The sequence below is a fragment of the Streptomyces sporangiiformans genome (assembly GCF_005768555.2).
Taxonomy (GTDB): domain Bacteria; phylum Actinomycetota; class Actinomycetes; order Streptomycetales; family Streptomycetaceae; genus Streptomyces; species Streptomyces sporangiiformans.
Genome location: NZ_VCHX02000179.1, coordinates 1 through 57,671 on the forward strand (window position 1 = coordinate 1; position 57,671 = coordinate 57,671).

47 protein-coding genes and 1 tRNA gene (1 of these 48 running past the window's edge) are annotated in these 57,671 nt (G+C 70.4%); 28 read left to right on the top strand and 20 right to left on the bottom strand.

Going from position 1 to position 57,671, the window contains the following annotated elements:
* Nucleotides 1-106: 106 nt before the first annotated feature.
* From FGD71_RS32165 to metH, 4 genes are all read right to left on the bottom strand, one after another.
* Nucleotides 107-1,690 (bottom strand): ABC transporter substrate-binding protein, encoded by a 1,584-nt coding sequence (locus FGD71_RS32165; protein WP_119104079.1) that lies wholly within the window; start codon nt 1,688-1,690, stop codon nt 107-109.
* Nucleotides 1,691-1,746: 56 nt separating this feature from the next.
* On the bottom strand, nt 1,747-3,351 hold the full coding sequence (locus FGD71_RS32170) for an ABC transporter substrate-binding protein (RefSeq protein ID WP_119104080.1): 1,605 nt from the start codon (nt 3,349-3,351) through the stop codon (nt 1,747-1,749).
* 473 nt (nt 3,352-3,824) lie between these two features.
* Nucleotides 3,825-4,520 carry an HAD family hydrolase gene (locus FGD71_RS32175; protein WP_119104081.1) on the bottom strand — a complete coding sequence of 232 codons (696 nt, stop codon included), beginning with the start codon at nt 4,518-4,520 and terminating at the stop codon, nt 3,825-3,827.
* A 190-nt stretch (nt 4,521-4,710) separates the two neighbouring features.
* On the bottom strand, nt 4,711-8,226 hold the full coding sequence (metH, locus tag FGD71_RS32180) for a methionine synthase (protein ID WP_119104082.1): 3,516 nt from the start codon (nt 8,224-8,226) through the stop codon (nt 4,711-4,713).
* Nucleotides 8,227-8,552: 326 nt separating this feature from the next.
* Between metH and FGD71_RS32185 the strand changes: the two genes are divergently transcribed.
* The 6 genes from FGD71_RS32185 (at nt 8,553) to FGD71_RS32210 (ending at nt 15,724) form a co-directional block, all read left to right on the top strand.
* Nucleotides 8,553-9,317 (top strand): IclR family transcriptional regulator, encoded by a 765-nt coding sequence (locus FGD71_RS32185; RefSeq protein WP_119104083.1) that lies wholly within the window; start codon nt 8,553-8,555, stop codon nt 9,315-9,317.
* Between the two features lie 279 nt (nt 9,318-9,596).
* On the top strand, nt 9,597-10,385 hold the full coding sequence (locus FGD71_RS32190) for an MIP/aquaporin family protein (RefSeq protein WP_119104084.1): 789 nt from the start codon (nt 9,597-9,599) through the stop codon (nt 10,383-10,385).
* 128 nt (nt 10,386-10,513) lie between these two features.
* The gene (glpK, locus tag FGD71_RS32195; protein WP_119104085.1) at nt 10,514-12,052 is read left to right on the top strand and encodes a glycerol kinase GlpK; all 1,539 of its coding nucleotides are present in this window, start codon (nt 10,514-10,516) and stop codon (nt 12,050-12,052) included.
* A gap of 18 nt (nt 12,053-12,070) precedes the next feature.
* Complete coding sequence (locus tag FGD71_RS32200; RefSeq protein WP_119104086.1) at nt 12,071-13,705, top strand: glycerol-3-phosphate dehydrogenase/oxidase; 1,635 nt, start codon at nt 12,071-12,073, stop codon at nt 13,703-13,705.
* Nucleotides 13,706-13,890: 185 nt separating this feature from the next.
* The gene (locus FGD71_RS32205; protein WP_119104087.1) at nt 13,891-14,562 is read left to right on the top strand and encodes a FadR/GntR family transcriptional regulator; all 672 of its coding nucleotides are present in this window, start codon (nt 13,891-13,893) and stop codon (nt 14,560-14,562) included.
* 157 nt (nt 14,563-14,719) lie between these two features.
* Entirely contained in the window at nt 14,720-15,724 is a 1,005-nt protein-coding gene (locus tag FGD71_RS32210) for a PAC2 family protein (RefSeq protein ID WP_119104088.1), read from the top strand.
* A 114-nt stretch (nt 15,725-15,838) separates the two neighbouring features.
* Here FGD71_RS32210 and FGD71_RS32215 read toward each other — a convergent pair whose 3' ends face one another.
* The 5 genes from FGD71_RS32215 to FGD71_RS32235 all read right to left on the bottom strand — a co-directional run bounded on the left by FGD71_RS32215 (nt 15,839) and on the right by FGD71_RS32235 (nt 20,492).
* Complete coding sequence (locus FGD71_RS32215) at nt 15,839-16,795, bottom strand: SMP-30/gluconolactonase/LRE family protein (protein WP_119104089.1); 957 nt, start codon at nt 16,793-16,795, stop codon at nt 15,839-15,841.
* 220 nt (nt 16,796-17,015) lie between these two features.
* A complete protein-coding gene (gene mshC, locus FGD71_RS32220) occupies nt 17,016-18,245 on the bottom strand; it encodes a cysteine--1-D-myo-inosityl 2-amino-2-deoxy-alpha-D-glucopyranoside ligase (protein ID WP_119104090.1) in 1,230 nt (409 codons plus the stop codon).
* Between the two features lie 97 nt (nt 18,246-18,342).
* Complete coding sequence (locus FGD71_RS32225; protein WP_181359317.1) at nt 18,343-19,155, bottom strand: SCO1664 family protein; 813 nt, start codon at nt 19,153-19,155, stop codon at nt 18,343-18,345.
* Nucleotides 19,119-19,709 carry a DUF3090 domain-containing protein gene (locus FGD71_RS32230; protein ID WP_119104092.1) on the bottom strand — a complete coding sequence of 197 codons (591 nt, stop codon included), beginning with the start codon at nt 19,707-19,709 and terminating at the stop codon, nt 19,119-19,121. Before FGD71_RS32230 ends, FGD71_RS32225 begins: the two co-directional genes overlap by 37 nt.
* A gap of 96 nt (nt 19,710-19,805) precedes the next feature.
* Nucleotides 19,806-20,492, bottom strand: coding sequence for a histidine phosphatase family protein (locus FGD71_RS32235; RefSeq protein ID WP_119104093.1), 687 nt, complete (start codon nt 20,490-20,492; stop codon nt 19,806-19,808).
* 62 nt (nt 20,493-20,554) lie between these two features.
* Between FGD71_RS32235 and corA the strand changes: the two genes are divergently transcribed.
* A complete protein-coding gene (gene corA, locus FGD71_RS32240) occupies nt 20,555-21,553 on the top strand; it encodes a magnesium/cobalt transporter CorA (protein ID WP_162931287.1) in 999 nt (332 codons plus the stop codon).
* A gap of 25 nt (nt 21,554-21,578) precedes the next feature.
* On the opposite strand, the gene FGD71_RS32245 is transcribed toward corA, so the two are convergent.
* Nucleotides 21,579-22,367 (bottom strand): ferritin-like domain-containing protein, encoded by a 789-nt coding sequence (locus FGD71_RS32245; RefSeq protein WP_119104132.1) that lies wholly within the window; start codon nt 22,365-22,367, stop codon nt 21,579-21,581.
* 224 nt (nt 22,368-22,591) lie between these two features.
* Nucleotides 22,592-23,656, bottom strand: coding sequence for an LLM class F420-dependent oxidoreductase (locus FGD71_RS32250; RefSeq protein ID WP_119104095.1), 1,065 nt, complete (start codon nt 23,654-23,656; stop codon nt 22,592-22,594).
* Between the two features lie 152 nt (nt 23,657-23,808).
* On the opposite strand from FGD71_RS32250, the gene FGD71_RS32255 reads away from it, so the two are divergent.
* Together FGD71_RS32255 and FGD71_RS32260 are read left to right on the top strand one after the other, a co-directional pair.
* Nucleotides 23,809-24,792, top strand: a complete 984-nt coding sequence (locus FGD71_RS32255; RefSeq protein ID WP_119104096.1) for an aldo/keto reductase — start codon at nt 23,809-23,811, stop codon at nt 24,790-24,792.
* Nucleotides 24,789-27,020 (top strand): helix-hairpin-helix domain-containing protein, encoded by a 2,232-nt coding sequence (locus FGD71_RS32260; RefSeq protein ID WP_119104097.1) that lies wholly within the window; start codon nt 24,789-24,791, stop codon nt 27,018-27,020. Before FGD71_RS32255 ends, FGD71_RS32260 begins: the two co-directional genes overlap by 4 nt.
* Nucleotides 27,021-27,084: 64 nt before the next feature.
* On the opposite strand, the gene FGD71_RS32265 is transcribed toward FGD71_RS32260, so the two are convergent.
* Entirely contained in the window at nt 27,085-27,804 is a 720-nt protein-coding gene (locus FGD71_RS32265; RefSeq protein WP_119104098.1) for a hypothetical protein, read from the bottom strand.
* A gap of 47 nt (nt 27,805-27,851) precedes the next feature.
* On the opposite strand from FGD71_RS32265, the gene FGD71_RS32270 reads away from it, so the two are divergent.
* Complete coding sequence (locus FGD71_RS32270; protein WP_033323315.1) at nt 27,852-28,040, top strand: DUF5703 family protein; 189 nt, start codon at nt 27,852-27,854, stop codon at nt 28,038-28,040.
* 73 nt (nt 28,041-28,113) lie between these two features.
* Here FGD71_RS32270 and FGD71_RS32275 read toward each other — a convergent pair whose 3' ends face one another.
* The 3 genes from FGD71_RS32275 to FGD71_RS32285 form a co-directional block, all read right to left on the bottom strand.
* Nucleotides 28,114-28,863, bottom strand: a complete 750-nt coding sequence (locus tag FGD71_RS32275; RefSeq protein ID WP_119104099.1) for a chaplin — start codon at nt 28,861-28,863, stop codon at nt 28,114-28,116.
* 151 nt (nt 28,864-29,014) lie between these two features.
* Complete coding sequence (gene chpH / locus FGD71_RS32280) at nt 29,015-29,248, bottom strand: chaplin ChpH (RefSeq protein WP_119104100.1); 234 nt, start codon at nt 29,246-29,248, stop codon at nt 29,015-29,017.
* Nucleotides 29,249-29,420: 172 nt separating this feature from the next.
* Entirely contained in the window at nt 29,421-30,746 is a 1,326-nt protein-coding gene (locus FGD71_RS32285) for a M20/M25/M40 family metallo-hydrolase (protein ID WP_119104101.1), read from the bottom strand.
* Between the two features lie 190 nt (nt 30,747-30,936).
* Here FGD71_RS32285 and FGD71_RS32290 point away from each other — a divergent pair.
* Nucleotides 30,937-31,024: transfer RNA gene (locus FGD71_RS32290), tRNA-Leu, on the top strand.
* 140 nt (nt 31,025-31,164) lie between these two features.
* Here FGD71_RS32290 and FGD71_RS32295 read toward each other — a convergent pair.
* Nucleotides 31,165-32,130 carry a phosphotriesterase family protein gene (locus FGD71_RS32295; RefSeq protein ID WP_162931288.1) on the bottom strand — a complete coding sequence of 322 codons (966 nt, stop codon included), beginning with the start codon at nt 32,128-32,130 and terminating at the stop codon, nt 31,165-31,167.
* A 73-nt stretch (nt 32,131-32,203) separates the two neighbouring features.
* Nucleotides 32,204-32,908 carry a GntR family transcriptional regulator gene (locus FGD71_RS32300; RefSeq protein ID WP_140936000.1) on the bottom strand — a complete coding sequence of 235 codons (705 nt, stop codon included), beginning with the start codon at nt 32,906-32,908 and terminating at the stop codon, nt 32,204-32,206.
* Between the two features lie 221 nt (nt 32,909-33,129).
* Here FGD71_RS32300 and FGD71_RS32305 point away from each other — a divergent pair, with 221 nt between their 5' ends.
* The 14 genes from FGD71_RS32305 to FGD71_RS32370 all read left to right on the top strand — a co-directional run bounded on the left by FGD71_RS32305 (nt 33,130) and on the right by FGD71_RS32370 (nt 48,834).
* Complete coding sequence (locus FGD71_RS32305; protein ID WP_205571166.1) at nt 33,130-33,909, top strand: sugar isomerase domain-containing protein; 780 nt, start codon at nt 33,130-33,132, stop codon at nt 33,907-33,909.
* Nucleotides 33,906-34,598, top strand: a complete 693-nt coding sequence (locus tag FGD71_RS32310; protein WP_119104105.1) for an SDR family NAD(P)-dependent oxidoreductase — start codon at nt 33,906-33,908, stop codon at nt 34,596-34,598. The genes FGD71_RS32305 and FGD71_RS32310 overlap by 4 nt, the downstream gene beginning before the upstream one ends.
* Nucleotides 34,595-35,947: an FAD-dependent oxidoreductase gene (locus tag FGD71_RS32315; protein ID WP_162931289.1), complete on the top strand. Its 1,353-nt coding sequence runs from the start codon at nt 34,595-34,597 to the stop codon at nt 35,945-35,947. The genes FGD71_RS32310 and FGD71_RS32315 overlap by 4 nt, the downstream gene beginning before the upstream one ends.
* 160 nt (nt 35,948-36,107) lie before the next feature.
* Nucleotides 36,108-37,091, top strand: a complete 984-nt coding sequence (locus tag FGD71_RS32320; protein WP_119104106.1) for an ROK family protein — start codon at nt 36,108-36,110, stop codon at nt 37,089-37,091.
* Between the two features lie 309 nt (nt 37,092-37,400).
* Nucleotides 37,401-39,074, top strand: a complete 1,674-nt coding sequence (locus tag FGD71_RS32325) for a glycoside hydrolase family 13 protein (RefSeq protein ID WP_119104107.1) — start codon at nt 37,401-37,403, stop codon at nt 39,072-39,074.
* Nucleotides 39,075-39,184: 110 nt separating this feature from the next.
* A complete protein-coding gene (locus FGD71_RS32330; protein ID WP_119104108.1) occupies nt 39,185-40,540 on the top strand; it encodes an ABC transporter substrate-binding protein in 1,356 nt (451 codons plus the stop codon).
* Between the two features lie 10 nt (nt 40,541-40,550).
* Nucleotides 40,551-41,927 (top strand): carbohydrate ABC transporter permease, encoded by a 1,377-nt coding sequence (locus tag FGD71_RS32335; protein WP_119104109.1) that lies wholly within the window; start codon nt 40,551-40,553, stop codon nt 41,925-41,927.
* A complete protein-coding gene (locus tag FGD71_RS32340; RefSeq protein ID WP_119104110.1) occupies nt 41,924-42,844 on the top strand; it encodes a carbohydrate ABC transporter permease in 921 nt (306 codons plus the stop codon). Before FGD71_RS32335 ends, FGD71_RS32340 begins: the two co-directional genes overlap by 4 nt.
* Nucleotides 42,845-42,954: 110 nt before the next feature.
* Nucleotides 42,955-43,692, top strand: coding sequence for a phosphotransferase family protein (locus FGD71_RS32345; RefSeq protein WP_240436878.1), 738 nt, complete (start codon nt 42,955-42,957; stop codon nt 43,690-43,692).
* A 484-nt stretch (nt 43,693-44,176) separates the two neighbouring features.
* Nucleotides 44,177-46,066, top strand: coding sequence for an ATP-binding protein (locus FGD71_RS32350; protein ID WP_162931290.1), 1,890 nt, complete (start codon nt 44,177-44,179; stop codon nt 46,064-46,066).
* Nucleotides 46,067-46,190: 124 nt separating this feature from the next.
* Nucleotides 46,191-46,601: a roadblock/LC7 domain-containing protein gene (locus tag FGD71_RS32355; protein ID WP_119104112.1), complete on the top strand. Its 411-nt coding sequence runs from the start codon at nt 46,191-46,193 to the stop codon at nt 46,599-46,601.
* Nucleotides 46,602-46,605: 4 nt separating this feature from the next.
* On the top strand, nt 46,606-46,962 hold the full coding sequence (locus FGD71_RS32360; RefSeq protein ID WP_119104135.1) for a DUF742 domain-containing protein: 357 nt from the start codon (nt 46,606-46,608) through the stop codon (nt 46,960-46,962).
* A complete protein-coding gene (locus FGD71_RS32365) occupies nt 46,943-47,554 on the top strand; it encodes a GTP-binding protein (protein WP_119104113.1) in 612 nt (203 codons plus the stop codon). The genes FGD71_RS32360 and FGD71_RS32365 overlap by 20 nt, the downstream gene beginning before the upstream one ends.
* Entirely contained in the window at nt 47,551-48,834 is a 1,284-nt protein-coding gene (locus FGD71_RS32370; protein ID WP_119104114.1) for a cytochrome P450, read from the top strand. The genes FGD71_RS32365 and FGD71_RS32370 overlap by 4 nt, the downstream gene beginning before the upstream one ends.
* A gap of 12 nt (nt 48,835-48,846) precedes the next feature.
* Here FGD71_RS32370 and FGD71_RS32375 read toward each other — a convergent pair whose 3' ends face one another.
* The 3 genes from FGD71_RS32375 to FGD71_RS32385 all read right to left on the bottom strand — a co-directional run bounded on the left by FGD71_RS32375 (nt 48,847) and on the right by FGD71_RS32385 (nt 52,057).
* On the bottom strand, nt 48,847-50,073 hold the full coding sequence (locus tag FGD71_RS32375) for a cytochrome P450 (RefSeq protein ID WP_119104115.1): 1,227 nt from the start codon (nt 50,071-50,073) through the stop codon (nt 48,847-48,849).
* An 89-nt stretch (nt 50,074-50,162) separates the two neighbouring features.
* Nucleotides 50,163-50,822, bottom strand: coding sequence for a response regulator (locus FGD71_RS32380; protein ID WP_181359318.1), 660 nt, complete (start codon nt 50,820-50,822; stop codon nt 50,163-50,165).
* Nucleotides 50,795-52,057, bottom strand: coding sequence for a sensor histidine kinase (locus FGD71_RS32385; RefSeq protein ID WP_119104136.1), 1,263 nt, complete (start codon nt 52,055-52,057; stop codon nt 50,795-50,797). The genes FGD71_RS32380 and FGD71_RS32385 overlap by 28 nt, the downstream gene beginning before the upstream one ends.
* Before the next feature lie 189 nt (nt 52,058-52,246).
* Between FGD71_RS32385 and FGD71_RS32390 the strand changes: the two genes are divergently transcribed.
* From FGD71_RS32390 to FGD71_RS32400, 3 genes are all read left to right on the top strand, one after another.
* A complete protein-coding gene (locus tag FGD71_RS32390) occupies nt 52,247-53,002 on the top strand; it encodes an ABC transporter ATP-binding protein (protein ID WP_119104117.1) in 756 nt (251 codons plus the stop codon).
* The gene (locus FGD71_RS32395; RefSeq protein ID WP_119104118.1) at nt 52,996-55,518 is read left to right on the top strand and encodes an FtsX-like permease family protein; all 2,523 of its coding nucleotides are present in this window, start codon (nt 52,996-52,998) and stop codon (nt 55,516-55,518) included. Before FGD71_RS32390 ends, FGD71_RS32395 begins: the two co-directional genes overlap by 7 nt.
* Nucleotides 55,519-55,820: 302 nt before the next feature.
* Nucleotides 55,821-57,671, top strand: the beginning of a protein-coding gene (locus FGD71_RS32400; RefSeq protein WP_119104119.1) for a Pls/PosA family non-ribosomal peptide synthetase. Its footprint extends 2,082 nt past the window's final position; 1,851 of the gene's 3,933 nt are visible here — the first part of the coding sequence; its start codon is at nt 55,821-55,823; its stop codon lies beyond the right edge, outside the window.

Genomic DNA, 57,671 nt, shown 5'->3' on the forward strand with positions numbered 1-57,671 from the left:
CGTCGGACGAGCAGCCCGCCCATCCCGCCACCTGGCTTGCACCCGTCATACGGCGATGGCCGCCCCCCTTCGAAGGGGGGCGGCCATCGCCGTTTGTGTCCGGTGATCAGTCCTTGCTGATCTCCCAGAACCGGAACACGGTCGACGGGTCGAGGCAGTTCTCCAGGCCGTACACGTTGTCGTGGACGACCGCGTACTGCTTGGCCTGCCAGATCGGGATGACCGGGAGCTGCTCGGCGACGATGTCCTGGAGTCGTCCGTACTGCTGCTCGGTCGACGAGCGGTCGCTCTGGGCGGCGGTCTCGGGGATGAGCTGCCCGGTGACGGTGCTGTTGGTGTAGTTGTTGCCCAGCACGTTGCCCTTGCCGAAGAACGGGGCCGTGAAGTTGTCCGGATCCGGGTAGTCGGGTACCCAACCCTTCACGTACACGCCGTACTTGCCGGCCGCGATGTCCTTCTCGTACTGGCCGTAGGCGACGGACTTCACCGTGGCGTCGAACAGACCGCTGGCGTTGAGCTGCTTGGCTATCGCCTCGAACTCCTGGTCCGTGGACGGGCCGTAGCGCGCCGGTGTCGACCAGAGGGTGAGCTTCACCTTGTCGGTGATGCCGTCGGCGCGCAGCGCGGCCTCGGCCTTGTCGCTCGACGGGCGGGAGCCATAGGTGTCGAAGAAGGCCGTGTTGTGGGCCGTGATGCCGGCCGGGATGATCGAGTACAGCGGCGTCGCCGTGGACTCGTAGACCTGGTTGACCAGGGCCTCACGGTCGAGCAGATAGGCGATCGCCTTGCGGACGCTCAGCTTGCCCGCCACCGGGTCCTTGGTGTTGAAGACCAGGTGCTGCACCTCGGCGCTGGAGCCCTCGATGACGTCGATGTCCTGGCTGTTGGTCGTGTCCTTCTGGATGTCCGCGATGTCCTGGGCGGCGAGGCCGCGGTAGGCGACGTCGATCTCCTTGTCGAGGAGTGCCTTCTTCAGGCGGTTCCGGTCGCCGTGGAAGAACTTGAGGGTCACGCCGTCGTTCTGCACCTTGGCGGTGCCCTTGTAGTTCTTGTTGACGGAGAAGACGGCCTTGTTCTTGTCGAAGGAGTCCAGCGTGTAGGGGCCGGAGCCGACGGCCTCGCCGTCGGCGTTCAGTTCGTCCTCCGAGTAGGACCGGTGGTTCACGATCGAGCCGGCGCCGGAGGCGATCTTGCTGGGGAAGGTGGCGTCGGCGACCTTCAGTCTGAAGACGACCGTCTCCTCGTCCGGGGTCTCCACCTTGTCCAGCATGGGGAACATGATCGCGGGGCCGTTGGCGTCGTCGATCTTCATCATGCGGTCGAAGGAGAACTTGACGTCCTCCGAGGTGAGCGGGTCACCGTTGCTGAACTTCAGACCGTCGCGCAGGGTGCACTTGTAGACCTTGGTCTGAGTGTCCGTGAAGGAGCAGGCCTGGGCAGCCTCCGGCTCCGGCTCCGTGCCCCCCTTGGGGAAGCTCAGCAGGGACTGGAAGACGTTGTTGAAGAGGAGCCAGGAACCAGGGTCGTAGCCCGATGCGGGGTCCGTGGCCTGCACGGCGTCGGTCATCCCCATGACGACGGACGAGCCGGATTCCCCGGAGTCGTCCGACCCTGAGCCGCAGCCGGTCAGCAGGCCGGCGGCCAGCCCCGCCGCGACGGGCAGAGCAGCCCTCTTGGTGCGCTTGTTCACGTGCGTGTGCCTTGTCGTTGGTCTCGAAGTCCGGTCAGTCGCTGGCTCTGCAGTGGTCAACTGCGGACGCCTTGGCCGAGCTCCCACAGCTGCAGCGTCGCGGAGGAGTTGAGGGCCCGTTCGGCGCCGGTGATGTCGCTGCGTGCGGCGACGTACTGGTTGCCCTGCCACACCGGCAGCAGGGGAACGTCCTGGGCGACGATGGTCTGGATCTCCTCGATGCTCTTCGACGCGCTGAGCCGGTCGGCCTCACGGCGGGACTGGGGGATCAGGTCGTCGCGGATCTCCTTGTTCGCGTAGGGCGAGTTGATGGTGTTGTTCTTGTCGAGGAACGGCGCGAGGTAGTTGTCGGCGTCGGGGAAGTCCGGGAACCAGCCCATGCCGAAGATCCCGTACTCGCCTTTCTGCTCCTTCGGGCGGTACGTCGTCCACTTCTCGCCCTTGATGTCGACGTCGAACAGACCGCTGTCGTTCAGCTGCTTCTGCAGCAGCTCGAACTCGTCTTTGGTGGCCGGGCCGTAGTGGTCGGTCGTGTAGTGCAGCGTCAGCTTCACCGGCGTGGTGACGTTCGCCTTGGCCAGGAGGGCTGCGGCCTTGTCGGTGCTGGGGTTGCCGTACTCGTTGAAGAACGAGTTGGAGTGGCCCGTGAGGCTCGCCGGCACCATCGAGTAGAGCGGGTCGGCGCCGGTGCCGTACACCTTGGAGACGATCTCGCCCCGGTTGATGACCTGCGCCACCGCCTGACGGACCGCCTTGGTCTTCACCTGTGGGGCGTTGGTGTTGAAACCCAGGTAGCGGATCTCCAGGCCGGGCTGCTCGATCAGGCTGATGTCCGTGGACTTGTCGTTCTGGAGCTTCTTGATCTGCTGGGGCGACATGGTGCGGGTCATCATGCTGATGTCGCCCTTTTGGAGGGCTGTGCCCATCGCGGTCGAGCTGCCGAAGTAGCGCAGCTCGACCTTGTCGTTCCTGACGTCCAACTGCCCCTTGTAATGGGGGTTCTTGGTGAAGACGGCCTTGACGATTTCGTCGTTCTTGACCGTGGCGTCGAGGGTGTACGGACCGGAGCCGTCCACCGAGAAGCCGTCGCGCAGCCTGTTCTTGTCGTAGTCGTCGGGGTTGATGATGCCCGCGACCGGTGTCGACAGCTTGAACGGGAACGTGGCGTCGGCGGTCTTGAGGTGGAAGATCACCTCACGGTCGCCGCGCGTCTCGACGGTGTCGATGGTGGAGAGCAGCGCGAAGACACCGCTGTCGGCCTTGAGGCGCAGTGCGCGGTCGATCGAGAACTTCACGTCGGACGCGGTCACGGGGTCGCCGTTCGCGAACTTGAGGCCCTCGCGCAGGGTGCAGGCGTAACGCTCGCTGCCGGTGTCGGTGAAGCCGCACTTCTGGGCGGCCTCCGGCTCGGGGTCACCACCGCCGTCGGGCGTGGCCATCAGCGTCTGGACGGTCTGACGGAGGACGTTCCAGGGGGCGTTGTCGTACGCGTACGCCGGGTCCAGCGGCGCCGGCGCCTCCTTCGAGGCGGCGAACCGGTCGGTGGTGCCCACGACGATGGCGTCGTCGCCCTGAGCCCCGCCGCCGGACCCGCCGCACGCGGCAAGGACCGGCGCGAGCAGGCCCATCACGGCCGGCAGCACCAAAGTCTTACGGTTCATGCTCGAAGTTCTCCAGAGCTGTCGATCCCGAGAACCCGGCGGGCTGGGGTGGCGCTCGCGGATCGTCAGGGTTACGGCGATGTTCTCGCGAACGAGATTAGTCCGCGGCGGCAGAACGTCTCGCAGGCACTGGAGTTGACTTCCCATCACGCTTTGGAACCGGGCGTGGACGCACCGGAACCCGGCAGCGGAAGGATTCGTTCAGTGCCTCCCGAAATGGGACACAAGGGCACGCCGAACACCCCCGGAAAGGGCGTCACTGCACACCGCACCTCCCCTGTCGACCCGCCGGTGGGTGGTGAACGTCACACCGTCGACAGGGTGGAGAGGTTGTGGAATTCAGCCATCCGGCGAGGATCGAATTAATCCGATGGCATGACCATGCAGTTTTTCGCATATTCAACTGTTTACCCTGGGTCAACGTTGAGCGCTTTTCCGTCGTCAGGCGCTCGGCAAAGCCTCAATGGGCCTCATCACGGCGCCATCAGACCGCGTAGAAAAGGCAGGTCGACCTCTTCCAGGGAGGTCACGACGGTACGCCGGTGGGCGGGAGCGATCGGCGCCACGGAGGGCACGGCCACCACATGACAGCCGGCGGCCTCGGCGGCAGTGACACCTGTCGCGGTGTCCTCGACGACCGCGCATCTGACCGGATCGGCGCCGAGCCCCGCGGCTGCCAGCAGGTACGGATCGGGGTGCGGCTTGGTGCGCTCGACCTCGTCGCCCGCGATCGTCAGGGCGAAGTTCCGCGGGCCGAGCGAGGTCAGTACGCGGTCGATGATGCGGCGGTGCGAGGCGGAGACCAGGGCGGTCGGGATGTCGTGCGCGGCCAGCTCGGCCAGGAGCCGCGCGGCGCCCGGCATCAGCGGCAGGGCGCGGCCGATTCGGTCCTCGAACCCGTCGTTCAGCAGCACGGTGAGTTCGGCCAGGGTGATGTCGGCTCCGGTGGCCTCGATGAGGAACCCCGCGCTGCGGGTCATCGGACCGCCGACCACGACATGGCGCCATGAGTCGTCGAGCGTGTGGCCGAGGCGCGCGAACACCTCGACCTCGGCGTCCCACCAGAAGCCCTCGGTGTCCACCAGGGTTCCGTCCATGTCGAGGAGCACGGCCTGCAGGGCTGAGCCTTCGGCCGTACGGGTACCGAGTGCGGGGACCGTACTGGTCATCCGGGCACACCTCCAAGAGGGACGAGAAGGCCGGCTCCCCAAAGGGAACCGGCCTGCGCTGGACCGACCAGTCTACGACTCTCGTCGGGGAAGTGCTCGGTTTAATCGCCTTGCACGAGGGCACACTGAGAATCCGGCGCGGGGCCGTTTCAGCGTGCCCTCGCAAGGCCGCCTCAGCGTGAACTCACCCTTAGCGGGCGTTGAAGTACTTCGCCTCGGGATGGTGAATCACGATGGCATCCGTGGACTGCTCCGGGTGCAGCTGGAATTCCTCGGAGAGCTCCACGCCGATCCGCTCGGGCTCCAGGAGCTCGGCAATCTTCGCGCGGTCCTCCAGATTCGGGCAGGCTCCGTAGCCGAGCGAGAAGCGGGCGCCGCGGTATTTCAGCGCGAACATGTCCTCCATCTCGGCTGGGTCCTCACCGGCGAAGCCGAGTTCCGAGCGCACCCGTGCGTGCCAGTACTCCGCCAGTGCCTCGGCCAACTGCACGGACAGGCCGTGCAGTTCGAGGTAGTCGCGATAGGCGTTGGACTCGAAGAGCTTCGCCGTCTCCTCGCCGATCCGCGAACCGACGGTGACGACCTGCAGCCCGACGACGTCCGTCTCGCCCGACTCCTCGGGCCGGAAGAAGTCGGCGAGACACAGCCGGCGGCCGCGACGCTGACGCGGGAAGGTGAACCTGGTGCGCTCGTTGCCCGCCTCGTCCAGGAGGATCAGGTCGTCGTCCTTGGACACGCAGGGGAAGTAGCCGTAGACCACGGCCGCTTCGAGGAGGTTGTCGGTCTGCAGCTTGTCGAGCAGCCCGCGCAGCCGGGGGCGGCCATCGGTTTCGACCAGTTCCTCGTACGTGGGTCCGTCGCCCGTGCGTGCCTGCTTCAGACCCCACTGGCCCTTGAACAGCGCACCCTCGTCCAGCCAGGAGGCGTACTCCTTGAGCTGGATGCCCTTGATGACGCGGGTACCCCAGAACGGCGGCTCGGGGACGGGGTTGTCGACCGCCACGTCCGAGCGGACGGCGCCTTCTTCCTGCGGGCGTTCCTCGACCTGCGCGGAGGCCGCCCGCACCCGGCGCTGCTTGAGCTCCGGCAGCGTCGCGCCGGGTACCCCGCGCTTGACGGCGATCAGGGCGTCCATCAGGCGCAGGCCCTCGAAGGCGTCGCGGGCGTAGCGGACTTCGCCCTCGTAGATCTCGTGCAGGTCCTGCTCGACGTACGCGCGGGTCAGGGCCGCGCCGCCGAGGATCACCGGGAAGTCGGCCGCCATCTTGCGCTGGTTGAGCTCCTCCAGGTTCTCCTTCATGATCACGGTGGACTTCACCAGGAGACCGGACATGCCGATGACGTCGGCGCGGTGCTCCTCGGCGGCCTCCAGGATCGCGGAGACGGGCTGCTTGATGCCCAGGTTCACCACGCTGTAGCCGTTGTTGGACAGGATGATGTCGACGAGGTTCTTGCCGATGTCGTGCACGTCGCCGCGCACGGTCGCCAGCACGATGGTGCCCTTGCCCTCGTCGCCCTCGACCTTTTCCATGTGCGGTTCGAGATAGGCCACCGCGGACTTCATGACCTCGGCGGACTGGAGCACGAACGGCAGCTGCATCTGGCCGGAACCGAACAGTTCACCGACGACCTTCATGCCTTCGAGGAGGGTCTCGTTGACGATGTCGAGCGCCGGGCGGTCCTTGAGCGCGTCGTCGAGGTCGGCTTCGAGCCCGTTCTTCTCCCCGTCGATGATGCGCCGCTTGAGCCGCTCCTCCAGCGGCAGCGCGGCCAGCTCCTCGGCCCTTCCGGCCTTCAGGGACTTGGTGGTCGCGCCCTCGAAGAGCTCCATCAGCTTCTGAAGGGGGTCATACCCCTCGGAGCGACGGTCGTAGATGAGGTCGAGGGCGGTGGTGACCTGCTCCTCGTCGAAGCGGGCGATCGGCAGGATCTTGCTCGCGTGCACGATCGCCGAGTCCAGGCCCGCCTTGACGCACTCGTCGAGGAAGACCGAGTTGAGCAGGATGCGGGCGGCCGGGTTGAGGCCGAAGGAGATGTTGGACAGGCCGAGCGTGGTCTGTACGTCCGGGTGACGCCGCTTCAGTTCGCGGATCGCCTCGATGGTGGCGATGCCGTCGCCCCGGGACTCCTCCTGGCCCGTGCAGATGGTGAAGGTCAGGGTGTCGATGAGGATGTCCGACTCGTGGATGCCCCAGTTGCCCGTCAGGTCGGCGATGAGCCGCTCGGCGATCTCGACCTTCTTCTCGGGCGTACGGGCCTGGCCCTCCTCGTCGATGGTCAGCGCGATCAGCGCGGCGCCGTGCTCCTGGGCGAGCTTCGTGACCTTCGCGAAGCGCGACTCGGGGCCGTCGCCGTCCTCGTAGTTGACGGAGTTGATGACCGCGCGGCCGCCCAGCTTCTCCAGCCCCGCCTTGATGACGTCGACTTCCGTGGAGTCCAGGACGATGGGCAGCGTGGACGCGGTGGCGAAGCGGCCGGCCAGCTCCTCCATGTCGGCGACACCGTCGCGGCCCACGTAGTCGACGCACAGGTCGAGCATGTGCGCGCCTTCACGGATCTGGTCGCGGGCCATCTCGACGCAGTCGTCCCAGCGGGCGTCCAGCATGGCCTCGCGGAACTTCTTGCTGCCGTTGGCGTTGGTGCGCTCGCCGATCGCCATGTACGCGGTGTCCTGGCGGAACGGGACAGTCTGGTAGAGGGAGGCGGCGCCGGGCTCGGGCTGGGGGTGCCGCTCGGTGGGCGTGGCACCGTGGACCCGCTCCACGAGCTGCCGCAGATGCTCTGGCGTCGTACCGCAGCAGCCGCCCACCAGGGACAGCCCGTACTCGCGGACGAAGTTCTCCTGCGCGTCGGCCAGCCCTTCGGCGTCCAGCGGGAAGTGCGCGCCGTCCTTGGTGAGCACCGGCAGGCCGGCGTTCGGCATGCACAGCAGCGGAATGCGGGAGTGGCGTGTGAGATAGCGCAGGTGCTCGCTCATCTCGGCGGGACCGGTCGAGCAGTTGAGGCCGATCATGTCGATGCCCAGCGGCTCCAGCGCGGTCAGCGCCGCACCGATCTCAGAGCCGAGCAGCATGGTGCCGGTGGTCTCGAACGCCATCGAGACGAGCAGCGGCAGGTTCGCCCCGGTCGCTTCCAGGGCCCGCCGCGCGCCCAGCACGGAGGCCTTCGTCTGCAGCAGGTCCTGCGTGGTCTCCACCAGCAGGGCGTCCGCGCCGCCGGCGATCAGGCCCTCGGCATTCGCCTGGAAGCCGTCGCGCAGCGTGCCGTAAGCGACGTGGCCGAGGGTCGGCAGCTTGGTGCCGGGACCGATCGAGCCGAGCACCCAGCGCTGACGGCCGTCACGACCGCCGAACTCGTCCGCCGCCTCGCGGGCGATACGGGCTCCCGCCTCGGACAGTTCGAAGACACGGTCGGAGATGTCGTACTCCGCCATCGCGGAGTGGTTCGCCCCGAAGGTGTTCGTCTCGACGCAGTCCACGCCTACGGCGAAGTACTCCTCGTGGACGGACCGGACGATGTCGGGGCGCGTGAGATTCAGGATTTCGTTGCAGCCCTCGAGGTTCTCGAAGTCCTCGAGTGTCGGGTCCTGGGCCTGGAGCATCGTGCCCATGGCGCCGTCCGCCACCACCACGCGGGTGGCGAGCGCATCTCGGAGGGCGGCGGCACGGGTCCGGCTGTCAGCGGAAGGGGTTGGCGACGAGGCCATGAAGAGAGCTCCCTGGGGTGCGACGGCTGTCGGCTATGCGTCTTCTTCCGGTGGAAGGCGCACCTCGCCAGGGTAGCCGGGAGCGGCGCCGGATGGTCGGGGGGTCCACGAGGCGGACGGGTGTGGCGGACGCGGCGGAGAGCTTGGAGGGACGCGGTGGAGGTGTTGGGTAGGCACGGCGGACACCGCGCCGGTGGATATTAGGCCGAAACCTGGGGGCCACCTATTAGCGGGAGGTCGGCAACGACCGATAGTGTTCAGCATTGTCGAACGGCGCCACGGGAGCCCGTAGTCGACAGCCGAAGGGGACGGAAGGCAGGACTGCGATGGCACGGAACATCCAGTCGCTCGAACGGGCGGCCGCGATGCTGCGGCTGCTCGGCGGCGGTGAGCGACGGCTCGGTCTCTCGGACATCGCCTCCTCGCTCGGTCTCGCCAAGGGCACGGCCCACGGCATACTGCGCACGCTCCAGCAGGAGGGCTTCGTCGAGCAGGACGCCGCTTCCGGCCGCTACCAGCTGGGCGCGGAACTGCTGCGGCTGGGCACCACGTATTTGGACGTCCACGAGTTGCGCTCGCGTGCCCTCGTATGGACCGACGACCTGGCCCGCTCCAGCGGCGAGAGCGTCTACCTCGGTGTCCTTCACCAGCACGGCGTGCTGATCGTGCACCACGTCTTCCGGCCCGACGACAGCCGTCAGGTGCTGGAGGTGGGCGCGATGCAGCCGCTGCACTCCACGGCCCTGGGCAAGGTGCTGTCGGCCTACGACCCGGTGGCGCACAGTGAGCTCATGGAGGCCGAGCGCAAGGAGTTCACGGCGCGCACGATCAGCGACCTGGACGCGCTCGAGGGCGTCCTCGACCTCACCCGGGCGCGCGGGTACGCGGCCGATGTGGAGGAGACCTGGGAGGGCATAGCGTCCGTCGCCGCGCCCATCCACGACCGGCGGCGGATGCCGGTCGGTGCGGTGGCCGTCACCGGGGCCGTGGAGCGGGTCTGCGCGGACGGGGAAATGCGTGCCGGGCTGATCGCGGCGGTACGCGACTGTGCCCGCGCCGTGTCGCGGGACCTGGGCGCCGGTTGGTTCTGAGCGACCGGGGCGCCGCGCGCCCCGGAATCGCTCGCCCGCCTCAAGATCGATAGCTCGCGACGATCAAGAACGATCGTTTTTTCGATATCGGGACCCTTGACGTGCCACTGCCCCCGGGGCAAGACTCCCGTCCATCGGTCGGCATTGTCGAACACCTACCGGCAATAAGCGCTAGAGTGTGGCAACGCCACGGGCCGGCATCGCCCTCAACCGAGGGCACGGACCACCGGAGGGACCCGGGGTTCGCCTTCCCCTGGACGAAGGACAAAGGAGTCGCGGGTGTCCAGCTCCGACATCTTCATCGGCGAGACCATCGGTACCGCCATACTCATCCTGCTCGGAGGCGGCGTCTGTGCCGCCGTCACGCTGAAGGCCTCGAAGGCACGCAACGCCGGGTGGGTCGCCATCATCTTCGGGTGGGCCTTCGCGGTGCTCACGGCCGCCTACACGACAGGGCCGATCTCCGGTGCCCACCTGAACCCGGCCGTCACCGTCGGCATCGCGATCAAGGACGGTGACTGGGACAACGTCCCCGTCTACTTCGCGGGCCAGATACTCGGCGCCATGATCGGTGCGGTCCTGGTCTGGATCACCTACTACGGCCAGTTCCAAGCCCACCTCACCGACCGCGAGATCGTCGGCGGCCCCGGCGCCCAGGACACCAAGTCCGTCGAGGCCCAGGAGGCCGAGGCCGGCCCGGTGCTCGGCATCTTCTCCACCGGCCCGGAGATCCGGAACGCGGTGCAGAACCTCGCCACAGAGATCATCGGCACGTTCGTGCTGGTGATCGCGATTCTCACCCAGGGCCTGAACGACAGCGGCAAGGGACTCGGCCCCCTGGGCGCGCTGATCACCGCGCTCGTGGTCGCCGGCATCGGTCTCTCCCTCGGCGGGCCGACCGGCTACGCGATCAACCCGGTCCGTGACCTCGGTCCCCGCATCGTGCACGCGCTGCTGCCCCTGCCCAACAAGGGCGGCTCCGACTGGGGCTACGCCTGGGTCCCGGTCGTCGGTCCGCTGATCGGCGGAGCGATCGCCGCGGGCCTCTACAACGTCGCTTTTGCTTAAGGCCACACGTCCGCTCGGAGCCATACGTCCGCTCGGAGCCATAAGCCCACTCAGAGCCACACGCCCGCTCAGAGCCGCAGGCAGTACGCCGTAAGCCGGCCCTTTACCACGGACTTCAGGAGCACACCGTGACCGACGCGCACACCGCCGGGCCGTTCATCGCCGCCATCGACCAGGGCACCACCTCCAGCCGCTGCATCGTCTTCGACCGGGACGGCCGCATCGTCTCCGTCGACCAGAAAGAGCACGAGCAGATCTTCCCGAAGCCGGGCTGGGTCGAGCACAACGCCGCCGAGATCTGGACCAACGTCCAGGAGGTCGTCGCCGGAGCCATCGAGAAGGCCGGCATCACCCGAGACGACATCAAGGCCATCGGCATCACCAACCAGCGTGAGACCACGCTGCTCTGGGACAAGAACAGCGGTGAGCCGGTCCACAACGCCATCGTCTGGCAGGACACCCGCACCGACGCCCTCTGCAAGGAACTCGGCCGCAACGTGGGCCAGGACCGCTTCCGCCGTGAGACGGGCCTGCCCCTCGCCTCGTACTTCGCGGGTCCGAAGGCGCGCTGGCTGCTCGACAACGTCGAGGGGCTGCGGGAGCGCGCCGAGGCGGGCGACATCCTCTTCGGCACCATGGACTCCTGGGTCATCTGGAACCTGACCGGAGGCGTCAACGGCGGCCACCACGTCACGGACGTCACCAACGCCTCCCGCACCCTCCTCATGAACCTGCACACGATGGAGTGGGACGAGAAGATCTGCGACTCCATCGGCGTGCCGCGGCAGATGCTGCCCGAGATCCGCTCCTCCGCCGAGGTGTACGGCGCGGTCACGGGCGGCAAGCTCGGCGACATCCTCGGCGGCATCCCCGTCGCGTCCGCGCTCGGCGACCAGCAGGCGGCCCTGTTCGGCCAGACCTGCTTCTCCGAGGGCGAGGCCAAGTCGACGTACGGCACCGGCACCTTCCTGCTGATGAACACCGGTGAGAAGCCGGTCAACTCGTACAACGGCCTGCTGACCACGGTCGGCTACCGGATCGGCGACGAGAAGCCGGTCTACGCCCTGGAGGGCTCCATCGCCGTCACCGGTTCGCTGGTGCAGTGGATGCGTGACCAGATGGGCCTGATCAGCACCGCCGCCGAGATCGAGACGCTGGCGCTCTCGGTCGAGGACAACGGCGGCGCCTACTTCGTGCCGGCCTTCTCCGGCCTGTTCGCCCCGTACTGGCGCTCCGACGCCCGCGGTGTGATCGCCGGCCTCACCCGGTACGTCACGAAGGCGCACCTCGCGCGCGCCGTCCTGGAGGCCACCGCCTGGCAGACCCGTGAGATCACCGACGCCATGACGAAGGACTCCGGCGTCGAGCTCGCGGCCCTCAAGGTCGACGGCGGCATGACCTCCAACAACCTGCTGATGCAGACGCTCTCGGACTTCCTGGACGCCCCCGTGGTGCGCCCGATGGTCGCCGAGACCACATGCCTCGGTGCCGCCTACGCCGCCGGTCTCGCCGTCGGCTTCTGGTCCACCACCGACGACCTGCGCGCCAACTGGCGCCGCGCCGCCGAGTGGACTCCCAACATGGCCGCGGAAGCCCGCGACCGCGAGTACAAGAGCTGGCTCAAGGCCGTGGAACGGACCATGGGCTGGCTCGAAGACGAGAACTGACGAGGAGTAAGAACCCGTATGACCAGTCAGTCCACCCTGCAGTCCGTACCTGCCCCTGGTACGCACCCGGCCTCCGGCTCCGCTGTGTTCCGTACCAGGGCAGCGAGCCGCGCCGAGGCCCGGGAGCAGCTTTCCCAGGCGGCGTACGACCTCCTCGTCATCGGCGGCGGCATCCTGGGCATCTCCACCGCCTGGCATGCCGCGCAGTCCGGGCTGCGGGTGGCGCTGGTCGACGCCGGCGACTTCGCCGGTGCCACCTCCTCCGCCTCCTCGAAGCTCCTCCACGGCGGTCTGCGCTATCTGCAGACCGGCGCGGTGAAGCTGGTCGCGGAGAACCACTTCGAGCGCCGTGCGGTCTCCCGCCAGGTGGCCCCCCACCTGGCGAACCCGCTCACCTTCTACCTCCCCGTGTACAAGGGCGGGCCGCACGGCGCGGCGAAGCTGGGCGCCGGTGTGTTCGCGTACTCGGCGCTGTCGGCCTTCGGCGACGGTGTGGGGCATCTGCTGAGCCCGTCGAAGGCCGCGCAGGACGTCCCCGAGCTGCGGACGGACAACCTCAGGGCCGTGGCCGTGTACGGCGACGACCAGATGAACGACTCCCGGATGGCCCTGATGACGGTCCGCGCTGCCGTCGAGTCGGGTGCCGTCGTCCTCAACCACGCCGAGGTCACCGGACTGCGCTTCACCCGGGGGCGGGTGACCGGTGCGGAGCTGCGCGACCGCCTCGACGGCAGCGAGTTCGGGGTCTCGGCGCGGCTGGTGCTCAACGCCACCGGCCCGTGGGTCGACCACCTGCGCCGAATGGAGGACGCGAACGCGGCGCCGTCCATCCGCCTGTCGAAGGGCGCGCACCTGGTCCTCAAGCGGACGTCGCCGTGGAAGGCCGCGCTGGCGACTCCGATAGACAAGTACCGCATCACCTTCGCCCTCCCCTGGGAGGACATGCTGCTGCTCGGCACGACCGACGAGGCCTACGAGGGCGACCCGGCGGACGTCGCGGTCGACGAGAAGGACATCGCACAGATACTGGACGAGGCCGCGTTCTCGATCCGCGACCAGCAGCTGTCCCGCGATCTGATCACGTACTCGTTCGCGGGTCTGCGCGTCCTGCCCGGCGGCCCCGGCGACACGTCGACGGCCAAGCGCGAGACGGTCGTCACCGAAGGCCGCGGCGGCATGCTGTCCGTCGCGGGCGGCAAGTGGACGACGTTCCGTCATATCGGCCGTACGGTCATGAAGAAGCTTCAGGCGCTGCCTGGCCGGCCGCTCGGCGAGGACTTCGAGCCGATCTCCGCGCTGCCCAAGAGGCTGCCGCTGCCCGGTGTCGCCAACCCGCGCGCGGTCGCGCACCGCCTCCTCGTCGACGGCCCGGCCCCCGGCCCGCGCATGGCCGCCGACACCGCCAGGCATCTGGCGACGCACTACGGTTCGCTGGCCTTCGACATCGCGCGTCTCGCGAACGACGACCCGCGGCTGGGCGAGCGCGTCCACCCGGATGCCCCGGAGATCTGGGCGCAGGTCGTCTACGCCCGGGACAACGAGTGGGCCGAGACGGCGGACGACGTGCTGCGGCGCCGCACGACGCTGACGATCCGCGGGCTCGCGACGGACGAGGTCCGCGCCGAGGTGCAGGATCTGCTCGACAAGAAGTAGGCGCAGGGAGTAGGAGGCGCGAAGAAATGGGCGCGGGCACGGCGAGTGCCTCGCCGGAGGGGCGGCTTCCCCGCGGTGGAGCCGCCCCTCCGGCATGCAGGGGTGATCACCCGCACGGGCCTCACCTGTACGGTCGAAGCCCCCATAATGAGACATCGGATGTCTGAGCGACAGGGAGGCCCGCCATGGCAGTCACCGATGAGGCGATCGAGAAGATCAAGGGAATGATCGTCTCCGGCGCGCTGAGCCCCGGCGACCGGCTCCCCAAGGAGAGCGAGCTCGCCTCCGATCTGGGCCTGTCCCGCAACTCCCTGCGGGAGGCCGTCCGCGCGCTCTCCCTGATCCGCATCCTGGACGTACGGCAGGGTGACGGCACGTACGTCACCAGCCTGGACCCGCAGCTCCTGCTGGAGGCGCTGAGCTTCGTCGTCGACTTCCACCGCGACGACACGGTCCTGGAGTTCCTCGCGGTACGCCGCATCCTGGAGCCCGCCGCGACCGCGATGGCCGCCTCGCGCATCAGCGCACAGCAACTGGACGCGCTGACCGCCCAGTTGGACGCGCTGGGCGACGAGCCCTCGGTGGAGGAGCTCGTCGCCTGCGACCTGGAGTTCCACCGGGGCATCGTGCAGAGCTCCGGCAACTCCGTGCTCTGCTCGCTTCTCGACGGCCTCTCCGGTCCGACCACGCGGGCCCGCATCTGGCGCGGCCTGACCCAGGAGGACGCGGTCAGCCGCACCCTGCACGAGCACCGCGCGATCCTCACGGCCCTGCGCGACCGGGACGCGGAAGCGGCCCGCTCCTGGGCGACGGTGCACATCGCGAGCGTGGAGCAGTGGCTGCGCAGCACCTTGTGAGCGCGTCAGAGACAGCTCGGACCACTGGGAAGGGTGTTCCGGGGTGGCTCTTGGGGCAGTGATCCGTTCACTACCCCGCGCAAGGGGGATGCGGGAGCCCCGTCCGTACGCCGTAAGGTTGGGGCGTACGCGAGGGCACGTCGGAAGGAGGCGCTGGGTGATCGAGCTCGAGGGGGTTCCCGAGCTGGTCGACCCGGTCATGGTGGCCGCGTTCGAGGGCTGGAACGACGCCGGCGACGCCGCTTCCACCGCGGTCGCGCATCTCGACAGGGAATGGAAGGGCGAGGTCTTCGCGGCTCTGGACGCCGAGGACTACTACGACTTCCAGGTGAACCGTCCCACCGTGTGGCTGGACGGCGGCGTTCGCAAGATCACGTGGCCCACGACCCGGCTCTCGGTGGTCCGGGTCGGCGGCGACAAGCCGCGGGACCTGGTACTGGTCCGCGGTATCGAGCCGTCCATGCGCTGGCGCTCGTTCTGCAACGAGTTGCTGGGCTTCGCGCATGAGCTGGGCGTGGAGCTGGTGGTGATCCTGGGCGCCCTGCTCGGTGACACCCCGCACACGCGTCCCGTCCCCGTCAGCGGGGTCACGTCCGACGCGGACCTGGCCCGCACCATGGAGCTGGAGGAGACCAAGTACGAGGGTCCGACGGGCATCGTCGGCATCCTCCAGGAGGCGTGCACACACGCGGGCGTACCGGCGGTGTCGTTGTGGGCGGCCGTGCCGCACTATGTGTCGCAGCCGCCGAACCCGAAGGCGACGCTGGCCCTCCTCAACCGTCTGGAGGACCTCATCGACCTGCGCATTCCGCTGGGCGAGCTGCCCGAGGACGCGCGGGCGTGGCAGCTGGGCGTGGACCAGCTGGCCGCCGAGGACAGTGAGGTCGCCGAGTACGTGCAGTCGCTGGAGGAGGCCCGGGACACCGCCGAGCTGCCCGAGGCGTCGGGCGAGGCGATCGCCCGCGAGTTCGAGCGCTATCTGCGCAGACGGGACGGCGGCGGCCCGGCCGGCCAGACCGGCGGGCACGCCACGGAGAGCGGCGACTCCGCCTCGTACCTCCGTGACAACCCGACCGACCGCACCCGGCCGCCGAAGCCGCAGCGGCCGGATCCCGCCGACCCCACCGACGACGGCTCCGCCGAGGGCTCTTCGGAGGACTGAAGCGACCGAGGGTGGTGCGCACCGCGCGCACCACCCTCGGTCGGTTCCGCTCGGTTGCTTCCGCTCGGTCGGTTCCGCAGCGGTCGGTTCCGCAGCGGTCGGTCCTTCGACCAGTCAGGCCTTCGGCACCGCCACCACGTCGTACTCCGTGTCCGGGGTCGGCACCTCGACGTCGAAGCGGGCGTTCGGCAGATACAGCCGGTCCCCCCAGGCCGCGACCGTCGTCGGGATCCTGAAGCGCGGGTCGGTGATCCGGGTGATCGCCGTGCCCTTGGTCCCGGAGGCGTTCAGCCGGAACACGTCGATCGCGTTCTGCTGCTGCTGAACGACGTAGAGGATCCGTCCGAGAAGCAACAGGCCATCCCCGTTGGGCAGTTTGGCCGCGCCCAGGTCGACCGCGCGGGCGGCCCCGGTGCCGGGGTCGACCCGCATCAGAGTGCCGCCGTCCGCGAAGGCGTTCACCACGAGCAGGGCGCTGCCGTCCGGCGTGCGCTCGACGCCGTTGGCGGTGAAGTCGGTTCCCTGCTCCCAGTCGCCGCTCAGCGGCACGGTGGTGACAGCTCCGGGCGTGCCGTGCCTGCCCAGCGAGAGCCGGTAGAGCCGTGGCGCGAACGAGTCGGTGAACCAGGCGGCATCCGGCGTGAGGATCACATCGTTCACAAAGGTGCCCCCGACGGCGTACACCTTCTCGAGCTCGCCGCTGCGGGCGTCGACGGTCCGTAGCTCGCCGCTCGGTCCGCCGGCGACGAAGAGCCTGCCGTACCGGTCGATCTTCAGCCCGATGGAGGGGTGTCCGGCCCCGAGGCCCTTGCTGATGACGGCACCGCGCCCGGTGGCCAGGCTCGCCCGGTAGATGTCGCCGTTCGCGAGGGATCCGAAGTACCCGTAGGGGCGGGAGCCGATGGCTATGCCCTCGGGCTGGAAGCCACCCGGCAACAAGAACCGGGTGGGCCAGGGCTGTTCGGCTCCGCGGGTCGTGCCGGCGGCGTGTGCGGTGCCGCCCAGGAGTGCCGCGCCTCCCACGGCCGCGGCTGTGGTGAGAAGTCTTCGACGTGCGAAGGAACGGTCCATGATGCGTCCTTACGCAAAGGGGCCGACCCGGGGGTCGGCCAGATGGTCAACAGACCTTGTCACCCCATCACATAAAGGTCCTCTCCGCAGGCCAATATGCCTGCAGTCAAACCCAGTTGGCGAAGTCAGGGGTGGGAGAGGAGGGGCCAGGCGAGGCGGCTCGGACGCACGGGCGCCGGGCGGGAAAGGTCCCACCCGGCGACCGGCCGCGTGCGGCGGCTTACAGGGCCACGCCGAGGAGCGCGTCCACGGCACGCGATACGACACCGGGGGCGCCCTCGTCGGTACCGCCCTGTTCCTGCTGGCGGGCGGCCCAGCGGTCGACGGCCCTGAGCGCCGCCGGGGCGTCCAGGTCCTCCGCGAGGGCCTCGCGGATCTCCTCCACGAGCGCCTCGGCGGGCGGCCCGTCGGGCCGTGACACGGCGGCGCGCCAGCGGCCGAGCCGCGCGAGAGCCTCCTCCAGGACCTGATCGGTCCACTCCCAGTCCGCCCGGTAGTGGTGCGCGAGCAGGGCGAGCCGGATGGCGGCCGGGTCGACTCCGTCACGCCGCAACGTCGACACGAAGACCAGGTTGCCCTTGGACTTCGACATCTTCTCGCCGTCGAGCGCGACCATGCCCGCGTGCACATACGCCTTGGCGAAGGGGAATTCGCCGCTCAGTGCCTGCGCGTGGGAGGCGCCCATCTCGTGGTGCGGGAAGACGAGGTCGGATCCGCCGCCCTGCACGTCGAAGCCCATGCCCAGGTGGTCGAGCGCGATGGCGACGCACTCGATGTGCCAGCCGGGGCGGCCCCGGCCGAGCGAGCCGCCGTCCCAGCTCGGCTCGCCCTCCCGGGCGGCCATCCAGAGCATCGGGTCGAGCGGGTTCTTCTTGCCCGCACGCTCCGGATCGCCACCGCGCTCGGCGGACAGCAGCCGCATCGCCGCGGCGTCCAGACGCGAGACCTCGCCGAAGTGCGGGTCGGCCTCGACGGAGAAGTAGACGTCGCCTTCGAGTTCGTACGCGGCGCCGGCGTCCCGCAGCCGCTCGACGAGCGGGATGATGCCGGGTATCGCCTCGACGGCGCCGATGTAGTGCCGCGGGGGCAGCATCCGCAGGGCGGTCATGTCCTCGCGGAAGAGGGCGGTCTCCTTCTCGGCGAGCGCGGCCCAGTCGATGTCGTCCCTCGTCGCACGCTCAAGAAGCGGATCGTCGACGTCCGTCACGTTCTGGACGTAGTGAACCTGCCGCTTGGTGTCGAGCCACACGCGCTGCACGAGGTCGAACGCGTTGTAGGTCGCCGCGTGACCGATGTGGGTCGCGTCGTACGGGGTGATGCCGCAGACGTAGATACGGGCGACGGGGCCGGGATCGAGGGTGACGAGCCCCTCGGTCGCGGTGTCGTGGATCCTCAGGTCGCGGCCCTGTCCAGGCAGGGCGGGGACCTCGGAAGCGGGCCAGGCATGCATGTCATGAGCCTAACCGGACGGATGTTCCGCATACGAACCGGTCCAGGACCGTTGTCCGGGAAGGCGTTCTTGCGTGTGCGGCCGCGATCTGCTCGCCCTACACGGGCGGCCACGGAATCGCGGGCCACTCCCCCGAGGGCTCCGGGTGCCGTCCAGTGGTGAGCAGATCGGTGACACGCGCGCGCGTGGCGTCCAGTTCGGCCGCCGTGATGAGCTCGCCCAGCCGCAGGCCCAGCGCCCCGTCCAGAGCCTGTCTGAGCCGCCCGAGAGCATCGAGGGCCTCAGGGGTGAGCTTCTCCCCCGCCCAGCCCCACAGCAGCGTCCGCAGCTTGTTCTCGGCGTTGAAGGTGACCCCGTGGTCGATTCCGTACAGCCGGCCCTCAGGGGTGGGCAGCAGATGCCCGCCCTTGCGGTCGGCGTTGTTGATCACCGCGTCGAGTACGGCCAGCCTGCGCAGCCGCTCGTCGTCGGCGTGCACGAGCAACGCCGTACGCCCCTCACCGACCTCGGCGAACCCGACGGCCTTCCAGCCGTCGCCGGGCTCCTCCGCGTCGACCAGCGCGAGCAGCTCGGCGCCGGGTACCGGCTCGATCCACAGCTGGCACATGCCCTCGCCGTACGGCCCCTCGCGCAGCACGGTCGTGGGGACGAGCCCCCAGCCGGTCGCCTCGGACACCTCGTACGCCGCGACCTCCCGCTGCGCCAGCGTCCCGTCGGGGAAGTCCCACAGCGGGCGCTCGCCGGCGACCGGCTTGTAGACGCAGGAAGCCGTGCGGCCCTCGTACGCCACGTCGCACAGCAGCACCGCGTTGGAGGCCTCACGCACGCGACCGCGCACCGTCAGCTCGCCCTCGGCGAGCAGCTCGGCCGTGGTCACGTCTCGCGACGGTATCCGTTCTGGCGCGGACATACGTGTCCTTCCGGGTCGAGCGGGAGGCTGCACAGCGGACACGGCGGCCGGCCCGCGTTGACGACGTCGAGGGCGCGCTTGGCGAACGCCCTGGCCTGCGCACCGGTGAGGCGGACCCGCAGCATCGGCGGACCGTTCTCCTCGTCCTGCAGAAGCTGTTCCTCGGCGGCGGCCAGGTCCTCCTCGGAGTCGGCGTCCAGCTCCACGAGCGCCTGTGCCTCGACGATCATGCGTTGTTCGTCGCCGTCCCAGGCCAGCGCCATGGTGCCGACCCGGAACTCCTCGTCGACGGGAGTCTCGAGCGGGTCGGTGTCGGAGACCTCCGTCGGGGCCATCGCCGGGACGGCCGCGCTGCCTCCCGTACGCCGTACGACCTCGTCCAGAAGCTCATCCATCCGCTCGGCGAGCGCCGCCACCTGCGTCTTCTCCAGGGCCACGCTGGTCACCCGGGGTCCGGCCGAGGCCTGCAGGAAGAAGGTACGGCGCCCGGGCAGCCCGACCGTACCGGCCACGAAACGGTCCGGTGGGTCGTAGAGGAACACCTGACGGGACACGTCCTGTCTCCATTGGATCGAATGCTGTCATCGACTGCGCTTGCTGCTGGCAACTGCTGCCCTGCTTCAACCGCTTCACCCTACTGCGGGCGACGATCACGGTGCGCCCGCACCGCCACCGACCGGGGCCTGCCCGCCGGGGGGCTCCTCGCGCGGCGCCAGGGACGCGAGATCGCCGGTGTCCCCGAGGCGTACGAGAAACGGCCGCAGCCGTGTGTAACGGATCGCGGTGATGGAACACGGTTCTACAGAAATCCGCTGGAAGAGGTCCAGGTGAAGTCCGAGTGCGTCCGCCACAAGGGATTTGATGACGTCGCCGTGCGAGCACATGAGATAGACGGCGTCGGCTCCGTGATCGCGTTCCACGCGCGCGTTCCACTCGCGTACCGCTTCGGCGGCCCGCGTCTGCATCGCCCGCATCGACTCGCCGCCGGGGAACGCCGCGGCGGACGGATGCGTCTGTACGACCTCCATCAGCGGCTCGTCATTCAGCTCGGCGAGCTTGCGGCCGGACCAGTCCCCGTAGTGGCACTCCCCGATGCGCTCATCGCTGTGCGCCCGCAGCCCGGGCCGGGCCTCGAGCAGCGGCCGCACCGTCTCCTGGCAGCGCTGCAGGGGGCTGGTGACGACTTCGGAGATCGGCAGCCCGGCCAGCCGCCCGGGCAGCGCGGCGGCCTGTTCGGTGCCGCGCTCGTCGAGGGCGACGCCGGGCGTCCACCCGGCGAGGAGTCCCGCGGTGTTGGCGGTGGAACGTCCGTGCCGGACGAGGATCAACGTGGGCATGCGGCCCAGCCTAGGCCTCTGCCCCAGCACGCCCCGGGCGGGGCGTCGGGAGGGTGTGCCCCGTGATCGTCGACTGTGCCATCTACCGCGACGGACACCGGACGGAGGGGCCCGATGACCTCTCCGACGCTCTCGACGCGGCGCGGGCCACGCGTGAGGCGTTCGTCTGGATCGGGCTGCACGAGCCCACGGAGAGCGAGTTCGGCCTCGTCACCGAGGAGTTCGGGCTGCATCCGCTGGCGGTCGAGGACGCCCTGAAGGCTCATCAGCGGCCCAAGCTGGAGGTGTACGACGACTCGTTGTTCGCGGTCCTCAAGCCGGTGACGTACGAGCCCGACAGCGATGTCGTCTCCTCCGAGGAGCTCATGATCTTCCTCGGTGACTCCTTCGTGGTGACCGTGCGCCACGGTGAAGGATCGCCGCTGGGGGCCGTGCGGCGCCGCCTGGAGGAGGATCCGGACCTGCTCCGGCACGGCCCGACGGCGGTGCTCTACGCGATCGCCGACGCCACCGTCGACCACTACCTGGTCGTGGCGACCGAGCTGCAGACCGACCTGGAGGAACTGGAGACGGAGGTGTTCTCGCCGAGCAGCGGCGGTACGCGGCACACCGCGTCCCGGATCTACACCTTCAAGCGGCAGATCCTGGAGTTCCGCAGGGCCACGGGCCCGCTGGCCATGCCGCTGACCCGGCTCGCGGGCAGCGGGCAGTCCAGTACGGGGCTGCCGTTCGTCGACGACGAGGCGCAGCCGTTCTTCCGTGACGTCAGCGACCATCTGACGCGCGTGAACGAGTCGGTGGAGGGCCTGGACCGGCTCGTCTCGGACATCCTGTCGGCGCACCTCGCGCAGACGAGCGTGCGGCAGAACGACGACATGCGGAAGATCTCGTCGTGGGCCGCGATGGCGGCGGTCCCGACGATGATCGCGGGGATCTACGGAATGAACTTCGAGCACATGCCGGAGCTGCACTGGGGGTGGGCCTATCCGGCGATCATCCTGCTGATGGCGGTGCTCGAGGTGTTCCTCTTCCGGCTCTTCAAGCACCGCGGCTGGCTGTGAGCCGCACGCGCGCGCGGATCACGGGCTACGCGAACTCGGGCGCCGACGACGCGGGGCCGCCGAGGGCGTCGCGCCGCTCCGGCATCTTCAGCGAGACCATCCGCCGCCAGCCGGCGAGGCGTTCGTACACGTACACGGCGTGGATGGCCGCGGCGAGGACCCACCTCTTCGCGCTGGGCCAACCGAGGATGCGCCCCATGTGGTCCATCACGGCGAGGCTGACGTTCCGGTACATGCGGATCTCGGCGAGTGCGGCCTCGCGCAGCGTCCGCTGGATGGCCCGGCCGTGCCCGGCGGCCGCGAAGCGCAGCAGCTCCTCGTGGCAGTACGCGAGGTGGTTGTCCTCGTCGTCCGAGATCATCCTGACCGCCCGGCCGATGTCGGGGTGGTCGGCGAAGTGCTTGCGCAGCAGCTCCATCTGCTCGGAGGCGCGCTGCTCGGTGACTCTGCTGTGCGCGAGGTAGGTGACGATGTCCTGCACGGTGAGCGCCTGGTCGCTCTTGAGCTTGTCGTGGGCGAGACCGATGCCGTGCTTCTCCAGGAGCATCGTGTAGTCGGTCTCGGGCGGGACCTCTACGGGCTGCAGACCGCGCTTCTTCATGAGCGCGTTGAAGATCCGCCCGTGCTTGTCCTCGTCCGCGCCGTGCCGGGTGATCTTGGGCGCGAGTGCCCGCTCGTCCTCCGGCACGAGAGCCGCGATGCGCGCGTTCTCCCAGCCCCCCTGTGTTTCTCCGCTGGCGGCGATGGAGCAGAAGAGCCGGAACGACTCGTCGTTGTCGAGGATCTCCTGGAACAGACTCTTGGCCGAAAGCATCACTGCCACCTCCATGCAGGACTCCGCAAAGAACGAGTCAAATGCGCTGTCCGGCGTGCGGCAACATCTGTGTCGGACAATTCCGCCGAACGGTGGACACCAGGGCCCGTGGGGCGCGTAACCGAGTGGGCCGTTGCGCGTTGTTCCCTGCGACGGCCGTGGCGGGGAAGACCCCCCGAGCCCCCACCACGGCCGCGGAACTTTCCGCCCGGCGTTCTGCCGGGTTACGCGAGGCCGGCGCGCTCCAGGGCTTCGGTGCCGGCCCTCAGCGAGGCGAGCCGGTCGTCCAGTGTGAAGCCGGCGGGCGCCAGGCTGAGCGTGGTGACCCCGGCGGCCGCGTAGGCCTTCATCCGGTCCGCGATGCGGTCCACGGAGCCCAGCAGCGAGGTCTGGTCGATGAGTTGCTGCGGAACGGCGGCGGCCGCGCCCGCCTTGTCGCCGGACAGGTACTTCTCCTGGATCTCGGCGGCCTCCTTCTCGTATCCCATGCGCTGGGCGAGCTGGTTGTAGAAGTTCTGCTTGGGGCTGCCCATGCCGCCCACGTAGAGCGCGGTGTAGGGGCGGAACGTGTCGGCCAGGGCGGACACGTCCTTGTCCCCGTCCTTGGGGCCCACGGCGAGCGGCAGTGTCGGGCAGACGTCGAAGCCGTCCAACGTCGCGCCGGCCTTCTCGCGGCCCGCGCGCAGATGCCGGAGCGTCGTCTCCTCCAGGTGTTCGGCGGAGGGGAAGATCAACAGGGCGCCGTCGGCGATCTCGCCGGTCTGCTCCAGGTTCTTCGGGCCGATCGCCGCGATGTAGAGCGGGATGTGCTCCCGCTGCGGGTGCACGGTCAGCTTGAGCGGCTTGCCGGGGCCGTCCGGGAGCGGCAGCGTCCAGTGCGCGCCCTCGTACGACAGGCGCTCGCGGGTCATCGCCTTGCGGACGATCTCGACGTACTCGCGGGTGCGGGCCAGCGGCTTGTCGAACTTGACGCCGTACCAGCCCTCGGAGACCTGCGGTCCGGAGACGCCGAGGCCGAGGCGGAAGCGGCCGCCGGAGAGCGAGTCGAGCGTCGCGGCGGTCATCGCGGTCATCGCGGGCTGGCGGGCGGGGATCTGGAAGATGGCGGAGCCGACGTCGATGCGCTCGGTCTGCGCGGCGACCCAGGTGAGTACGGTGGCCGCGTCGGAGCCGTAGGCCTCGGCGGCCCAGCAGACCGAGTAGCCCAGGCGGTCGGCCTCCTTGGCCACGGCGAGATTGTCCGCGTCCATTCCGGCGCCCCAGTAGCCGAGGTTGATCCCGAGCTGCATGGCCGATTCCCCTTACTGATCAGTAACGTCCTTTGTGGGCACCCTAGCGCGCCAGTGCTCCCAGCGGCAGGGACGGGTTGGACCGGGAGAGGTGGGGCGGGTTGTCCACAGGCCCACCACACACTGACTGACGGCCAGTAATCTCAGCCCACATGGAGCAGAGGCATCTCGGCCGTACCGGCCTGCGCGTGTCCAGGATCGGGCTCGGCACCCTCACCTGGGGGCGGGACACCGACGAGCACGACGCCGCGGACCTGTTGAAGGCGTTCTGGGAGGCGGGCGGAACCCTCGTCGACACGGCGGACGTGTACGGGGACGGGGAGGCCGAGTACCTGCTCGGACAGCTCATGGAAGGGCTGGTGTCGCGCCGGGATCTGGTGATCTCGACGAAGGCGGGCAGCGTGCCGGATCCCGACCGGCGCTTCGACGGTTCGCGCGGACATCTGCTCGCCGCGCTCGACGCCTCACTCGCGCGGCTCGGCACGGACTATGTGGACCTGTGGCAGATCCACGCCTTCGACCCCCGGACGCCGCTGGAGGAGACGCTTCAGGCCCTCGACCTCGCCGTCAGCAGCGGTCGGGCACGGTACGCCGGGGTGTCCAACTTCTGCGGCTGGCAGCTGGCCAAGGCGGCGACCTGGCAGCTCGCGGCGCCCGGGGTGCGGACCCGGCTCGCGAGTACGCAGATGGAGTACTCGCTGCTGCAGCGCGGCGTCGAACGCGAAGTGCTGCCCGCGGCTCTGGACCTGGGGATAGGCCTGCTCCCGTCGTCCCCGCTGGGCCGGGGTGTGCTCACGGGCAAGTACCGGCACGGGACGCCCGCGGACTCCAGGGGTGCGTCGGAGCATCTGGCGCCGTTCGTCGCGCCGTATCTGGACGATGCGGCGAGCAGCATCGTGGACGCGGTGACGACCGCCGCGGACGGGCTCGCGGCGACGCCGCTCCAGGTTGCCCTCGCATGGGTCCGCGACCGGCCCGGAGTCGCCGCCCCCATCATCGGCGCGCGCAACGCCCTGCAGCTCACGGCCGCGTTGTCAGTGGAGAGCCTTAGTCTTCCTGACGAGATCTGCCGAGCGCTCGACGACGTGTCAGCGCCGGTGCACCACTATCCCGATCACGACTGGAGCACGCTGTGACCACGGATCCCGCTGCCGCGGAGGAACCCGAACCGGGGACGCCGGGCGACGGCGCCGGCGGGGACGCCGGGGACCCAAGCGCTACCGGGACGGGCGACGCTGCCGACGGCGGTGAGGGCTCGGCCGCGGCGAGCGGTGAGGAGAGTTCCTCGGCCGGTGAGGGGGATGCCGCCGCCGGGGAGCTGTCCGAGGCCGAGGCCGCGATGGCCGCGCAGCGGGAGCTGCGGGAGCGGATCGAGCGGCGGAAGGCCGAGAAGCAGGGGCCTGTCGAGGCGGGCGGGAAGCTGAGCGGGAAGGCGGCCGATCTCCTCGCGGCCGTACGCGCGGTGGAGAGCGGGGAGAAGCCCGCGGCCGGCGTCTTCGGGGAGCAGGAGCCCGCCTCGCGCAGGCCTGCCCCGGAGCCGGTGCGGCGGCCGCAGCTCGTCACCTCGTCCGTCGCCGCACCGGTGGCGGCCGAGACCGTCGACGCCGTACGGGCCGTACTCGTCGAGGGCGGCGCACCCGACGCCCTCGCACCACAGGCCGCCGCGGTCCTCGGCGAGGGTGCGGACGCGGCGCTGCGCGAGGACCCCTGGCAGTTGCTGCGGCTGGCCGGGGTGCGGCCCGAGCAGGCGGACGGGTTCGCCCGGGCCCTGCTCGGCGCGGAGTGCGGGCCGGACGACGAGCGGCGGGGCCGGGCGGTCACCGTATGGCTCCTAGAGCAGGCGGCCCTCGTCGGCCACACCGCTCTGGAGGCCTCGACGCTCAGCACCGCGCTCGCGCAGCGCTCGGTCCCGGACCCCGACGCCGCCGTGCAGAGCGCCATCGCCGAGGGCGACGCCCTGGTGTTCCAGGACGCGCTGGACGACACCGGAGCCCCCGCGCCCCGCCGGCAGCAGGCCGACGACGAGGCCGAGGAGGGCGAGGGGGGCGAGCAGGAGCGGCCGGTCCGCGTCCTCATCGGCCTCGAGCGGAACGCGCTCGCCGAGGAGAGCCTCGCCGACGGGCTCGCGCGCGTGGTCAACTCACTGCCCAAGGAGGACGGCTCGGCCACGGACTGGGAGTCCGCGGCGACCGGCCCCGCCACCGAGCTGATCCGCGCCGTCGCGGGCCACGGCCTCGTCCTCCACACCGGCGGCGAGGCGTCCCGCGCGGAACCGGCCGCTCTGGTCGCCGCGGCCCGGGCGATGGGGCTGCGGGTGTGCGCGGCCACGCACACCGTGGACGGGCGGAGCCGGTTCGCCGCGCTGCTCGCGCCGGCCGAGACCCGGGACGAGGCCGCCCGGCCCGAGGAGAGCGTGACCACCGTCGCCGGACTGTTGTCCGGGGCCGAGGGGCCCGGGCGGGACCCGGACGGGATGCTGCGGACGGATCTGCTGGTCGTGCTCGACGCGCCGCAGCTGGATGTGGAGAGCGCGGCGATGCTGGCGGAGTCGCTGCCCGACGGGGCGCGGCTCGTGCTGAGTGGTGACCCCGGTGGGCTGTGGTCGGCCGGTCCCGGGCGGGTCTTCGCCGATCTGCTCGCTGCGCGGGTGTGCCCGCAGGTCGCCTCGCGGACGCCGGACCCCGGCCCGATCGGTGAGCTGGTCTCCGGCATCGGTGTGGGCGAGCTGCTCCAGGTGGACGCACCCGGCAAGGAGGTGGTGATCGTCCCGGTGCGTGACGCGGGCGAGGCGGTGCACCGCACCGTGCAACTGGTCGCGGACTCGGTGCCGCGGGCGATCGGGATTCCGGCCGAGCAGACCCAGGTGATCACTCCGGGGCACGGCGGCGCGGCGGGCACACGGGCGCTGAACGCCGCGCTGAAGGAACGGCTCAACCCTGGGCCGGGCCGCTTCGGCGGCTTCGACCCGGGCGACCGGATCGCCTACACGCCGACGCCGGGTCGTACGGTGCCGGGCCGCGTGGTGAAAGCCGATGCCGAGGGGCTGCATCTGGAGTGCGTGGGCGCCCCCGTCGTCGTACCGAAGGAGCGCGTCGAGCAGACGGTGCGCCACGGCTGGGCACTCACCGCGCACCAGGCCGTCGGACTGCGCTGGCCCGCCGCGGTCGTGGTCCTCCCCGGCGACGCAGTCCAGGCCCTCACCAGGCCCTGGGTCTACACGGCCTTCAGCCGGGCCGAACATCACCTCTCCGTCGTCCACGGCGTCGAGCAGGCCCTGCCGCGCGCGGTGGCCGAACTCCCCGCCAAGCCCCGCACGACCCGCCTGCCCACCCTGCTCACCGCCCAGGTCCCGGCAGCCGGCTGACAAAGCGGTGGCGGCCACCGGGCCTCTCGGCCCCGTGACCGCCACCGTGGGAACTGCGGCGACTTCAGCGATCCGCGTCCAGCGGCTCGAGGTCCTCGTCGTCGTCCGGGTCGCCGTCGAGGTCGGGATCCAGGCCGTCCCGGGTGGTGTCGTCCAAGTCGTCGTCGATCTCGTCGTCGAAGACGGCGCTGACGTCGAAGCGGCAGATGATCCGCTGGGGATCGGCCCCGTCGAAGGGGGCGTCCAGCCATTCGCCGGGCTCGGCCGGTTCGTCCGCGGCGGTGACCCAGAGCGTGGAGTCGCCTTCCTCCAGACCGAACTCCTTGTGCCGGGTGGCGATTTCATCCGGTTCGAACTCGCCGAACAGCACACCCAGCGCCCCGTGCACGGTACCGGCGGCCGCGTCGAAGCCCGCGCCCGCCGCCCCGGATTCCTCCACGGCCTCCACGCGCTGGGCCTGCGCCAACAGTCGCTGCGGCTCCACCACGGCGTAGTCACGGCGGATCAGGACGCTGAGCGCGTTCGGCTCCTCCGGGCCTGTGTACGGCGGCAGAGTGTCGTCCGTACCGGGGATCTCGAAGGGCGTGACCTCGTCATAGCGTTCGTACAGGAGCTCGTCGTACTCCTCGGCGGCCGCGGCCATCTGGTTGAACGCCTCGTAGACGGCCGGGTCGTCCTCACCCGACCTGCGCTCGACCGCCGCCAGGTGACGGTCGAGCGCGGCCTTGACCGCCTCGGCGGCGGCGCGTACCTCGGCAGCGGTGGGCTGCGCAGCATCAGACATAGTGCAGACGCTATCCGTATACGGGCTCTGGCCGCACAATAGATGCGATGCCGGAATACGAATTTGTCGACGTGTATGTGCCGCGTGGGGTCTCCCGCAAGGAAACGACACGCCTGCTGACGGACCATGCGGAGTACGGACACTGGGAGCTGGATCGACTCAGCCTGCACCCCGACGGCAGCCGCAGGGTGCGGTTGCGCCGGCGGATCATCCGCCAGGTGCGTGCCACGTGGTGACGGGGAGTGGCCGAAACGGAGGGGGTCCCGCAGTCGCCGCCGCGGGACCCCCTCCGTTCACGTATGACGTCCTTTACGCCGCGGCACGTGCCTTGCGGTAGAGCACGGCGCCCATCAGCAGCGCGCCCGCGCCCACCGGCAGCGCGAGGCCGATCGGCACCTCACTGCCGGTCTTTGCGAGCTGCGGGGTCTCCTTGAGCGGCGTGGTGGCCTGGACCGCCGGGTGGCTCCGGCTGTCGTCGCTTCCGGCCTCCTCCTCGGGGAACACCGCCGTCTCCGGCGTCTGCGGCTCAGCGGGCTGTGCCGGAACAGCCGGCGTCTCCGGCACCTGAGGCTCGCTCGGAGCCTCCGGCTCCTCGTTCTCGACCGGCGTCGTCACGGTCCCGTCCGAGGCGTCGCCGCAGCCGTTGCTGTCGGTCGAGTTGCCGAGACCGACGACGTTGACGCTGTTGCCGCAGGCGCTGACGGGCACGTCCACCGGGACCTGGACGTTGTTGCCCGAGGCAACGCCGGGCGAGTCACTGGTGCTCCCGTCGGCCTGCGCCCCGCCGTCCGACGCGGTGCTGGAGGCGGAACCGCCGCCCTGGTTGGCGCAGCTGTTGCCCGCCGCCGCGTTGAGCAGACCGATGACGTTCACGGTGTTGCCGCAGACGTCGACCGACGTGTGCACCGGAACCTGCACCGTGTTCCCCGAGAGGACTCCCGGAGAATCCGAGGCGGCACCGTCCGCCGCGGCGTCGGCGTACGCGGCGCCGCCGGTGACGGCCAGAACTCCAGTCGCGGCCGCCACGGTCATCAGGCCCTTGCGGGTGACCTGTCGCATAGCTTTTCCCTGCCTTGCTGCTTCAGGAAGATGCACGCGCGGATATGCGCGCACATCGAATAGGAATGTCGTAGGAATATCGACGACCCCGGAGCGCATGGCGCGCGCTCCGGGGCCGCGAATTCAAACCCTCGCGGGGTGAGACACGACGTTACACGTTAGTGCAGGAATTGCCGAAGGCGGGATTCAGCAGCCCGATCACGGAGATCGTGTTGCCGCAAACATTCACCGGCACGTGAACGGGCGCCTGAACGACGTTGCCCGAAAGCACGCCGGGCGAGTGTACGGCGGCGCCCTGAGCACCGGCGTCGGCAGCCGCGACTCCCGCACTCGCGAGAATGAGGCCACCCGTGGCAGCCGCAGCGGCGACGACCTTCTTGATCATTTTTCCTCCTTGTTGGCAATGCGACCCTGGTCATGGATCTCATCACTTGTAACGAGGAGGGAGTAATAGGGCTACGAGCCTATGAGCGCATTCACTCTTCTCAGTCGAACCCGCACGCATTGACGATTATTGGAGTTTCGTTTCAGCGCGTGAATTCGGGACGCTTCGACGCTCAGGACACCTCGATAAAGCGGTCGAGCACTCGAACTCCGAACTTCAGGGCGTCAACCGGCACCCGCTCGTCGATCCCGTGGAACATGCCCGCGAAGTCCAGCTCCGGCGGCAGCTTCAGCGGAGCGAAGCCGAAGCAACGGATGCCGAGGTCGTCGAAGGACTTGGCGTCGGTGCCGGCCGAGAGCATGTACGGCACGGCGCGGGCGATCGGGTCCTCGGCGGACAGCGCGGTCTGCATGGCGTCCACGAGAGCCCCGTCGAAGGTGGTTTCCAGGGCCTTGTCGGCGTGCACGTCCTCGCGCCGCACCCGCGGGCCGAGGATCCGGTCCAGGTCGGCGAGGAACTCCTCCTCGTAGCCCGGCAGATAGCGGCCGTCGACATGCGCGGTCGCCTGGCCCGGGATGACGTTGACCTTGTAACCGGCGCCCAGCTGGGTCGGGTTGGCGGTGTTCTGCAGCGAGGCACCGATGAGCTTGGCGATCCCGCCGAGCTTGGCGAGCGTCTCGTCCATGTTCTCGGGGTCGAGCTCGGTGCCGAGCGCGTCGCCGAGCTCGTCGAGGAAGTGGCGGAGCGTCTTGGTGACCCGCACCGGGAACTTGTGCCGGCCGAGCCGTCCGACGGCTTCGGACAGTTCGGTGATGGCGTTGTCCCGGTGGATCATCGAACCGTGACCGGCGGTGCCGTCCACGGTCAGCTTCATCCAGTGCATGCCCTTCTGGGCCGTCTCGACGAGGTACAGCCGCAGCTTCTCGTTGACGGTGAAGGAGAACCCGCCGACCTCACCGATCGCCTCGGTGACGCCCTCGAAGAGGTCCGGGTGCTTGTTCACGAGGTGCTTGGCACCGAACTTTCCGCCCGCCTCCTCGTCCGCCAGGAAGGCCAGCACGATGTCCCGGGGCGGCTTGCGGCCGCTGCGCAGGCGGTCACGGACCACCGCGAGGGTCATCGCGTCCATGTCCTTCATGTCGACCGCGCCGCGCCCCCACACACAGCCGTCCGCGATCTCGCCGGAGAACGGGTGGTGGGTCCAGTCCGCCGCGTTGGCCGGTACGACGTCGGTGTGGCCGTGGATGAGCAGAGCGGGCCGCGAGCGGTCCTCGCCCTCGATCCGGGCGACCGTGGAGGCGCGGCCCTTGTGCGACTCGAAGATCTGGGGCTCGAGTCCCACCTCGGCGAGCTTCTCGGCGACGTACTCGGCGGCCTTGCGCTCACCTGGACCGGAGTGGTCGCCGTAGTTGCTGGTGTCGATCTGGATGAGCTCGCGGCAGAGGTCGACGACCTCGTCCTCACCGGTGATGCTCCTGGCCGTGTCCGACTCGCTCACAGGGCTTCCTCCCACGGTCACTGCTGGTGGTGGTCCCCCTCATCCTCCCTCTCCGGCCCGCCCGACCCCAAGGGCGGACTCGGCCCGTCACACAGGGTTCACACCCGGCAGCCCCGTGATCGGGAGCCCTCGGAAGCCTGGTAATGTTTTCTCTGTCGCCGCGGGCGAAACCCCGCACGCGATACACCTGGTCCGGGTGGCGGAATGGCAGACGCGCTAGCTTGAGGTGCTAGTGCCCTTTATCGGGCGTGGGGGTTCAAGTCCCCCCTCGGACACCAACGAAATCCCTGCGGTCGGCCTTCGACCGTGGGGATTTACCGTTGTNCAACGAAATCCCTGCGGTCGGCCTTCGACCGTGGGGATTTACCGTTGTGCGGGTCGATGGCGAGCTCGAGGTGGTGAACCCGCAGGCCGACGTTCAAGCGGCACAGGTCTCTTTGGCCAGCAGCCCCTGGGGGGCATGTCGCAGCACGGTCTCCACCGCCTCGTCGCCCAGGCGTCGGCGCAGCCGCGGGACGAAGTCCCTGCCGAGCACGTCCATGCCCGGACCGCCGCCGTAGGCACTGAGAGAGGACTTGCGTCCCACGTCGGTCCCCAAGCAGATCCGGCCCAGTTCGCCCGCCTCGGCCATACGCTCGATGAGGTCGAGGACGACCGAGTCCGGCCGGTACTTGATCCGCCCGATCGTGTCGTAGACGAGGTGGGCGCCGCGGGCGATCAGATCGAGATGGAGTTCCGGGTCGGGGTTGCGGTCGGTGTGGGCGAGCAGGACCCGTCCGGCCGGGATGCCGTGCCTGTCCAGAAGGTCCAGGGCGGCGTGTGCGGCGGTCCCGACCTCGGTGTGCACCGCCACCGCCACTCCGGTGTCCCGGGCCGCCGCGGCTCCCGCGGCGAACCAGCGCTCCTCGTGGCGGTCGATCCGGTGGTACGAAGCCCCGAGCTTGATGATGCCCGCCCTGTGGGGGCTGGGCAGGGGGCGCGGGAAGTCCCAGTCGTAACGGTCCATGCCGACCTGGAGGTCGTCCAGGAGTACGTCGAGAAGCGTCGCGTCATCGGCGTGGCGGGCCCAGTGAGCGGCCGGATAGTGCGCGCTGCGGTGGAACCCGGTCGCGGCGACGACGTGGACCCCGCTCGTCCGGGAGACCTCGGCGAGTTGACCGGGGCGGCGTCCCAGACCGACCGGCGTCAGGTCGACGACCGTGCGAATGCCGCTTGCCGCCACACGCAGGAGCTCGTCAGCCGCCTTGTCGGTGTCGAGGAACTCGTCACCCGGGTTGACCGGGGTGCGCAGGAAGACGTGCTCGTGGGCATCCACGTCGCCGAGTTCGTCAGCGGCGACCGGGCCCAGGACGGTCTCGACGAGAGGGGTCTCGACGACAGCCAATGCTGTTTCTCCTTCCGGTTCTCCTTCCGGGTGCCGCCCTCCCGGGCGGCAGGCGCCACTTTCGGCACAGGCTTTAGGCGAGTTCGATGTGGAACACGAACCGGGAACCCGCGTAGCGGGATTCGGTGAGTTCGACGGGTGAGCCGTCGGCGGTGGTGACCAGCCGGCGCTCGACGAAGATGGGCGCACCGATGGGCAGGTCCAGGAGGGCGGCGTCATCCTCGGTGGCGATGGCCGCTATCTGCGTTCCCGTCGCGCGGGTGGGAGCGAATCCCTTGCCGGTGAGCGCCTGGTGGAGCGAGCCACGGGCCAGATCCTCGCCCAGCAGCCAGGCACAGGAGGGCGGCAGGACGACGTTCTCGATCGCCATCGGCTGGTCGTCGGCCAGCCGCAGCCGTCGTACGTGAACGACGTTGGACTGGGGTGCGAGCCTGAGCGCGGTGATCTCCTCCTGACTGCCCGCGCGCAGTTCACTGGTCAGGACGGTCGATGACACGGTCATCCCGCGCAGAGCCATCTCCTCGGTGAAGGAGCGCAGTTGGCCCATCTGTCGGTGGACCTGCGGTTCCCCGACGAACGTACCGACACCGGAGATCCGGTAGATCACGCCTTCGGCGACCAGGCGCTGGGTCGCCTGCCTGACGGTCATCCGGCTGACCTGGAACAGGTCGCACAGTTCCGCGTCGGACTCGATCTGATCCCCAGGGCTCAGCCCCGCGATCCGGCTGCGGATGTGCCGTTCGACCGCTTCATGTCGCGGCATGGGCCGCCGAGCCACGGCTTCCTCCTTTGTCTATACCGGTATGCCCCACGCAGCATAGGCCGCCCTTCGACATGCGTCCACACCCGGCGCACTCGGCCGGAACCAAAGATCAGCCAGCACTGGTTCTTGACGTGGTATCGATCGGCGTCCTAGCTTCATGCCCGTACTACCTGTCTATACATACTCCCCGTCACACACAGCCCTGTCTCCGCCCTCGCACCGAGAGGTTTCCGCACGTGCCATCGTGGATCCGTACCGCAGTCGGGATCGTCGAGGAGATTGCCGAATCCCAGGCCGACGCCATCGAGGCGGCGGCGCAGATCGCCGCCAGGTCGATCGCCGACGACGGCGTCGTCTACACCTTCGGCACCGGTCATTCACGCATGCCGGTGGAGGAGATCTTTCCCCGCTACGGCTCCTACCCCGGCTTCCAGCCGCTGGTAGAGCTCTCGATGACGTTCCACACCCAGGTGGTGGGGGCCAACGGACAGCGGCAGGCGATGTTCATCGAACGCGTCGAGGGGCTGGCCGAGCAGATCCTCGCCAACTTCCGGCTGCGCCCTTCGGACAGCATGTTCATCTTCAGTGTCAGCGGACTCAACGCCGTCCCCATCGAGATGGCGATGGGCGCGAAGAAGGCAGGCCTGCCGGTCATCGCGGCCACGTCGCTGCGGGAGACGAACGCCGCCGAACCACGGCATCCGAGCGGATCCCGGCTCGCCGACCACGCCGATGTGGTGATCGATCTGGGATCGCCGGTCGGCGACGCCATCTGCCGGGTCCCCGGCCTGGACGTCCCGGTCGGCCCGGTGAGTACCTTCACCGCGATCGCCGTGGTCAACGAGATCAAGGTCCGGGTGGCCGAGTTGCTGGCCGAGCGGGGCGCCATGCCGCCGGTCATCACCAGCTCCCGCCTGGTCGGCGCGGACCGCAGCAATGAGCTGTTCGAGGGCGCCTACCTCGAATTCGCCCGCCGCTCCGCCGCCGCTCTGCGCACCGCGGACGGCGCACGATGAAGCGCCTGCTGGTGGCCGGCGCCCGGGGCGGAATCGGCGCCGCGTGCGTCAACGCCGCGCGGGCCGCCGGTGCTCAGGTGTTCGAGGCCGACCGCGATACGTACGACATCACGGTGTCCGCGGGCGCCGACGCGGCGGTGACACGAGCAGCCGAGGCTCTGGACGGCCTCGACGGCATCGTGCACGCGGTGGGCATGTCCGGTCGGCGTCTCGGCGACGGGCCGGTCGACGAGTGCGGCGACGAGGCGTGGCACGAAGTGCACCGGGTCGACCTCGACTCCGTGTTCTACCTGCTGCGCGCCGGCATACGGCAGTTGTCCGGCTCGGGCGGGTCGATCGTCGTCATCGGCTCGGCCCTGGCGAGCACACTGGACGAGGACTTCCTCACCGCGGCCTACGCCAGCGCGAAGGGCGCTCTGGCCCCCCTGGTGCGCTCGGCCGCGTTCACCGGAGCCCCCAAGGGTGTGCGCGTCAACATCGTGGCGGCCGGCCTGGTGGACACACCGATGGCCGCACGTGCCATGGCCGATCCCGCGATCCAGGGCCGGATGCCGCGGTTGATGCCGCTCGGCGCACGGGCCTGCAGCCCCGAAGAGATCGCCGACACCGCCTTGTGGCTGCTGTCGGAGGCCTCCTCCCGCACGACCGGTGCGGTGGTCCCCGTAGACGGAGGGTGGCACCTGAGGTGAACGGCACACGCGTCAGCCAGGCGGAGGCCGGTCGCCATCCGCTGCTGTGGGACGGTGATGTGGTGGTCGTCGGCGGCGGGTCGGCGGGCTGCGCGGCAGCCGTCGCGGCAGCTCGCCGGGGCGCTTCCACCCTGCTCGTGGAGGCTGCCGCTCACCTGGGCGGCACCGGGGCGAGCGTCCTGGACACCTTCTACGGCTTCTACGCGCCCGGCACGGGTGATCGCGTGGTCGGCGGCGTCGGATGGGAGGTGTGCCAGGCGCTCACCACTCGCAAAGCGGCCTTCGAACGCCCCAACACCTACGGCGCGGGCACCGGCATCACCTACGACCCGGAGACGCTCAAACTGGTCTGGGACGAAGTCACCGGCTCCGCCGGGGTGCGGGTCCTGTTCCACGCCGGCGCGTCACGGGTGGTGATGGAGGGTCAGAACGTTCTGGGGGTAGTAGTCGAGACGGTCGCCGGCCCTGGGCACGTGCGCGCCGGAGTCGTCATCGACGCCAGCGGTGACGCCGACGTGGCGTGGCGTGCGGGGGCGGCTCTGGAGCGGCCCGCCGAGGACCGTGTCGTGCAGCCACTCACCCAGACGTTCCGGCTCGCCGGCGTCGACGCCGCGGTGACACCGACGGCTGAGCTGCACCGGCTGATGGCTCTGCACGCGGACTCGGGAGCGTATGAGCTGCCCCGGCGCGAGGGTTCCGTCCACCGGACAACCGAACCCGGCGTCGTCCACACCAACGTGACCCGCGTGAGTGGTATCGACCCGACCGACCCGTGGCAGCTTTCGGGAGCCGAGCAGGAGGGGCGCCGCCAGGTCGTCGAGTACACACGGTTCCTCCGAGAGCAAGTCCCGGGGTACGAGCGGGCTTTCCTCATCGCGTCCGCGCCGCGCATCGGCGTGCGGGAGAGTCGCCGCCTGATCGGAGAGTACGTCCTGGACAGGGAAGACGTGCTGAGTGCGCGCCAGTTCAAGGACGCCATCGCGCTCTGCGGCGCTCCCATCGAGGACCACGCCGCCGGACACAGGACGATCTGGCAGTACGTCGGCTCCGGTGACGAGACACCCACCGGCCGCACCTACGGGGTGCCCTATCGATGCCTGCTCCCCCGCGGCGTCGACGGTCTGCTCGTCGCGGGCCGGTGTCTGTCGGCCACCCATGACGCCCACGCCTCCGTCCGTTCCATCGGACAGTGCATGGCGATGGGGCAGGCCGCGGGGACGGCGGCGGCGCTGACGGTCTTTGCCGGACACCGGCCCCGCGATGCGGACATCGGCGCACTGCGCGAACAACTCGCAGCCGACGGCGCCCTGATCTCACCCGGTCGACTCGCTCCCTCGGCAAAAGGCTAGACAGGTCGCCGTCCGACCCATGGTTCTGGTTGACCGCCCGTCACATCGACTCAATCAGCCGAGATTTCTGATTCTTTACGCCTCGACTGATTGACTAGACGATTTGCCCGGGCCTAGCTTCCCCTTAAGTCTATACAGGTAATACTGATCAGGAGATCGCATGGTCGCGACCAGGAGCGGTCCTCGCCCCGCAGGTTCCGCCCTGGGGGTGGACATCGGGGGCACGAACATCAAGTGGGTGCACCGGGCCAGGGCGGCCGTCGTCGAACAGGGCACGCTGCCCACCCCCGCCGGCGGCCCCGTGCAGATCGTCGCCGCGATCGCCGAGCTCGCGGTCGCCCGCACCGTCGAGGCCATCGGCGCAGCACTGCCCGGCCACCTGAGCCCGGATATGCGATCAACCACCACCATCCCGAACATCGACGGCGACTGGCAGGACTTCCCGCTGGCGGACCTGCTCGAGCGCGCGACCGCGAAGCCCGTACTGCTGATGAATGACGCACGCGCGTTCGCCTCGGCGGAACTCACGCTCGGCTCCGCCCGCACCCACACCGACGTGGTGTTCATGACCATGGGCACCGGGATAGGCGGTGCGATCGCCCTGGGTGGCACCGTCCTGAGAGGGCCCGGCGACCGGGTCGGCGAGATCGGGCACATGGCCGCCGCGCCCGGCGGCGACCTTTGCGGATGCGGGGCTCGTGGCTGCCTGGAGACGGTGGCGGGCGGCCGGGCGCTGGCGGCCAGATGGTCCCAGGCCCTCGCCTCTCGCGGGACCGGGACCGGGACCGGGACCCAGGATCGGTCGGCGACACCCGAGGACCTGGTCAGGGCCGCCCGCTCGGGCGACACCACGGCCCTGGAGATCCTCGGCACCGCCGCCACGGCCGTAGGCACGGTCCTGGGGAGCGTGCTGGCCCAACTCGGCCTCTCGACCGTCGTCGTCGGCGGTGGCGTCGCGCCCGCCTTCGAAGTGATGCGACCGGCCGTCGAGCCGGCACTCGGCGACCGTCGGCGACTGATCGGCCCAGTGACGATCCTGGCCGCCGCGCTCGGCCCGTACGCCGGCGCGATGGGCGCGGCCCTGAACGCCACGGCGCAGCCTCTCGCCGTGCCTTCGGCACGCCCTCAGTTATCCGGGATCTGACGGCCTTTCGCACCCGCCGACGGGCATCGCGTCCGGCGAACGGCCTTTCGTCCCCACCGGCGCGCGGTCACGCCCGGCGGCCCGGATCCGCCCACGGAAAGAATCCGTGCCCTCCCCCTCAACTCCTTCGCCCATTCCTGCCAAGCCGCCTCCCGAGCTGCCCTCCAAGCCGCCCCCCCCAAGCCGCCCCCCCCAAGCCGCCTCCCAACGCGCCTTCTGTGGCGCAGGATCCGGCGCCCTGTCCACCGGCCGTCGCTCTCCCCGCTCGGCGGCCGGTTTCCATCACGCCCCTCCCAGGACGGTTTCCCGATGATCGACGCGTTCGTCGAAGACGGCCCGGTACCGAACGAACCGCGCCCCTCTGAGCGGTCCGAGCACACGGCCAGGCAGCAGTGGTGGCGCACGGCCGTCATCTACGAGGTGTACGTCCGCAGTTTCCTCGACAGCACCGGGGACGGCATCGGCGACCTCGCCGGTGTGCGCGCGGGCCTGCCGTACCTCAAGCGGCTCGGTGTCGACGGCATCTGGCTCAACCCGTTCTATCCCTCGCCGCAGTACGACCACGGCTACGACGTCGCCGACTACTGCGACGTGGACCCGGTCTACGGAGACCTGGCGGAGTTCGGCCGCCTGGTGGATGACGCGCACCGCCTGGGGTTCAAGGTGCTCATCGACATCGTCCCCAACCACTGCTCCAGCAAGCACCCTTGGTTCCTGCAGGCCCTGGCAGAAGGCCCGGACGGGCCTGCCAGATCCCGCTTCCACTTCGCCGAGGGCCGTGGCACAGGCGGGGAACTGCCGCCCAACAACTGGCACTCCATGTTCGGCGGACCCGCCTGGACCCGGGTCACCGAGCCCGACGGCACGCCGGGCCAGTGGTACCTGCACCTGTTCGGGCCGGAGCAGCCCGACCTGAACTGGCGCAACCCCGAGGTCGGCGGCTACTTCGAGCAGGTGCTGCGGTTCTGGCTGGACCGCGGCGTCGACGGGTTTCGCGTCGACGTGGCCACCGGCCTCTTCAAGCGCCCCGGGCTGCCGGACTCCCCGGACCCGGCGGCCGACGCGCGGGCCCGCGACACGGTCAACCCCCTGGCGTGGAACCAGCCCGAGACACATGGTGTGTGGCGCACTTGGCGCGCCGTCTGCGAGGAGTACACCGCCCGGGACGGCATCGACCGGCTGCTCGTCGGAGAGGTGTCCGTACGCACCCCGGCCGAGCAGGCCGCCTATGTCCGCCCGGACGAACTCCATCAGGCGTTTTTCTTCCACATGCTGACGGCCCCGTGGGACGCCGCCACCTTCCGCGGGGTCATCCAGGACGCTCTGCAGGACATAGCGGGCACCGGCTCGACCATCACCTGGGTGCTCAACAATCACGACCAGGTCCGTACCGTCACCCGGTACGCGGCCGCCGCCCGCGCTCGCGCCGCCGCGCTGCTGATGCTCTCGCTGCCCGGCGCCGCCTACATCTACCAGGGCGAGGAGCTCGGTCTGCCGGAGGTCGTCGACCTGCCGGACGAGGTGCTCACCGACCCGATCTTCCATCGCAGCGGCAGCCGCGTCGGAATCCGCGACGGCTGCCGCGTGCCACTGCCGTGGTCGGGGCACATGTCCCCGTTCGGTTTCACCTCGGGCGAGGGCATCGTCAAGCCGTGGCTGCCGCAGCCCGACTGGTTCGCCGCGCACACCACCGAACGGCTCATGGCCGACCCCGGTTCCTTCTGGCACCTCTACCACGACGCTCTGCGGTTGCGCGCGAGCCTGCCGTCGCTCGGCAACGGGACGCTCCGCTGGCTGGAGTCTCCGCCACAGGTCCTGGCCTTCGTCCGCGGTGACGGGCTGGTGTGCGCCGTCAACTTCGGCGACGTCCCTTGTCCCGCCCCGGTCCCCGGCACGCCGCTCCTCGCGAGCGGTCCCTGCCCTCCCGGGACCCTTCCCGGCAGCACCGCCGCCTGGTGGGCGTCCGACGGCCTCACAGGCTGACTGACCCGGTATCTCCCGCTACCGGTTCCGTCCCGCTACACGTCCGCCCCTCGCTTCATGTTCCGCCCCTCGCTTCATGTTCCGTCCGTCTTTCACAAAGGAGTGACCGAATGAATGGCAGAGCGGCAGCACTGACGGCCGTCGCCGTCCTGATGATCGGGGCCGCCGGGTGCGGCTCCTCGGACAAGGACGCCTCCAGCAACCCGGCGGCCACCGGTGCCAAAGACGCCTCCACGCTGAACCTGCCCCGGCTCGACGGACAGGACCTGCAGGTGGCCGGCGTCTGGACGGGCGCCGAGCAGAAGAACTTCCTCAAGGTACTGGCCCGCTTCGACAAGCTGACGGGAGCGAAGACCACCTTCGTGCCCACCGGTGACAACGTGTCGACCTTCGTCGGCAGCAAGATCCAGGGCGGCTCTCCGCCGGACGTCGCTCTTCTCCCCCAGCCCGGCGTGCTCCAGCAGTTCGCCAAAGCCGGCTGGCTCAAGCCGCTCCAGCCCGCCGTGACCAAGGAGTTGGACCAGAACTACAGCCAGGCCTGGCGTGACCTCGGCACGTACAAGGACAAGCAGTACGGCGTGTTCTTCAAGGTCACCAACAAGTCCCTGTTCTGGTACAACACCGCGGCCTGGGAGCAGGCCGGACTGACCACCACCCCCACCACCTGGGAGCAACTGCTCAAGGACGCTCAGACCCTCGCCGACTCCGGCACCCCTCCGTTCTCCATAGGCGGCGCCGACGGCTGGCTCGTGACCGACTGGTTCGAGAACATCTACCTCAGTCAGGCCGGCCCGGCCATGTACGACAAGTTGACGAAGCATCAGATCAAGTGGACCGACCCCTCGGTGACCAAGGCCCTGACCACACTGGGCCAGATCTTCGGCAGGCCCGATCTGATGGCCGGAGGCACGCGGGGAGCACTGCAGACCGACTTCCCCACCTCGGTCGGCCAGGTCTTCGCCAAGCCGCCCAAGGCCGCACTGGTCTACGAGGGCGAGTTCATCGCGACGAACATCACCCAGGAGACCACGGCCGAGGTCGGCACCGACGCCAAGGTCTTCCCCTTCCCCGCCGTGGACGGCGGTAAGGCACCAGTGCTGAGCAGCGGCGACGTCGCGGTCGCTCTCAAGGACGGCGAGGGCGCGCGGGCGCTGATGCGGTTCCTGGCCTCCCCGGAGGCGGGGGGAATCGCCGTGCAGCAGGGCGGTTTCCTGTCTCCGAACAAGGCGGTCGCCTTCTCCAACTACCGCGACGACACCGTGCGGGGCATCGCGAAGAACCTGATCAAGGCAGGCGACAACATCCGGTTCGACATGTCCGATCAGGCACCGGCCGCCTTCGGCGGGACCAAGGGGCAGGGAGAGTGGAAGGACCTGCAGGACTTCCTCGCCAAGCCCTCCGACGTCGCCGGCGCGCAGAAGCAGCTCGAGGCGGACGCCGCGAAGGCGTTCGCCAAGGCGGGCTGAGGCAGTCGTCATGTCACGGACCCTGTCACCGCCGTCCCCCGCCGCCCCCGCGGCGGCGGGGGCACCCGCCCGTCGCGCGAGGCCGCCCCTGGGCCGTGCGTGGATCGCGGCATTCTTCCTGCTGCCCGCGCTGATCCTGCTCGGCGCGCTCGTGGTGTATCCGATCGTGTGGTCGGCGATACGAAGTCTCTTCGGCCCGGACGGCTTCACGGACTTCGTCGGGCTGTCCAACTACACCGGTGTCTTCACCGACCACCAGACCCTCGTCGCCCTCAAGAACAACGCGATCTGGGTCGTGGTCGCACCCGTCGTGGCCACCGGGCTGGGCCTGATCTTCGCCGTGCTCACCGAGCGGATCCGCTGGGGCACGGCATTCAAACTGGTCGTCTTCATGCCCATGGCCATCTCCATGCTGGCCGCCGGCATCATCTTCCGGCTGGTGTACGACCAGGACCCCGGCAAGGGCGTGGCCAACGCGGTCGCGACCGGCGTCCATGACACCTTCTTCAAGGCATCGGCCTATCCCGGAGCCCACCCCCGGGTGGCGGGTGCGGGCAGCGGCACTCTGGCCGGGCCAGTCGGCGGCCCCTACACCAGCAAGCCCGTCAGGCCCGGCAGCGGCCCGGCCGCGCTGGCTCTGGTCGGAGTGCAGCCCAGTACCCTGACCGACGCGACGCAGGCCGCTTCGCCCAGTGGCTGCCCGCAGGGGGCGCTGTGCGGCACGGTCTGGCTGGACTTCCAGCCGGGCGGCGGCACCCCCGGGAAGATCGACCCTGGGGAGAAGTCGCTCGCCGGCGTCCGGGTCGAGGCCGTGCGCGACGGGCACGTCGTCGCCACGGCCACCGCGGCCAAGGACGGCACGTTCGCCCTGCCCGCGTCCCGGATCGGGGCCGCACCGCTGCAACTGCGCCTGCCCGCGACGAACTTCACTGCCCAGTACGCGGGTGTCAACTGGCTCGGCCCGACCCTGGTCACCTGGTCGATCATCGGTGCCTACGTCTGGATGTGGACCGGCTTCGCCATGGTCCTCATCGCCGCCGGGCTGGCCGGGATCCCCCGGGAGCTGCTGGAGGCCGCCCGTGTCGACGGAGCGCGGGAGTGGCAGGTCTTCCGCCGCATCACGGTGCCGCTGCTGGCGCCGGTGCTGGGCGTGGTCCTGGTCACGCTGGTGATCAACGTACTGAAGATCTTCGACCTGGTGTACGTCATCGCCCCCGGCGCCAGCCAGCAGGACGCCAACGTACTGGCCCTGCAGCTCTATCTGTCCTCCTTCGGCGGCGGCAACGACCAGGGCACCGGCAGCGCGCTCGCCGTGCTCCTGCTCGCCCTGGTCGCGCCGGCCATGTTCCTCAACATCAAGCGGTTCCGAAAGGAGAAGTCACGGTGACAACCCTTCAGACCGCTCAGGACGCCCAGTTCGCCGCAACCGCCCGGACCGCCTCCGGCCGCACGGGACGGGGCGCCGCCGCCCGCGCGGCACGTCGGCTCGCCGGCGGATCCACACGGCTGGTCCTGCTGGCCGTCGCCCTGTTCTGGCTTCTGCCCACCGTCGGCCTGCTGCTTTCCTCCCTGCGCGGGCCGATGGACATCCAGTCGTCAGGCTGGTGGACGGTCCTCACCAAGCCCGCGCAGCTGACCCTGCACAACTACACCAACCTGCTGGACAACTCGACGATCACGCAGTCGTTCCTGAACAGTCTGCTGATCACCGTCCCTGCCACGCTGCTGGTCGTGGTCGTCGGCTCACTCGCCGGATACGTCTTCGCGTGGGTCGAATTCCCGGGCCGGGACTGGGTCTTCCTGCTCATCGTCGGCCTGCTCGTGGTGCCCCTGCAGGTCGCGCTGGTGCCCATCACCAGTCTGTTCGGGGAGATCGGGATCTTCGGCAGCATCGTCAGTGTCGTCCTCTTCCACGTCGCTTTCGGCCTGCCGTTCGCGATCTTCCTGCTCAGGAACTTCTTCGCGGGCATCCCGCGCGAACTGCTGGAGGCAGCCCGTCTCGACGGAGCGGGCGAGTTGTGGCTCTTCGTCCGAGTGGTGGTTCCGCTGGGCGGGCCGGCGATAGCCTCGCTCGGTATCTTCCAGTTCCTGTGGGTCTGGAACGACATGCTCGTCGCGCTCATCTTCGCCGACCCGGGCTCGGCCCCGCTCACTGTGGCCCTGCAACAGCAGACCCGTCAGTTCGGCACCAACATCGACGTCCTGTCCTCCGGCGCCTTTCTCTCCATGATCATCCCGCTGGTGGTCTTCTTCGCCTTCCAGCGGCAGTTCGTCAACGGCGTCATGGCAGGAGCCCTGAAGTAGCCGCCCTCCCCTTCGCGGGACGTGATCGTGGACACTGAGGGGGTGACCCCGCACGAGGCAGCGGAACCTGTGCTGACGCTCGCCAGTCCCTGCCCGGTACGGCCCTGACCGTGGGCAGGGAGAACGAGGTGCCGTTGACCGGCGGGCGGATCACCCCCGGCGTGGTCAGGGTGGGCGGTACCGTCCGGCGGCCGGTCACGCGGGCGTCGCCGTTCGTCGCGGAGCTGCTCGGTCACCTCAGGCGCCAGGGATTCACCGGGGCCCCGCGTCACCTGGGGCTCGACGCGGTCGGCCGTGATGTGCTCAGCTACCTGCCCGGCTGGGTGCCCGCGCGCTTCCAGCGCTGGGCCGATCCCCAGATCGCCGCCGCCGGCGCCCTGCTCCGTGCCTTCCATGACGCCACCCGTGGTTGCGGCTTGGCCGGCCGGCATCCCGTGGTCTGCCATCACGACCCGGGGCCGAACAACACCGTGTTCTCCGGCGCCGTTCCCGTCGCCTTCATCGACTTCGACACCGCGGCCCCGGGCGACCCGCTCGAAGACCTCGGCTACATGGCCTGGACCTGGTGCGTCTCCTCCAAGGCCGACGCCCGGCCCGCCCGCGCGCAAGCCGCCCAGGTACGCGTCCTCGCCGACGCCTACGACAGCGACGCCACCACCCGACGAGGCCTCGTGGACGCGATGCTCGAACGGCAGGCCCGTAACGCCCGTTGGTGGCGGGAACAGCTCGACGCTCCCGGGCCTCGGCTCGCCGACCGTGGACAGATCCTCGCCCGCGTCGCCTGGTCCGAGCGGGAATACGCCCACACCGAAGCCCACCGGGATGCCTTCGCCGCCGCCCTGCGCTGACGTCCGATCGACACCCGCCCGGCATCCACGCGCTCCTTCCCGGTCGGCCAAGATGGCTGAAGTTCGCCCGTCAGTGGGTGGATTCGCCCCTGCCGTGCGGCGTCCCGCGCTCGGAATTCCGCTTATTTGTCGCGGGTGTCGAGGCATGCCGAAAACGTCTGCTCCACCCCTTCCTGTGGGGTGTTCGACGGGGTTCGACGGCGGTTCGGCCGACGTTCATCGGCGCTCGGGGCGTATCACAGGCATCGCCACCGCGGCCCACTATGCGACGACGTGTTCCGGCGCGTGTCGGCGATGGGAAGTTCGCGCTCCGGGCGAGGAACGCGTGGTTAGCATGATTCGCAGGACAAACGCCTTTGCTCATAGGCGACTTGGGGCACACGCGTGCGCGTGGGCCACCGTAGGCACGGACGGCCGGACAGCCCGGCGGGGCCCCGCGTCCGCGGCAAGCACACCACTTCCGACAAGCATCGAGGATCGCGGAATGGCACATCCCGACGCGTCCCGCCCGCGCCCGAAGTCGGCGTGGCGGCATCTGCCGATCGCCACCCTGGTGGTGACCGCTGCGCTCGGCACGCCTGTCGTGCTCGCCGCACCGGACGCCGCACGCCCCTGGGTGGCGGGCACCGTGGCGGCCGCAGGTGGCTGCCTCGTCCTGCTCGCCTCGGCGGCCGCGCGACTGCACCGCCGGCTCACCGCTCAACTGGACAGGACCCTGGCGGAGTCGGCACGGCAGCGCTCGGAGGCGGCGTACCTGGCCGGCGCGGTGGTGCCGGAAATGACCGCGGCGCTGAAGGACCCCACGACCGCCGCGCCGGGAGCGGCCGGTGCCGTGCGGGGACCGGCCGGTGCCGTGCGGGGACCGGCCGGTGCGTGGCATCCCGCGGAGCCTCAGCTCCTGGCGGTGCAGCGCGCCGTGGAGGAGGCCGTGGGCGTGGCGCAGCGGCGCGCGGCCGCGGTGGACGGGGAGCGCCGGCAGGCGGTGCGGGCCCTGGCGAGCATGTCCGACGATCTACGGAAGGCCATGGCGCAGACCCTGCCCACGGCGGTGCGGAGACTGGGCGAGGGGGCCTCGCTGGAGACGGTCCGCGCGGAGCTGCGGCTGTCCCAGTTCGCCAACGCCCACGTGCGCGAGCTGGTGGAGGCCGGTGTACGGGAACTCGCGGTCAGCGAACGGCGTTCCGCGGCCGCCCAGGCCGCCAGCGCGAAGGCGCTGAGCCGGGTGCAGGCCCAGGCCGTGAGCATCCTCGCGGACTTGCGGGGGATGCAGGACCGGCACGGCGAGGCGGTCCTCGGCGACCTGCTCGAGCTGGACCACAGCACCTCCCAGCTCGGCCTGCTCACCGACCGGCTGGCGCTGCTCATGGGCGGGCGGGCGAGCCGGTCGTGGAACAAGCCGATCCCCATGGAGAGCGTCCTGCGCGGCGCCGTGGGGCGGATCGCCGCGTACCGCAGGGTCAGAATCAACTGCTCCAGCAACGCGGCCGTGTCCGGGTTCGCGGCCGAGGGCGTGATGCACCTCCTGGCCGAGTTGATGGACAACGCGACCAGCTTCTCCGCACCGATCGACCAGGTCCATGTCTACGTGGAGGAACGATCCGCCGGCATCGTCGTCACCGTCGAGGACAGTGGCCTGAAGATGGCCGACGCCGCGCTGCGTCGCGCCGAGGAGGCGGTCTCGGGTGCGATGAGCGACCTCGCCTCCCTCCAGGGGACTCGGCTGGGGCTGGCGGTCGTCGGGCGGCTCGCCGTCAAGTACGGCATCTCCGTCAGCTACCGCCCCTCCTCCCGGGGTGGCACGGGCGTCGTCGTACATCTGCCGGCCCAACTGCTCGCCCAGCAGCGCACGGCTCCTCGCCGGACGGCCCACGAGTTGTCGGCGCCGCCGCTCGGGCGTGCGGTGGCCGCCGCCGAGCGCACCCCGTCGCCCCGGTCGCAGTCGGCCGACGCACCGCCCTCCGAGACGACCGACGCACCGACCGCCGCACCGGCCCCCGCCCCTGCCGCGCCTTCGCCGACGGCTTTCGCCCCGGCCGGCGACCAAGGTACGGGCGACAACGGCTCGGTGACGGCCAACGGTCTGCCCGTACGTCCCCCCGGCCGCACGATGGCGGCCGCCGACCGTGCTCGTACGCGGACGAAGCGTCCCGCGGACGACAGGCCCACCCGTGACGCGGGGAAGAGCTTCGGCGCCTTCCACCGCGCGCGCCTGGCCGCGGCGGCCGGTGAACCGGCCCCGTCCGCCGAACCGGCCCCGTCCTCCCCTCCGGTCATGCCCTCCCCCGAACCAGCCCTGCCCTCACCCGAGCCGACCCCGCCCTCCCCCGAACCGGCCCCGTTCGCCGATTCGGCCGACCCGCGCCACGCCGACTGAGCCCGGCCGCCCCCTCTTCTCTCGGGACGCCCCGACCCGGCGCGCCCGATCCGCCCCCAGACCGGAGATTGGAGGAAAGGGCCGGTGGCCGAGCGTCCACGGATCACCAGCTCTTCACCCACCCATGCAGACCACTGACAACACCCTGACCTGGCTCCTGGAAGGCCTCCTTGAGCGCGCCCCCGGCACCCGGCACGCCCTGGTGCTCTCCCGCGACGGGCTGAAACTGTGCTGGACCGAGCGGTTGGGGGTCGACCAGGCGGACCAGCTCGCGGCCATCGCCTCCGGGATGCAGGCCCTGGCGCAGGGCGCCTCGGTCGAGTTCGGCGACGGCAGCGGAGGCGTGCGCCACTCGATGACGGAGTTCTACGGCGGACTGCTGTTCATCGTCGAGGCCGGTCAGGGTGCGCACCTCGCGGTGATCGCGGACGACGGCGCCGACCCGGGCGCCGTGGGGCACCACATGACCGACCTGGTGGAGCGGATCGGCCAGCACCTGCGTGCCGAGGCCCGTGCCCGGGCAGAGGAGAGCTGATCCGATGAGCCGACGTCCGGTCGACACCGGGGACCCGGACCGGCTGTACACCATCACCGGCGGCCGCAGCGAGGCCCCCGACGATCTCGACCTCGTCTCACTGATCGTCAGCGAGTGCGAGCCCGCGCGCGGCATGCAGTCCGAACACGTGCGGATCCTAAAGCTGTGCCGTCGCCCGGCCGCCGTGGTCGAGATCGCCGCCGAGCTGGGGCTTCCGGTGGCCGTCGTCCGGATCCTCGTGGGGGACCTGCTGGCGATGGAGAAGGTCACCGCGCGCCATCCCCGGGCCGCTCCGGCAGTGGCCGAACTACCCGAATCCTCTCTTCTGCTGGAGGTTCTCGATGGACTCCGTAACCTTTGAGCCTTCCGCCCGTACGCCGTTGAGCGCGGTCGCCGAGACCGGACTCAAGATCGTTGTGGTGGGCGGGTTCGGCGTCGGCAAGACGACACTGGTCCGCTCGGTCAGCGAGATCCGGCCGCTGAACACCGAAGAGGTCATGACCGAGGCCGGCGTCGGCATCGACCGGACGGCCGGCCTGCCCGACAAGTCGACGACGACCGTCGCCTTCGACTTCGGCAGGATCAGCCTGTCCGAGCGGACGGTCCTGTACCTGTTCGGCGCCCCGGGCCAGGAGCGCTTCTGGTTCCTGTGGGACAGGCTCTTCTCGGGCACCCTGGGCGCCGTCGTCCTGGTGGACACCCGGCGGATGAGCGACTGCTGGTACGCGATCGACCGACTGGAGCACCACAACACGCCCTTCCTCGTCGCGGTCAACCGGTTCGAGGGCGACACCAACGCCTTCCCCCTGAGCGAGATCCGCCAGGCGCTCGCGCTGCCCGACCACGTGCCTCTGATCGACTGCGACGCGCGGGTGCGCGCATCCGGCAAGAACGTCCTGATCACTCTTGCCGACCACCTCTACGAACTGGCCATGGCCCGGGAGACCCCATGAACGACGACGCGACCGGCTCCGACTGGCGCCCCGCCGACCCGCCGCCTGCCGCCTCGGGCTGTCCCGCGCATACCGACGCGGTGCCGCTGAGCGGCCTGGAGTACCAGCAGAGTCCGGCCACGGTGTACCAGGAGCTGCGCCGCGCCCATGGCCCCGTGGCGCCCGTGCTGCTGGACGGGGACGTGCCCGCCTGGCTGGTCCTGTCCTACCCGGAGGTCTCGTTCGTGACCTCCCACGACGATCTCTTCGCCCGCGACTCCCGGCGCTGGAACCAATGGGAGAACATTCCCGCGGACTGGCCGCTGCTGCCCTTCGTCGGCTACCAGCCCTCGGTGCTGTTCACCGAGGGCGCCGAGCACCAGCGGCGGGCCGGCGTCATCACCGAGGCTCTGGAGGGCGTCGACCAGTTCGAGCTGGGCGTCAACTGCCGACGTATCGCCGACGAGCTGATCGACGCCTTCGCCGGCAGCGGCGAGGCCGAGCTGATGAGCGCGTACGCGCACCCTCTGGCCATGCGGGCCGCGGTGGAGATGTGCGGCATGGCGGCCCACAGCACGGACACCGACGACCTCGTCAGGGACCTGCGGATCTCTCTGGACACGGCCGAGGGCGAGGACCCGGTCGCCGCCTACGTCCGCGTACAGGAACGCATTCAGCGGCTGGTGGAGGACAAGCGCGAGGGGCCCGGCGCGGACGTGGTGTCCCGCATGCTGTCCCACCCCGAGGGCCTGAGCGACGACGCGATCGTGCAGGACCTGATCTCCGTGGTCGCGGCGGCCCAGCAGCCCACCGCCAACTGGATCTGCAACACGCTGCGGCTGCTGCTCACCGACGACCGCTTCGCGCTCAACGTCTCGGGCGGCCGGGTCAGCGTGGGCGAGGCCCTCACCGAGGTGCTGTGGCTGGACACGCCCACCCAGAACTTCATCGGCCGCTGGGCGGTGCGCGACACCCTGCTCGGCGGCCGCCGGATCAAGGCGGGCGACTGCCTCGTCCTCGGGCTCGCGGCGGCCAACACCGATCCGCAGATCTGGCCCGACGGTCATGTCGGCGCCGAGGGGAACGGCGCCCACCTGTCCTTCTCCAACGGCGAGCACCGCTGCCCCTACCCCGCTCCGCTGCTCGCCGACGTCATCGCGCGTACGGCCGTCGAGACGCTCATGGAGCGGCTGCCCGACGTCGTCCTGTCGGTCGAGCCGGAGGATCTCGTGTGGCGGCCGTCCATCTGGATGCGGGGGCTGACCTCGCTGCCGGTGGAGTTCACGCCCACACTGCGCTGAGGCAGCCCGTCCTCAGTGCGTGGCCGGTGTGAAGCGCACCGGCAGCGTCTGCGGTCCGCGGGTGAACACGCCCTGCTCGGTTGGCCGAAAACCGTCGGCGAACTCCATGTCGGGCATGGCGTCGAGGAGTTGGCCCACCCCGATCTCGACCTCGGCACGGGCCAGCAGGGAGCCCACGCAGAAGTGGCGGCCCAGGGCGAACGCGAGATGGTCGGCCGCGGCGGAGAAGGCCGTCGTGGTCGTCAGATCGTCGCGGAAGATGTCGAAGCGGTCGGGCTCCCGGTAGCGTTCGGGGTCCCGGTTCGCCGCTCCGATCAGGCAGGTCACCGTGGCTCCCGGAGGGACGGTGCCGCCGCTCAGCGTGACCTCCGCGGCCGTCTGCCGCATGATCATGTGCACCGGCGGGGTGTACCGCAGGGTCTCCACGAAGGCCCGCTCGATCAAGTCGCGGTCCTCGCGCACGGCTTGGAGCTGTTCAGGGTGGGCCAGCAGGTTGGCGAAGATGCCGGCCAGCGCCTTGTCCGTGGTCTCCCCGCCCGCCGCGAGCAGCAGACTGCAGAACGCCTTGATGTCCTCGTCGCTCATGCGCACGCCTTCGACCTCGGCGGCGCAGAGGGTGGACAGCAGATCGTCACCGAGGTGGTCACGGCGGTGCCGGATGATCGGGATCATGTACTCGGCGAACTCGACGCGGGTCCGTTCACCGGCCGCGGCGACCTCCGGATCGCCCGCGAGATTGCCGAGGAAGGCGATCACCGAGGTGTACCAGCGGTGGAAGCGGTCGTGGTCGGCCTTGTCCAGTCCGAGCATGTCGGCGATGACGTTGACGGGAAAGCGGGTGGCGAAGTCGGCGACTAGGTCGGCGCTGCCCGTGTGACGGAAGCCGTCGATGAGGGAGCGGGCGTTGTCCTCGATGACGGGCAGGAACTTCTCCTGGAGGTCCCGGCCGCGGAAGGCCGGGGCCACCAGGGCCCGCCGCACCGCGTGCTCGCGCCCGCTGAGTGTCAGGATCGTCCTGCCGTGCACCGGCTCGATCTGCCATACGTAGTTGTCGGTGGTGAACTGTCCTTCGCGGTCCTTGAAGACCCGTTCGACGTCTTCGTAGCGGGACACGATGTAGCTCTGGGTGGCCTCGTGCCACATCAGCGGCGCGCTCTCGCGCATGATCCGGTATGCGGGGTAGGGATCCTCGGCGAATTCGGTCGACAGGATGTCGGGCAGGTCCGGTGCGGTGGTCACGAGCGGGACTCCTTGAGTCGTCAACCGGCAGACCGTTCCAGGCTATTGATCATGCAGGGCCGCGGCACAGCCGATTACCGGCCCCTGGATCAGGCCCGCAGGTAGGCGAGGACCGCCAGCACCCGGCGATGGGTCTCGTCCGCCGGAGGCAGGTCCAGCTTGGTGAGGATGTTGCCGATGTGCTTGCCCACGGCGGCCTCGGACACCACCAGTTCGCGGGCGATCGCACCGTTCGACTTGCCCTCGGCGATCAGGGCCAGGACCTCACGCTCACGCGGGGTGAGCCGCTCCAGCGGATCGCGGCGGCGGCGCAGCAGTTGGCGTACGACTTCGGGGTCGACGACGGTGCCGCCGTCCGCGACCTCGCCCAGGGCGTCCACGAACTGTTCGACCTGCCCGACCCGGTCCTTCAGCAGATAGCCGACGCCCGATCCGTCGCCGGAGTCGAGCAGTTCCGCCGCGTACGTCCGCTGCACGTACTGGCTGAGGACCAGGACGGGCAGTGCGGGCCGCTTCTCGCGCAGGCGCACCGCCGCGTGCAGTCCCTCGTCCTGGAAGCCGGGGGGCATGCGGACATCCGTCACGACGATGTCGGGGGTGTGCTCCTCGACCGCGGCGACCAGGGCCTGCGCGTCGCCGACGGCCGCTACCACTTCATGGCCGCAGCGGCTGAGCAGACCGATGAGCCCTTCCCGCAGCAGCACACTGTCCTCGGCCAGTACTACCCGGAGCGATCGGTCCACTCGCAAGGAAACTCCACACGCAACAGGGTCGGTCCGCCCGGCGGACTGGACAGGGAGAGTCTGCCATCCAGCACCGACACCCGGTCGGCGAGTCCGGTCAGCCCGCTCCCCGCTCCGGCGTCCGCGCCGCCCCGGCCGTCGTCGCGCACCTGAAGGAACAACCGTCCGTCGCGGTGCCCGCCGCTCACCTCCGCGCGGGTCGCCCCACTGTGCTTGGCGATGTTGGCGAGTGCCTCGCAGACCACGAAGTACGCGGCCGCCTCGACCGCTTGAGGCAGGCGTCCGCTCAACTCCAGGTCGACGTCCACGGGGACCGCGGAGCGGTCGGCGGCGTCGGCGACCGCCGCCTGCAGCCCGTAGTCCGCGAGGACCTTGGGGTGGATGCCGTGGATGAGCTCGCGCAGCTCCGCGAGTGCCTTGCCCGCCTCCTCGTGGGCGGTGGCCAGTTGGTCGGCGAGCGCCCCGGGCGGGGCGTCGAGGCGGGCAAGACCGAGCGTCATCGTCAGCGCCACCAGCCGCTGCTGCGCCCCGTCGTGCAGATCCCGCTCGATGCGCCGCCGTTCCGCCTCGAAGGCGTCCACCAACCGGACGCGGGATCGCGCCAGTTCGACGACCCGCACCCCCAGATCGCCTTCGCGTGAGCCGATCAGCAGGCGGGTCAGTTCGGCCCGGGCACCGGCCACGACCCCCAGGACGTACGCGCACAGGCCCAGGAGGACGAGCCCGAGCACGGCGACCGCGAAGGCCGTCGGCCAGGTGGTGACCATCCACTGCTTGAGCACCTTCGTCTCCTGCCCGTCGCCGACCGTGGCCATCAGCAGCGGTGTCGCGACCACAGACAGCGGCAGGAGCAGCGCGACCGTGATCGCGAGGGCGTCGACCGGCCACAGGAGTCCCGCGAACAGCAGGGCGTACAGCAGCTCCCGCCAGGTCGCCCGCTCCTTCAGACGCGTCGTCAGCCAGGCCCTCAGGCCCACGGCGGCGGGTGCCCGGTGCTGGTCGGGTGCCGGTTCCAGGTCGACGAGGCGCAGCCTGCGCCGTTCCACACGGGCCACCGGTATCCCGGTGAGGGCTGTCGCGACGAGCAGGGGCAGCCCCACGAGCACAAGGGCGAGGACCCCGCCTGCCACCGCCATGAGCACGATCGCGACGAGGACGACGACGCCGGTCGCCGCGCCGGTGAGCAGGTATCCGGCCGAGCGCCAGGGCCACGACGACAGGAGGAAGCCCGGCCTGGACATGGCCTGCCACACGTTCCGGGGATGCATGGGGATCACCGTAGGAGGCCCGCCGCGTCCGCGGCCATCGGTCCAGGGGGCGGATCGAGGGTAGGCCTGGCCCTACCCCAGGTCTCGGTTCTGCCGCACTGCGCCGTGGCGGTCCCTCGCGGTTTCTTGGAGTCACCAGGTTCACCGGACGAGTGGGGACAGATGAACGAGCGAGGACAGACCACCGACGACGCGATCCAACTGCGCTCCGTCAGCAGGCGGTACGGGTCGGGCGCCGACGCGGTGACGGCGCTCGACCAGGTCTCGCTCGCCTTTCCCGGGGGGACGCTCACCGCCGTCATGGGCCCCTCCGGCTCGGGCAAGTCGACCCTGTTGCAGTGTGCCGCCGGGCTTGACCGGCCCACGTCGGGGTCGGTCACGGTGGGCGGGACCGAGCTGACGAAGCTGAGCGAGCGGAAGCTGACCCTGCTGCGCCGCCAACGGATCGGGTTCGTCTTCCAGGCGTTCAACCTGCTGCCGTCCCTGACCGCCGAGCAGAACGTGGCGCTGCCGCTGCGGCTCGCCGGCCGCCGTCCCGCCAGGGCCCGGGTCCGCGAGGTGCTTCGGCAGGTGGGGCTGGGCGAGCGGGCAGGGCACCGGCCGACGGAGCTGTCCGGCGGACAGCAACAGCGTGTGGCCCTGGCCCGCGCCCTGATCACCCGCCCCGAGGTGCTCTTCGCCGACGAGCCGACCGGCGCCCTCGACTCGGGGACCAGCCGCGAGGTGCTCGCCCTGCTGCGCGGCATGGTCGACCGTGAGGGTCAGACGGTCATCATGGTCACGCACGACCCGGTTGCCGCCTCCTACGCGGACCGCGTGGTCTTCCTCGTCGACGGCCGGATCAACGGGGAACTCGCCGGGGCGTCCGCCGACGGCATCGCCGCGCGCATGACCCAGCTGGAGGCCGTGCCGTGCTGAGTGTCGCCCTGCGCACCCTGCGCACCCGCTGGGTCACCTTCGTCGGCAGTTTCGTCGCGCTCTCGCTGGGCGTCGCTCTCCTCGCCGTGATGGGCCTCGCTCTCGCCTCGTCGACGGACGCGCCCGAGCGGAGGCCCGAGCGGTTCGCGGCCGCGCCGGTCGTGGTCAAGGGAGCGGACACCCTGCGCGTGCCCACCTCGACCGGCGACGAGGTCCGCGAGCTCGCACACCCCCGTGCCGTGCCGGCCGAACTCGTCGCGCGGCTCAGGACTCTCGGCACCGTCGTCGAGGACCGGTCGTTCGCCGTACGGGCTCGTGGTGGGCCCGGCGACCTGGTCGGCCACCCCTGGTCCACCGCCGCCTTCGCCCCGTACGAGCTGGACGCGGGGCGCGCGCCCCGTGCGGCCGACGAGGTCGTCGTCAGCGGCGACTGGGCGAGGCCGGGCGAGCGGGTACGGACCGACCGCGGCGCGGTACGGGTCGTCGGAACCGCCACCGCGCGTACGGCCGCAGTGGCGTCGGTCTTCTACACCGACCGGCGCGCCGCCCAACTGTCGCCGATGAGCGTCCAGTTGGTCGTCGACGCCGACGCGGCGGCCGTACGCGCGGTGGTGCGCGGCCACGACGGCGTGCAGGTGCTCACCGGTGACGCGCGCCGCCTCGCGGACGCCGACCCCGACCGGGACAGCGAGGCCCTCACCGCGATGAACGCCCTGTTCGGCACGGCCGGCGGCGTCACCGCCTTCGTGTCGGTGTTCGTGGTGGCGTCCACCTTCGCGTTCGCGGTCGCCCAGCGGCGCCGGGAGTTCGGGCTGCTGCGCACCGCCGGCGCGACCCCGGGGCAGATCCGCCGCATGGTGACCGCCGAGGCCCTCGTGGTCGGCGTGCTCGCCTCGGCCGCGGGCTGCGTGCTGGGCGCGTACGGTGCGCCGCGGCTGGCCGAGTGGGTCGTGGACGGCGGACTCGCGCCGGACTGGTTCACCATCGGCGCGTACACCTGGCCGTACCACATGGCCTTCTGGACGGGGCTGTTCGTCGCGCTGTGCGGTGTGGTGGCCGCGTCCTGGCGGGCGGGGCGCACCGGCCCGGCTCAGGCACTGCGCGAGGCGTCCGTGGACACGCGAGCGATGACCGCGGGCCGCTGGGTGTGCGGTGTGGCCCTGCTGCTGACCGCCGCGGTGACACTGGGCGTGGCCCTCGTCGCCGACCCGGGTGACCTGCTGCACCGCAAGACGTACGTCAGCCGCCCGATGCTGCTGATCACCGCGGTCGCACTGCTCGCACCCGTTCTGGTGCGTCCGCTGACCCGGTTGATCGCCTGGCTCCCGGCCCAACTGCCCGGTGCCGGCGGCATGCTGGTGCGCGAGATCGCGGCCACCGGTGTGCGGCGCACCGCCGCTGTCGCGGCGCCCGTCCTGGTCACGGTCGCGCTCGCGGGCTCGTTGCTGGGCGCCACCGCGACGCTGAACGAGGCGGCGGCCACCGAGACGCGCGAGCGGACGGCCGCCGACTTCGTGGTCGTCCCGGCGGGCGACGCGGGCTTCGACGCGGCGACGCTGCGGAAGCTGCGCGACGTGCCGGGCGCCGAGGTGTCCGCGACCTCGTCGAGCGCCGTTCACGTCCTCGAGGACGGCGTGGCGCTCGTCAAGTCCGAGGCCCGCGCCGCCGATCCCGGCCCGCTCGCCGCCACGACGCGGCTGCCGCTCGCCGCCGGGAAGGTGACCGGCCTCGACGACGACTCGATCATCGTCAACGAGGAGTGGCAGCGGCACACCGTGGGGCAGCGGGTGGACGTGTGGCTCGGCGACGGCACGAAGAAGTCGCTGCGGATCGCCGCGGTGATGACCACCGGCACCGGCGACAACGGCGTCTACGTCACCCCGCGCAACGCCCCGGGCGCGGTCGTCGACCGCGTCGACGTCGCGCTCGCGGACCGGTCCCACGAGGCCGATGAGACGAACAGAGCCGACAGGGCGAGCAGGACCGGCAGGGCGGCCGGCGCGGACGCAGCCGCCGTGGCCTCCGGGCTGCGTGAGGCGGTACGCGCCTCGGGCGGGCAGGTCCTCACCAAGGACGAGTGGGTGCGGGCGAGTCACCCCGAGACCAACCGGCCGACCCGGCTCGGCCTGCTGCTGGTGCTGGGCATAGCCCTCCTCTACACCGGCATCGCCCTGGCCAACACCATGGTCATGGCGACCTCGGACCAGGTGCGCGACCTGGCCGTACTGCGCCTGGCCGGGGCCACCAGGTGGCAGGTGCTGCGCTGCGTGGGCGCCCAGGCGTTGCTGGTGGTCACGGTCGGCGGGGTGCTGGGACTCCTGGCCGCCGGGCTCAACCTGACGGGCATGTGGGGTGCGCTGCGCCTGCTGTCGGTGCGGACGACGATCGAGATCCCGTGGACGACACTCGGCGCGACGGTGGGCGCCTGCGCGGTACTCGCCCTGGTCTCGTCCGTCGCCCCCGCCGCACTCGCCCTGCGCCGCCGGGCGGTGGAGCTCGCAGGCGTACGGGAGTAAGCCCTGGCGCGGCGCCGGACGCCCCCCCCACACAAAAAGGACCGGTCCCCAAGGTCCGGCCCCCGGTTTCGCTGCGAAGTGTGGGGGACATCTCTCCGGGCGGACGAAGTCCCAGCTCAGGACTGCAGGTCGGCGTCCTCGGACCACCCCGGTGCCACGTCCGTTCGGCCGATCGGACAGGCCGAAAGCCGCTCGCGTACTAAAGTAACTGGGCTTGTTTGGAGCTGGAACGGAACAACCCCAGGCAGACCTGCGGGACCACCAGCGGCCCGGAGGCTCCGGGTACGAGACGCGAGGATCCGATGGCCGCCGTACACGAGAGCCCGGCACTCCACGAGAAGCTCCCTTTCCTCGACGCCGAGTTGAGCGAGCTGGGCGAGTTGGGCGAGTTGGGCGAGTTGGGCGAGTTGGGCGAAGGGTTCGACGACGCGGCGCGGTTCACCGGCGGACCCGCGTCCTCGCCGCGCACCCTCATCGACGTCTTCGAGGCGTCCGTCCGGTCGTACCCCGGTGAGCTCGCCCTGGACGACGGCCACCGCCCTCTCACCTACCGCGCGCTGGCCGCCGAGGTCGAGGCCCTCCGGCGCAGGCTCGCGGCGGCCGGCGTGGGGCTCGGCGACCGGGTCGGCGTCCGTGTCCCGTCCGGCACCAATGACCTGTACGTGGCGATCCTCGCGGTCCTGGCCGCAGGCGCCGCCTATGTGCCGGTGGACGCGGAGGACCCCGACGAGCGCGCCGAGCTGGTCTTCGGTGAGGCCGGGGTGCGGGCGGTAGTCGGGGCCGGGCACGAGCTGACCGTCCACGGCGCCTCCGAGGTGTCCGCCGGGCGGCCCGGTACCGGGCACGACGCATGGATCATCTTCACCTCCGGCTCCACCGGGAAGCCCAAGGGCGTGGCCGTGAGTCACCGCAGCGCCGCGGCCTTCGTGGACGCCGAGGCGGAGCTGTTCCTCACCGAGGACCCGATCGGTCCCGGCGACCGGGTCATGGCCGGGCTGTCCGTCGCCTTCGACGCCTCCTGCGAGGAGATGTGGCTGGCCTGGCGGTACGGCGCCTGTCTGGTGCCTGTGCCCCGCTCCCAGGTGCGCAGTGGTGCCGATCTCGGACCGTGGCTGGTGGAGCAGGAGATCACCGTGGTGTCCACGGTGCCGACGCTGGCCGCCCTGTGGGAGCCGGAGGCGCTCAACGACGTCCGGCTGCTGATCTTCGGCGGCGAGGCCTGCCCGCCCGAGCTGGCGCAGCGCCTGGTCACCGAGGGGCGCGAGGTGTGGAACACCTACGGCCCCACCGAGGCCACCGTGGTCGCGTGCGCCGCGCTGATGACCGGCGAGGAGCCGATCCGGATCGGGCTGCCGCTGAGCGGCTGGGAGCTGGCCGTCGTCGACGAGGCCGGGGAGCCGGTACCGATGGGCGGCAGCGGGCAGCTGGTGATCGGCGGCGTAGGGCTCGCCCGCTACCTCGATCCCGAGAAGGACGCGGAGAAGTACGCCCCGCTGGAGTCGCTCGGCTGGGAGCGCGCGTACCGCAGCGGTGACCTGGTCAAGGCCGAACCGGAGGGGCTGGTCTTCCTCGGGCGGGCCGACGAGCAGATCAAACTGGGCGGCCGGCGGATCGAACTCGGCGAGGTGGACGCCGCGTTGCAGGCCCTGCCCGGGGTGGCGGGCGCCGCGGCCGCCGTGCGCAGCGCGCGCAGCGGCAACCAGCTGCTCGTCGGTTATGTGGTGACACAGGACGGCTGGGATCCCGCCGCGGCCGTCGAGAAACTCCGCGCCGAACTGCCCTCGGCCCTGGTGCCCCTGCTCGCGCCCGTCGACGACCTGCCCACCCGCACCTCCGGCAAGGTCGACCGGGGCGCGCTGCCCTGGCCGCTCGCGGACCTGGAGACCGGTGGTCCCGCCGAGGAGCTGTACGGGACCGAGGCCTGGCTCGCGGAGCAGTGGAGCGAGGTCCTGGGCATCCCCGTGAGCAGCGCGAGGGACGACTTCTTCGCCATCGGCGGCGGCAGCCTCGCGGCCGCCCAGCTCACCACGCGGCTGCGCACCCGCTATCCGAGCGCCGCCGTGCTCGACATCTACCAGCAGCCGACGCTGCGCAAGCTGGCCCGGCGGCTGGAGAAGTCGGCCCAGGACGACGGGGCGTCCCGCAGTGTGACA

Bases quoted from the DNA above. Each gene is read 5' to 3' on its own strand.
- FGD71_RS32215 (WP_119104089.1), bottom strand. From the start codon at position 16,795: ATGGACCGTTCCTTCGCACGTCGAAGACTTCTCACCACAGCCGCGGCC.
- mshC (WP_119104090.1), bottom strand. From the start codon at position 18,245: ATGCATGCCTGGCCCGCTTCCGAGGTCCCCGCCCTGCCTGGACAGGGC.
- FGD71_RS32355 (WP_119104112.1), top strand. From the start codon at position 46,191: ATGCAGACCACTGACAACACCCTGACCTGGCTCCTGGAAGGCCTCCTT.
- FGD71_RS32310 (WP_119104105.1), top strand. From the start codon at position 33,906: ATGAAGCGCCTGCTGGTGGCCGGCGCCCGGGGCGGAATCGGCGCCGCG.
- FGD71_RS32390 (WP_119104117.1), top strand. From the start codon at position 52,247: ATGAACGAGCGAGGACAGACCACCGACGACGCGATCCAACTGCGCTCC.
- FGD71_RS32370 (WP_119104114.1), top strand. From the start codon at position 47,551: ATGAACGACGACGCGACCGGCTCCGACTGGCGCCCCGCCGACCCGCCG.
- FGD71_RS32225 (WP_181359317.1), bottom strand. From the start codon at position 19,155: ATGTCCGCGCCAGAACGGATACCGTCGCGAGACGTGACCACGGCCGAG.
- FGD71_RS32255 (WP_119104096.1), top strand. From the start codon at position 23,809: ATGGAGCAGAGGCATCTCGGCCGTACCGGCCTGCGCGTGTCCAGGATC.
- FGD71_RS32245 (WP_119104132.1), bottom strand. From the start codon at position 22,367: ATGCTTTCGGCCAAGAGTCTGTTCCAGGAGATCCTCGACAACGACGAG.
- FGD71_RS32360 (WP_119104135.1), top strand. From the start codon at position 46,606: ATGAGCCGACGTCCGGTCGACACCGGGGACCCGGACCGGCTGTACACC.
- FGD71_RS32385 (WP_119104136.1), bottom strand. From the start codon at position 52,057: ATGTCCAGGCCGGGCTTCCTCCTGTCGTCGTGGCCCTGGCGCTCGGCC.
- FGD71_RS32170 (WP_119104080.1), bottom strand. From the start codon at position 3,351: ATGAACCGTAAGACTTTGGTGCTGCCGGCCGTGATGGGCCTGCTCGCG.
- FGD71_RS32325 (WP_119104107.1), top strand. From the start codon at position 37,401: ATGATCGACGCGTTCGTCGAAGACGGCCCGGTACCGAACGAACCGCGC.
- FGD71_RS32185 (WP_119104083.1), top strand. From the start codon at position 8,553: ATGGCACGGAACATCCAGTCGCTCGAACGGGCGGCCGCGATGCTGCGG.
- FGD71_RS32350 (WP_162931290.1), top strand. From the start codon at position 44,177: ATGGCACATCCCGACGCGTCCCGCCCGCGCCCGAAGTCGGCGTGGCGG.
- chpH (WP_119104100.1), bottom strand. From the start codon at position 29,248: ATGATCAAGAAGGTCGTCGCCGCTGCGGCTGCCACGGGTGGCCTCATT.
- FGD71_RS32330 (WP_119104108.1), top strand. From the start codon at position 39,185: ATGAATGGCAGAGCGGCAGCACTGACGGCCGTCGCCGTCCTGATGATC.
- FGD71_RS32265 (WP_119104098.1), bottom strand. From the start codon at position 27,804: ATGTCTGATGCTGCGCAGCCCACCGCTGCCGAGGTACGCGCCGCCGCC.
- FGD71_RS32275 (WP_119104099.1), bottom strand. From the start codon at position 28,863: ATGCGACAGGTCACCCGCAAGGGCCTGATGACCGTGGCGGCCGCGACT.
- FGD71_RS32320 (WP_119104106.1), top strand. From the start codon at position 36,108: ATGGTCGCGACCAGGAGCGGTCCTCGCCCCGCAGGTTCCGCCCTGGGG.
- FGD71_RS32335 (WP_119104109.1), top strand. From the start codon at position 40,551: ATGTCACGGACCCTGTCACCGCCGTCCCCCGCCGCCCCCGCGGCGGCG.
- FGD71_RS32250 (WP_119104095.1), bottom strand. From the start codon at position 23,656: ATGCAGCTCGGGATCAACCTCGGCTACTGGGGCGCCGGAATGGACGCG.
- FGD71_RS32270 (WP_033323315.1), top strand. From the start codon at position 27,852: ATGCCGGAATACGAATTTGTCGACGTGTATGTGCCGCGTGGGGTCTCC.
- FGD71_RS32175 (WP_119104081.1), bottom strand. From the start codon at position 4,520: ATGACCAGTACGGTCCCCGCACTCGGTACCCGTACGGCCGAAGGCTCA.
- FGD71_RS32205 (WP_119104087.1), top strand. From the start codon at position 13,891: ATGGCAGTCACCGATGAGGCGATCGAGAAGATCAAGGGAATGATCGTC.
- FGD71_RS32365 (WP_119104113.1), top strand. From the start codon at position 46,943: ATGGACTCCGTAACCTTTGAGCCTTCCGCCCGTACGCCGTTGAGCGCG.
- FGD71_RS32200 (WP_119104086.1), top strand. From the start codon at position 12,071: ATGACCAGTCAGTCCACCCTGCAGTCCGTACCTGCCCCTGGTACGCAC.
- metH (WP_119104082.1), bottom strand. From the start codon at position 8,226: ATGGCCTCGTCGCCAACCCCTTCCGCTGACAGCCGGACCCGTGCCGCC.
- FGD71_RS32235 (WP_119104093.1), bottom strand. From the start codon at position 20,492: ATGCCCACGTTGATCCTCGTCCGGCACGGACGTTCCACCGCCAACACC.